The organism is Pseudoxanthobacter soli DSM 19599 (genome assembly GCF_900148505.1).
Classification (GTDB): domain Bacteria; phylum Pseudomonadota; class Alphaproteobacteria; order Rhizobiales; family Segnochrobactraceae; genus Pseudoxanthobacter; species Pseudoxanthobacter soli.
Genome location: NZ_FRXO01000009.1, coordinates 1 through 57,283 on the forward strand (window position 1 = coordinate 1; position 57,283 = coordinate 57,283).

The 57,283-nt window shown below is 69.0% G+C and carries 51 protein-coding genes; 32 read left to right on the top strand and 19 right to left on the bottom strand.

The features are described 5' to 3' along the window. Positions 1 to 388 (top strand): cupin domain-containing protein (locus BUF17_RS17795; RefSeq protein WP_139282581.1); only part of this gene is annotated, 388 nt, incomplete at its 5' end. Positions 389 to 764: 376 nt separating this feature from the next. Here the strand turns inward: BUF17_RS17795 and BUF17_RS17800 are convergent. Then, entirely contained in the window at positions 765 to 1,190 is a 426-nt protein-coding gene (locus BUF17_RS17800) for an Lrp/AsnC family transcriptional regulator (RefSeq protein ID WP_073631234.1), read from the bottom strand. A gap of 158 nt (positions 1,191 to 1,348) precedes the next feature. Between BUF17_RS17800 and rocF the strand changes: the two genes are divergently transcribed. Both rocF and rocD read left to right on the top strand, forming a co-directional pair. Continuing rightward, positions 1,349 to 2,308, top strand: a complete 960-nt coding sequence (gene rocF, locus BUF17_RS17805; protein ID WP_073631236.1) for an arginase — start codon at positions 1,349 to 1,351, stop codon at positions 2,306 to 2,308. Between the two features lie 73 nt (positions 2,309 to 2,381). Then, a complete protein-coding gene (gene rocD / locus BUF17_RS17810) occupies positions 2,382 to 3,593 on the top strand; it encodes an ornithine--oxo-acid transaminase (RefSeq protein WP_073631238.1) in 1,212 nt (403 codons plus the stop codon). Between the two features lie 103 nt (positions 3,594 to 3,696). On the opposite strand, the gene BUF17_RS17815 is transcribed toward rocD, so the two are convergent. From BUF17_RS17815 to gnd, 4 genes are all read right to left on the bottom strand, one after another. After that, positions 3,697 to 5,298: an alginate O-acetyltransferase AlgX-related protein gene (locus BUF17_RS17815; protein WP_073631240.1), complete on the bottom strand. Its 1,602-nt coding sequence runs from the start codon at positions 5,296 to 5,298 to the stop codon at positions 3,697 to 3,699. A 16-nt stretch (positions 5,299 to 5,314) separates the two neighbouring features. After that, positions 5,315 to 6,736, bottom strand: coding sequence for an MBOAT family O-acyltransferase (locus BUF17_RS17820; protein WP_073631242.1), 1,422 nt, complete (start codon positions 6,734 to 6,736; stop codon positions 5,315 to 5,317). Positions 6,737 to 6,956: 220 nt separating this feature from the next. Further along, entirely contained in the window at positions 6,957 to 7,802 is an 846-nt protein-coding gene (locus BUF17_RS17825) for a Cof-type HAD-IIB family hydrolase (RefSeq protein WP_073631244.1), read from the bottom strand. Between the two features lie 151 nt (positions 7,803 to 7,953). Beyond that, positions 7,954 to 8,934, bottom strand: a complete 981-nt coding sequence (gnd, locus tag BUF17_RS17830) for a phosphogluconate dehydrogenase (NAD(+)-dependent, decarboxylating) (protein ID WP_073631246.1) — start codon at positions 8,932 to 8,934, stop codon at positions 7,954 to 7,956. 592 nt (positions 8,935 to 9,526) lie between these two features. Between gnd and BUF17_RS17835 the strand changes: the two genes are divergently transcribed. Then, positions 9,527 to 11,956, top strand: a complete 2,430-nt coding sequence (locus BUF17_RS17835; RefSeq protein ID WP_073631248.1) for a glucan 1,4-alpha-glucosidase — start codon at positions 9,527 to 9,529, stop codon at positions 11,954 to 11,956. A gap of 53 nt (positions 11,957 to 12,009) precedes the next feature. Here BUF17_RS17835 and BUF17_RS17840 read toward each other — a convergent pair whose 3' ends face one another. Both BUF17_RS17840 and BUF17_RS17845 read right to left on the bottom strand, forming a co-directional pair. Next, positions 12,010 to 12,966, bottom strand: a complete 957-nt coding sequence (locus BUF17_RS17840) for a glycosyltransferase family protein (protein WP_175563735.1) — start codon at positions 12,964 to 12,966, stop codon at positions 12,010 to 12,012. Next, positions 12,963 to 13,589, bottom strand: coding sequence for an HAD hydrolase-like protein (locus BUF17_RS17845; RefSeq protein WP_073631250.1), 627 nt, complete (start codon positions 13,587 to 13,589; stop codon positions 12,963 to 12,965). The genes BUF17_RS17840 and BUF17_RS17845 overlap by 4 nt, the downstream gene beginning before the upstream one ends. 305 nt (positions 13,590 to 13,894) lie before the next feature. On the opposite strand from BUF17_RS17845, the gene BUF17_RS17850 reads away from it, so the two are divergent. Beyond that, a complete protein-coding gene (locus BUF17_RS17850; RefSeq protein WP_073631438.1) occupies positions 13,895 to 14,869 on the top strand; it encodes an NAD-dependent epimerase/dehydratase family protein in 975 nt (324 codons plus the stop codon). Between the two features lie 78 nt (positions 14,870 to 14,947). Beyond that, positions 14,948 to 17,221, top strand: a complete 2,274-nt coding sequence (locus BUF17_RS17855) for a rhamnosyltransferase WsaF family glycosyltransferase (protein WP_073631251.1) — start codon at positions 14,948 to 14,950, stop codon at positions 17,219 to 17,221. Positions 17,222 to 17,296: 75 nt separating this feature from the next. On the opposite strand, the gene rfbA is transcribed toward BUF17_RS17855, so the two are convergent. From rfbA to rfbC, 4 genes are all read right to left on the bottom strand, one after another. Next, positions 17,297 to 18,169 (bottom strand): glucose-1-phosphate thymidylyltransferase RfbA, encoded by an 873-nt coding sequence (gene rfbA / locus BUF17_RS17860; protein WP_073631253.1) that lies wholly within the window; start codon positions 18,167 to 18,169, stop codon positions 17,297 to 17,299. A 138-nt stretch (positions 18,170 to 18,307) separates the two neighbouring features. Then, positions 18,308 to 19,195, bottom strand: coding sequence for a dTDP-4-dehydrorhamnose reductase (rfbD, locus tag BUF17_RS17865; protein ID WP_073631440.1), 888 nt, complete (start codon positions 19,193 to 19,195; stop codon positions 18,308 to 18,310). A gap of 17 nt (positions 19,196 to 19,212) precedes the next feature. Beyond that, the gene (gene rfbB, locus BUF17_RS17870; protein WP_073631255.1) at positions 19,213 to 20,283 is read right to left on the bottom strand and encodes a dTDP-glucose 4,6-dehydratase; all 1,071 of its coding nucleotides are present in this window, start codon (positions 20,281 to 20,283) and stop codon (positions 19,213 to 19,215) included. A gap of 241 nt (positions 20,284 to 20,524) precedes the next feature. Then, positions 20,525 to 21,088: a dTDP-4-dehydrorhamnose 3,5-epimerase gene (rfbC, locus tag BUF17_RS17875; protein WP_073631257.1), complete on the bottom strand. Its 564-nt coding sequence runs from the start codon at positions 21,086 to 21,088 to the stop codon at positions 20,525 to 20,527. Positions 21,089 to 21,575: 487 nt separating this feature from the next. On the opposite strand from rfbC, the gene BUF17_RS17880 reads away from it, so the two are divergent. Further along, positions 21,576 to 22,385: an ABC transporter permease gene (locus BUF17_RS17880; protein ID WP_139282583.1), complete on the top strand. Its 810-nt coding sequence runs from the start codon at positions 21,576 to 21,578 to the stop codon at positions 22,383 to 22,385. A gap of 145 nt (positions 22,386 to 22,530) precedes the next feature. Next, on the top strand, positions 22,531 to 23,304 hold the full coding sequence (locus BUF17_RS17885) for an ABC transporter ATP-binding protein (protein ID WP_073631259.1): 774 nt from the start codon (positions 22,531 to 22,533) through the stop codon (positions 23,302 to 23,304). A gap of 124 nt (positions 23,305 to 23,428) precedes the next feature. Here BUF17_RS17885 and aptA read toward each other — a convergent pair whose 3' ends face one another. Further along, the gene (aptA, locus tag BUF17_RS17890) at positions 23,429 to 24,754 is read right to left on the bottom strand and encodes an omega-aminotransferase AptA (protein WP_073631261.1); all 1,326 of its coding nucleotides are present in this window, start codon (positions 24,752 to 24,754) and stop codon (positions 23,429 to 23,431) included. Between the two features lie 318 nt (positions 24,755 to 25,072). On the opposite strand from aptA, the gene BUF17_RS17895 reads away from it, so the two are divergent. The 3 genes from BUF17_RS17895 to hemA all read left to right on the top strand — a co-directional run bounded on the left by BUF17_RS17895 (position 25,073) and on the right by hemA (position 27,930). Next, positions 25,073 to 25,621, top strand: coding sequence for a cupin domain-containing protein (locus tag BUF17_RS17895; RefSeq protein ID WP_073631263.1), 549 nt, complete (start codon positions 25,073 to 25,075; stop codon positions 25,619 to 25,621). Between the two features lie 571 nt (positions 25,622 to 26,192). Beyond that, the gene (locus BUF17_RS17900; protein WP_073631444.1) at positions 26,193 to 26,429 is read left to right on the top strand and encodes an Lrp/AsnC ligand binding domain-containing protein; all 237 of its coding nucleotides are present in this window, start codon (positions 26,193 to 26,195) and stop codon (positions 26,427 to 26,429) included. A gap of 226 nt (positions 26,430 to 26,655) precedes the next feature. Next, positions 26,656 to 27,930 (top strand): 5-aminolevulinate synthase, encoded by a 1,275-nt coding sequence (gene hemA / locus BUF17_RS17905; protein WP_073631265.1) that lies wholly within the window; start codon positions 26,656 to 26,658, stop codon positions 27,928 to 27,930. 188 nt (positions 27,931 to 28,118) lie between these two features. Here the strand turns inward: hemA and BUF17_RS17910 are convergent, their stop codons facing one another. Continuing rightward, positions 28,119 to 29,225, bottom strand: a complete 1,107-nt coding sequence (locus tag BUF17_RS17910) for an AbrB family transcriptional regulator (protein WP_175563736.1) — start codon at positions 29,223 to 29,225, stop codon at positions 28,119 to 28,121. A gap of 212 nt (positions 29,226 to 29,437) precedes the next feature. Continuing rightward, positions 29,438 to 30,244 (bottom strand): DNA-binding transcriptional regulator, encoded by an 807-nt coding sequence (locus BUF17_RS17915; protein ID WP_073631267.1) that lies wholly within the window; start codon positions 30,242 to 30,244, stop codon positions 29,438 to 29,440. Positions 30,245 to 30,500: 256 nt separating this feature from the next. Between BUF17_RS17915 and BUF17_RS17920 the strand changes: the two genes are divergently transcribed. From BUF17_RS17920 to BUF17_RS17955, 8 genes are all read left to right on the top strand, one after another. Beyond that, positions 30,501 to 31,442 carry a 3-carboxyethylcatechol 2,3-dioxygenase gene (locus BUF17_RS17920; RefSeq protein ID WP_073631269.1) on the top strand — a complete coding sequence of 314 codons (942 nt, stop codon included), beginning with the start codon at positions 30,501 to 30,503 and terminating at the stop codon, positions 31,440 to 31,442. A gap of 41 nt (positions 31,443 to 31,483) precedes the next feature. Continuing rightward, the gene (locus BUF17_RS17925; RefSeq protein WP_175563737.1) at positions 31,484 to 32,677 is read left to right on the top strand and encodes an acyl-CoA dehydrogenase family protein; all 1,194 of its coding nucleotides are present in this window, start codon (positions 31,484 to 31,486) and stop codon (positions 32,675 to 32,677) included. Further along, on the top strand, positions 32,674 to 33,261 hold the full coding sequence (locus BUF17_RS17930) for a flavin reductase family protein (RefSeq protein WP_244530943.1): 588 nt from the start codon (positions 32,674 to 32,676) through the stop codon (positions 33,259 to 33,261). The genes BUF17_RS17925 and BUF17_RS17930 overlap by 4 nt, the downstream gene beginning before the upstream one ends. Then, on the top strand, positions 33,258 to 34,133 hold the full coding sequence (locus BUF17_RS17935) for an alpha/beta fold hydrolase (RefSeq protein WP_073631271.1): 876 nt from the start codon (positions 33,258 to 33,260) through the stop codon (positions 34,131 to 34,133). Before BUF17_RS17930 ends, BUF17_RS17935 begins: the two co-directional genes overlap by 4 nt. After that, positions 34,130 to 34,936, top strand: a complete 807-nt coding sequence (locus tag BUF17_RS17940; RefSeq protein ID WP_073631273.1) for a 2-keto-4-pentenoate hydratase — start codon at positions 34,130 to 34,132, stop codon at positions 34,934 to 34,936. Before BUF17_RS17935 ends, BUF17_RS17940 begins: the two co-directional genes overlap by 4 nt. Next, positions 34,933 to 35,880 (top strand): acetaldehyde dehydrogenase (acetylating), encoded by a 948-nt coding sequence (locus tag BUF17_RS17945; protein WP_073631275.1) that lies wholly within the window; start codon positions 34,933 to 34,935, stop codon positions 35,878 to 35,880. The genes BUF17_RS17940 and BUF17_RS17945 overlap by 4 nt, the downstream gene beginning before the upstream one ends. Next, the gene (gene dmpG, locus BUF17_RS17950; RefSeq protein WP_073631277.1) at positions 35,880 to 36,914 is read left to right on the top strand and encodes a 4-hydroxy-2-oxovalerate aldolase; all 1,035 of its coding nucleotides are present in this window, start codon (positions 35,880 to 35,882) and stop codon (positions 36,912 to 36,914) included. The genes BUF17_RS17945 and dmpG overlap by 1 nt, the downstream gene beginning before the upstream one ends. Positions 36,915 to 37,044: 130 nt before the next feature. Further along, positions 37,045 to 38,247, top strand: coding sequence for an MFS transporter (locus tag BUF17_RS17955; RefSeq protein WP_244530944.1), 1,203 nt, complete (start codon positions 37,045 to 37,047; stop codon positions 38,245 to 38,247). Positions 38,248 to 38,424: 177 nt separating this feature from the next. Here BUF17_RS17955 and BUF17_RS17960 read toward each other — a convergent pair whose 3' ends face one another. Continuing rightward, entirely contained in the window at positions 38,425 to 39,351 is a 927-nt protein-coding gene (locus BUF17_RS17960; RefSeq protein ID WP_073631279.1) for a LysR family transcriptional regulator, read from the bottom strand. A 118-nt stretch (positions 39,352 to 39,469) separates the two neighbouring features. Between BUF17_RS17960 and BUF17_RS17965 the strand changes: the two genes are divergently transcribed. From BUF17_RS17965 to BUF17_RS18005, 9 genes are all read left to right on the top strand, one after another. Next, on the top strand, positions 39,470 to 40,687 hold the full coding sequence (locus tag BUF17_RS17965) for a muconate/chloromuconate family cycloisomerase (protein ID WP_175563738.1): 1,218 nt from the start codon (positions 39,470 to 39,472) through the stop codon (positions 40,685 to 40,687). Further along, the gene (gene catC, locus BUF17_RS17970) at positions 40,635 to 40,925 is read left to right on the top strand and encodes a muconolactone Delta-isomerase (RefSeq protein WP_073631281.1); all 291 of its coding nucleotides are present in this window, start codon (positions 40,635 to 40,637) and stop codon (positions 40,923 to 40,925) included. Before BUF17_RS17965 ends, catC begins: the two co-directional genes overlap by 53 nt. Positions 40,926 to 40,963: 38 nt before the next feature. Further along, positions 40,964 to 41,860: a dioxygenase family protein gene (locus tag BUF17_RS17975; RefSeq protein ID WP_073631283.1), complete on the top strand. Its 897-nt coding sequence runs from the start codon at positions 40,964 to 40,966 to the stop codon at positions 41,858 to 41,860. Positions 41,861 to 41,886: 26 nt separating this feature from the next. After that, positions 41,887 to 43,269, top strand: a complete 1,383-nt coding sequence (locus BUF17_RS17980) for a Rieske 2Fe-2S domain-containing protein (RefSeq protein WP_244530945.1) — start codon at positions 41,887 to 41,889, stop codon at positions 43,267 to 43,269. Continuing rightward, positions 43,266 to 43,817 carry a benzoate 1,2-dioxygenase small subunit gene (benB, locus tag BUF17_RS17985; RefSeq protein WP_084564874.1) on the top strand — a complete coding sequence of 184 codons (552 nt, stop codon included), beginning with the start codon at positions 43,266 to 43,268 and terminating at the stop codon, positions 43,815 to 43,817. The genes BUF17_RS17980 and benB overlap by 4 nt, the downstream gene beginning before the upstream one ends. Positions 43,818 to 43,846: 29 nt before the next feature. Then, on the top strand, positions 43,847 to 44,869 hold the full coding sequence (benC, locus tag BUF17_RS17990; protein WP_073631289.1) for a benzoate 1,2-dioxygenase electron transfer component BenC: 1,023 nt from the start codon (positions 43,847 to 43,849) through the stop codon (positions 44,867 to 44,869). Beyond that, positions 44,866 to 45,636, top strand: a complete 771-nt coding sequence (gene benD, locus BUF17_RS17995; RefSeq protein WP_073631291.1) for a benzoate diol dehydrogenase BenD — start codon at positions 44,866 to 44,868, stop codon at positions 45,634 to 45,636. The genes benC and benD overlap by 4 nt, the downstream gene beginning before the upstream one ends. Positions 45,637 to 45,724: 88 nt before the next feature. Further along, a complete protein-coding gene (locus BUF17_RS18000; protein WP_073631293.1) occupies positions 45,725 to 47,179 on the top strand; it encodes a benzaldehyde dehydrogenase in 1,455 nt (484 codons plus the stop codon). Positions 47,180 to 47,335: 156 nt separating this feature from the next. After that, positions 47,336 to 48,445 (top strand): zinc-binding dehydrogenase, encoded by a 1,110-nt coding sequence (locus BUF17_RS18005; protein WP_073631295.1) that lies wholly within the window; start codon positions 47,336 to 47,338, stop codon positions 48,443 to 48,445. Between the two features lie 170 nt (positions 48,446 to 48,615). Here BUF17_RS18005 and BUF17_RS18010 read toward each other — a convergent pair whose 3' ends face one another. Then, positions 48,616 to 49,524, bottom strand: a complete 909-nt coding sequence (locus tag BUF17_RS18010; protein ID WP_073631297.1) for an endonuclease/exonuclease/phosphatase family protein — start codon at positions 49,522 to 49,524, stop codon at positions 48,616 to 48,618. After that, positions 49,521 to 50,174 carry a TetR family transcriptional regulator gene (locus tag BUF17_RS18015; RefSeq protein WP_175563739.1) on the bottom strand — a complete coding sequence of 218 codons (654 nt, stop codon included), beginning with the start codon at positions 50,172 to 50,174 and terminating at the stop codon, positions 49,521 to 49,523. The genes BUF17_RS18010 and BUF17_RS18015 overlap by 4 nt, the downstream gene beginning before the upstream one ends. A 281-nt stretch (positions 50,175 to 50,455) precedes the next feature. On the opposite strand from BUF17_RS18015, the gene BUF17_RS18020 reads away from it, so the two are divergent. The 4 genes from BUF17_RS18020 to BUF17_RS18035 all read left to right on the top strand — a co-directional run bounded on the left by BUF17_RS18020 (position 50,456) and on the right by BUF17_RS18035 (position 55,753). Further along, a complete protein-coding gene (locus BUF17_RS18020; RefSeq protein WP_175563740.1) occupies positions 50,456 to 51,958 on the top strand; it encodes an ABC transporter substrate-binding protein in 1,503 nt (500 codons plus the stop codon). 122 nt (positions 51,959 to 52,080) lie between these two features. Continuing rightward, on the top strand, positions 52,081 to 53,034 hold the full coding sequence (locus BUF17_RS18025; RefSeq protein ID WP_073631300.1) for an ABC transporter permease: 954 nt from the start codon (positions 52,081 to 52,083) through the stop codon (positions 53,032 to 53,034). Beyond that, entirely contained in the window at positions 53,031 to 53,942 is a 912-nt protein-coding gene (locus tag BUF17_RS18030) for an ABC transporter permease (protein ID WP_210215471.1), read from the top strand. The genes BUF17_RS18025 and BUF17_RS18030 overlap by 4 nt, the downstream gene beginning before the upstream one ends. Continuing rightward, positions 53,942 to 55,753, top strand: coding sequence for an ABC transporter ATP-binding protein (locus BUF17_RS18035; protein WP_084564880.1), 1,812 nt, complete (start codon positions 53,942 to 53,944; stop codon positions 55,751 to 55,753). Before BUF17_RS18030 ends, BUF17_RS18035 begins: the two co-directional genes overlap by 1 nt. Before the next feature lie 51 nt (positions 55,754 to 55,804). Here BUF17_RS18035 and BUF17_RS18040 read toward each other — a convergent pair whose 3' ends face one another. Beyond that, positions 55,805 to 56,572 carry a peptidoglycan recognition protein family protein gene (locus BUF17_RS18040; protein ID WP_073631302.1) on the bottom strand — a complete coding sequence of 256 codons (768 nt, stop codon included), beginning with the start codon at positions 56,570 to 56,572 and terminating at the stop codon, positions 55,805 to 55,807. Then, complete coding sequence (locus BUF17_RS18045; protein WP_342186201.1) at positions 56,569 to 57,201, bottom strand: molecular chaperone DjiA; 633 nt, start codon at positions 57,199 to 57,201, stop codon at positions 56,569 to 56,571. The genes BUF17_RS18040 and BUF17_RS18045 overlap by 4 nt, the downstream gene beginning before the upstream one ends. Between the last annotated feature and the right edge of the window lie 82 nt (positions 57,202 to 57,283).

Consider the following 57,283-nt stretch of genomic DNA (forward strand, 5'->3'; position numbering starts at 1 on the left):
CGACGGCCATGCCGCCGCCACCCACACCGTGCGGGTCCACCGGCCGTGGGGCTTCTACCAGTCGATCCACAACGGCGACCGCTTCCAGGTGAAGCGCATCACCGTGAAGCCCGGCGAGAAGCTGTCGCTGCAGAAGCACTATCACCGCGCCGAGCACTGGGTGGTGGTGAACGGCACCGCGATCGTCACCCGCGACGACGACAAGATCCTGCTCAGGGAAAACGAGTCCATCTTCCTGCCGCTCGGCTGCGTCCACCGGCTGGAGAACCCCGGCAAGGTCCCCCTCAACCTCATCGAGGTCCAGTCCGGCCCCTATCTCGGCGAGGACGACATCGTCCGCATCGAGGACATCTACGCCCGCCCCGAGTTCGAAACCAGCAAGCGCTGAGGGGGCTGCAAGCCCGCGCACATGCGCGCCCGATGCGCGGTTCGCGCGCGCCGCCACGCGACGCCGTGAGCGCTCATCAGCCTCGCGTGCGCGCTCATGCGCGCCTGGCCGGATGGGAGCGCGCGCACCGGGACGGGACATGACGACGGGCGGTCGGATTCGCAAGCGCGCGCCGGTCGAGTCCCGCCTTACCGTGAGCGTCGAGCAATGACGGACAGCCCGCTGGATCGATCCTGACGCCGGCGGGGCTGTCTCCTTCGGGAGGCCGGATGGAACGGCGCCCCTCCCCCGGATCAAGTCAGAGCGGTGGTTCCGCCGCCTGCCGCCGGTCGTCTCCCGGGTCGGAGAGACGGCACGCTGTGGTTGTTGCGGCGTGTCAGATTTCCGCGAGCAGGATGCTGGTTTCGGAGTGCGCGACGCCGGGGATAGAGCGGATGTCGGTCAGGACCCGGTCGAGGCTGGCGAGGTCGACGGCGGCGATCTCGACGACGAGGTCCCAGCGCCCGTTGGTGGTGAAGATGCGCCGCACCTCCGGGAAGCTCTTCATCGCCTCGATCACCGGCCGGTAGTTCGACTGGATCTCCAGGCTGGTGTTGGCGCGGATCAGCCGCGTCTCGACATCCTCCCGCAGGCGAACCGTGAAGCCCATCAGGATGCGGCGCTCCAGCAGGCGGTCGATGCGATTCTGAACGGTGCCGCGCGAGACCGAAAGAATCTTCGCCAGCGTCGCCGCCGGCATGCGGCCATCGGCGCGCAGAAGCTCGATCAGGCGCCGGTCGATTGCGTCGAGCATGTCTTCCATCTGGCGATCCGCTATCCTTGACTTCCGTATGGTCAGCTTTCAGCACAAATTGTAGCGCTTCTCTGGCTTTTTGTTGAGCCTCTCAAGCGGCATAATTTGAAAGCAGAGACGCAGGCTGCCGCACCCCGGTGCCGGCGGCGCCAAGACCGGAGATGCCGATGCCGCGCGACCAGAACACGATCCACCGACGCGACCGCGCCATCTCGCTGCTGGGCCTGCCGGTCGAGCGCGGCGCCGGCACCGCCGGCTGCCTGATGGGCCCGGCGGCGCTCAGGACCGCGGGGCTCGCCGACATGCTGGGCGAGCTCGGACACCACGTCGAAGACCTCGGCGACCTCGCCCGCCCCGCCCCCCTCGCCTACGACCTGCCGGGTCTGACGGACCGCTGCAATCACGTCGCGGAGATCGCCGCCTGGACCGGCGCCATCCACGACGCCGCCTATGCGATGGCCAAGCGCGGCGGCCTGCCGCTATTCCTCGGCGGCGATCATTCGATCTCCATGGGCACCGTCAGCGGCATCGCGCGGCACTGCGCCGATATCGGCCGCGAACTCGTGGTGCTGTGGATCGACGCCCACGCCGATTTCAACACCCCAGCGACCTCGCCCTCCGGCAATCTCCACGGCATGGCGGCGGCGTTCCTGTGCGGAGAGCCGTCGCTGCGGCCGCTCATCGGCAACCGGCCGTTCGTGCCGTTGCCCCATGGAAATCTGAAGCTGTTCGGCCAGCGCTCGATCGACCCGGAAGAGCGCGAGGCGCTGAAGACCTGCGGCGTGTCCTGCACCGACATGCGCATGATCGACGAGCGCGGCGTATTCCCGCTGATCTCCAGGCTCCTGTCGGAGATCGATCCGCGGACCACGCACCTCCACGTCAGCTTCGACGTCGATTTCGTCGACCCGACCATCGTGCCGGGCACCGGCACCTCGGTCCCGGGCGGCGCCACCTATCGTGAAGCCCACCTCATCATGGAGCTTCTTTCGGACAGCGGGCTCGTGGGCTCGGCCGACATCGTCGAACTCAATCCGTTCCTCGACGAGCGCGGCCGCAGCGCGCGCCTCGCGGCGGAACTCGTCTCCAGCCTGTTCGGCCGGACCATTCTCGAGCGCGCGGCCTAGATCTCAGCGTGCCGGCCCGGGTGGCACGGGGACGACGCCCGGCAGACAGCGTGAAGCCTTTCGGAGAACAACAATGACACGCCATTCCAGCCAGATCATCGAAGTCGAGCACACCCTCGGCGCCCGCAACTACAAGCCGCTCGACGTGGTGCTGGAGCGCGGCGAAGGCGTCTGGGTCTGGGATGTCGAGGGCAAGCGCTATCTCGACTGCCTTTCGGCCTACTCCGCCGTGAACCAGGGGCACTGCCACCCGAAGATCCTGGCCGCGATGACGGAACAGGCCGGCAAGCTGACGCTCACCTCCCGCGCGTTCCGCAACGACCAGCTTTCGCTGTTCTACGAGGAACTCGCCGCGCTGACCGGCTCCCACAAGATCCTGCCGATGAACAGCGGCGCCGAGGCGGTCGAATCCGCCATCAAGGCCGTGCGCAAGTGGGGCTACGAGGTCAAGGGCGTGCCGGAGGACCGAGCCGAGATCATCGTCTGCACCGAGAACTTCCACGGCCGCACCATCGCCATCGTCGGCTTCTCCACCGATCCCGACGCCCGCACCAATTTCGGACCGTTCGCGCCGGGCTTCCGCATCATCCCGTTCGGCGATGCCGATGCGCTGGAAGCCGCGATCACGCCGAACACCGTCGGCTTCCTGGTGGAGCCGATCCAGGGCGAGGCCGGGGTGAACATTCCGCCCGCCGGCTATTTCACCCGCGTGCGCGAGATCTGTACCCGCCACAACGTCACCCTGATCCTCGACGAGATCCAGACCGGCCTTGGCCGCACCGGCAAGATGCTGGCCGAGGAGCACGAGGGCATCGAGGCCGACGTGACGCTGGTCGGCAAGGCGCTTTCCGGCGGGTTCTATCCGGTTTCGGCGGTGCTCTCGAACTCCGAGGTGCTGGGCGTGCTCCAGCCCGGCCAGCACGGCTCGACCTTCGGCGGCAACCCGCTGGCCTGCGCGGTGGCCCGCGCCGCGCTGAAGGTGCTGGTCGAGGAGGACATGATCGAGAACTCGGCCACCCAGGGCGCCTATCTCAAGGCCGGGCTCGAAGGCATCCGCTCGAACGTGGTTCGCGAGGTCCGTGGCCGCGGCCTGATGGTGGCGCTGGAACTGCATCCCGAGGCCGGCGGTGCCCGCCGGTTCTGCGAGGCGCTGCGCCAGCGCGGAATGCTCGCCAAGGACACCCACGGCCACACCATCCGCATCTCGCCGCCGCTGATCGTGAAGCGCGAGGAGATCGACTGGGCGGTGGAACAGGTGGAGCATGTGCTGACGACGCTCGCCTGATCGGCGGGATATTCCGTCCCGGGCTTTCCAGAGCGTTTTCCGATCTGATGGAATCATCAGATCGACCAGAAATCGCTCCAGATTAAAAACCCAGCGCCGCCGGTCACAAGCCGGCGGCGTTGTTCGTTACGGGCCTGAGTGTCGCCCCGCGGACGTCCACCACGCCCTTGCCGGTGGAGACGAGGCGGAGCGAGGCCGGATCGACATCGCCCGGCAGGCGGAAGAACATCGGGTTCTCGCCGAGGCGGAAGGTTTGCCCGATCGATCGGGCAACGCCGCCGGCCGTGAAGTCCAGCCGGACGGTACCCGGAAACGCGGCGCCGGCATCGACACGAAGCACCCAGGCGCTCGCGGCCGTTCCGGCCGGTGGCGCTGCCGTAAAGGCGAGCGGGGCCTGGAGCCGGGTGTCGCCATCGGCCTTCAGGCCATGGCTCTCGCCGCCGGCACGCCACGTCAGATCCGCAGCGGCGTCGCCCTCGTCGAACAGGTTGGCGGCCCGCCAGAAATCGAGGTCGCCGAGGGGTTCCTCGAACAGCCGCTCGGTCATGACGTAGATCACCACGTCGGGCTTGTAGCGTTCCGCCGCGCCGACGAGGTTCACGTCCTTGATGCGGGCGTAGGTGACGTGATGGTCGATCTGGACCGTCTCGCTGAAGCTGGCCTGCAGGAACGGCGACAGGCCGTTGCCCATGGAATCGCGCACGATCAGCGCGCGCGCCCGGGTCGGCGCATCGGCGACGCGGGTCTTGCGGGGCATGTCGAGGAGGCCGGTTTCGGCGCGCGCGGACTCCTTCGAGACGTTGCCCGCCGCATCCTCGATCTCCATTTCGGGGAACGGCTGCGAGAGCTCGTAGGTGTTCCAGGGATTGGGCAGGCCATCGAGCCCGAGCAGCCGGGCAAACTCGCTGTGGCCGGCGCCCTGAAGCGTGACGACGCGCGTGAGATCGTCGACGCCGAAGGGCTTGAAAGCCTTCAGCCGGGCGCCGAGCTCGCCGGCGACGCGCTGCCACGCCACCCACGCGCCGAAATCGTTCCAGTGGCTGTTGAGGCGGCTGTAGGTGTCCGCGCGGCTGCGCGCATCGATCAGGTCGCGGCGCACGTCGACGAGCGGCAGGTTCAGCCCCTTCTCCCGGCCGACCGAAAGCACCTCGTCGAACGAGGACGGACGAGACAATTCCGTCTGCGCCCAGTCGGGAAGCTTGTCGGGGTAGATGGTGCCGGTGGTCGGGCCGACGACGAACAGCATGGGAATGCCGCGGCGCGCGAGCCAGTCGCGTTCCGCCGCGAGCGTCTCGGCCCACGCGGTCGCCGCTTCCCGGCTGAGCGCCTGGCGGTGGATGCTCTGGGAGAAGGAGTCGTTGTAGAAATCGCCGAGGAAGATGAAATCGTCCTTGCCGAGCACGCCGATGGCGAGGTTGGGCGACGTACCGAGCCGGTAGAGCAGATGGCCGTAGAGATCGGCGGCGCCGGTCCAGAGCGGCGTGGTGTTGCGGACGATCTCGCGCTGCTGGCCGGCGGTGGAGAAGTTGATCAGCACGTTGCCGACGGCGCTGCGGAAGTTCGGCGAGATCGCGATCGCCAGACCGGGCACCATCAGCGCGGCGACGAAGCCGGCGACGACGCAGCGGCGGCCGAGATCGGCGAGCCACGAACGGCCGGCGGGACTTTGTTCGGAGCGGGGCGGTTTGGCGACGGTGGTGCTCATGGCATCGATCTCCGTCTCAGAACCGGAAATAGAGGAACGGGCTGTAGGCGCCGACGCCGGATTTCAGCGCCGCCAGCGCGAACAGCGCGCCGAGGACCACGACGCCCAACACCGGCCGCAGCCGCGGATGGAGCCGCGCCTTGATCCACGGATAGACCGGCACCGACAGCACGACGCCGAAGACGAGCGCGATCGCCAGCACTGGGTCGAAGAACTCCGTGAACCAGCGCGTCGGCGAGCCGCGGTCGATGAACAGCATCCGCTCGACCATGCCGAACGCCTGCCCGAAGCTTTCGGAGCGGAACAGCACCCAGCCGAACAGCACCACCAGGAGCGTGTAGAGCCGGACGAGCACGGCGGGAACCGGCCAGCGGTCCGGGTCGAAGCGGCGCTCCAGCACCATGAACAGGCCGTGCCAGATGCCCCAGGCGAGGAAGGTCCATTCCGCGCCGTGCCAGAAGCCGGTCAGCAGAAAGATGATGAACAGGTTGGCGTAGGTGCGGCCCGAGCCGTGGCGGTTGCCGCCGAGCGGGATGTAGACATAGTCGCGGAACCAGCGCGTCAGCGTCATGTGCCAGCGCCGCCAGAAATCGCGCACCGACGTCGCCGAATAGGGATAGTGGAAGTTCTCGGGATAGTGGAAGCCCATCATGCGGCCGAGGCCGATGGCCATGTCCGAATAGGCCGAGAAATCGAAATAGATCTGGAAGGCGTAGCAGACCGCGCCGAGCCACGCCGCGGAGGACGACAGCGTGCCGGGATCGGCGCCGAACACGCCGTCGGCGGCAAGCGCGAAGGTATCGGCCAGCAGCACCTTCTTGGCGAGACCGGTGACGAAGCGCTCGACGCCTTCCATCGCCAGCGATGGGGTGATGTCGCGGCTCGTCATGTCCTGCGACACCTCGGCATAGCGCACGATGGGGCCGGCGATGAGCTGCGGGAACAACAGCTTGTAGGCGGAGAACTTGACGAGGCTGCGCGTCGGCCGCACGTCGCCGCGATAGACGTCGACCACGTAGGAGATGCCCTGGAAGGTGAAGAAGCTCACCCCGAGCGGAAGCACATGGTGGACGACGGGGACGACGAAGCCGAGGCCCATCATCTCCACGAAGGCGGACACGTTGCCGGTGAAGAAGCCGACATATTTGAAATAGACGAGGATGCCGAGATTGCCGAGGACGCCGCCGGTGACGAGCGGGAGCGCCGCCGCCGTGTGGGCGCCGTCGCGCCGGCCCCAGCGCTCGATGGCGAGGCCGAAGCCGTAATTGATCGCGATCGACAGCAGCAGAACCCAGAAAAACCGCATCTCTCCAACGGCGTAGAAGAGCAGGCTCATCAACGCGATGAAGAGATTCCGGAAACGGTCGGCGATCAGGTAGTAGAGGATGAAGAAGGCCGGCAGGAAGCCGAACAGAAACAGCGGATCGCTAAAGACCATCTCAATCCACTCGTCGACGGACCGCCAGCACCGGGCCGGAAGATGCAGCCATGGACCGGATGCAGGCGACGCCGCGCCGCGCGACCACGGCATGCGATGTCGGAACCGGCGGGGCAACCCCCGCCGTCCGTCTCGCACCGTCGCCGGCTCAAGTCAATAAAAGCGTGCGGCACCGGCCGCGCGGCGGCGGTGCCGGCCCGGTTCCGGGCGGGTGGCCGGTTTATTTGCGGCCGGGGGCGCGCGGCAGCACGAAACGGTCCACGGCGGCGGCGAAGCCGTCCTCGTCGTTGCGGGCGGTGACGACGTCGGCGAGCGCCTTGATCTCGTCGGAGGCATTGCCCATGGCGATGGCGAGGCCGCCGGTGCGGAACATCGGCACGTCGTTGACCATGTCGCCGATGGCGGCGACCTCGTTCAGCGGCACGCCGAAATGCTCGGCGAAGCGGCGCACCGCATGGCCCTTGTCGACATCCGGCGGCGTGACGTCGAGATAATAATGCTGCGAGCGGTGGGCGGAGGCGGACGGGCCGAGGGCGCCCTGCAGCTCGCCTTCGAGACGCGCCACGAGATCGTAGTCGCGCGAGGCGCCGACGATCTTGCCGACCTTGCCGAGCAGCGGGCCGAAATCGTCAACCAGCGTCGGCTCGAACTGCACCGTGTGGCGCTCCTTCGGCACATAGGGGCCGTTCGGATCGGTGATGTACCACTCGACGCCGCTGAACACCCAGATTTCGAGCCCCGCCTTGCGGAAGGCCTCGATCGAGGTGCGCGCGGCCTGCTCGGGCACGAAATCCTGCTCGATGACGGTGAAGTCCGGCTTCAGGATCGCGCTGCCGTTGAAGCCGCCGAAGATCTCGACGCCGAGCGGCTCAAGCAGCATCGCCATGCCGCGCGGCGGGCGGGACGAGACGATGGCGAGCTCGACGCCCGCTTCCCGCATCCGGCGGGCGGCATCAAGGGTCGCCGGGGTCAGCGCCTTGTTCGGATCGACGAGGGTGCCGTCGACATCCGAGACGAGCAGGGAAATGCGCTCGGACGGCGTCCTGTGCGGGGTCTGGTCGGTCATGCGGTGTCCTGCTCGGCGGCCTTGGGGGATTTCGGGAGGGGTCGGGGTGGGCCGACGGACCTGCTGCCGGTCATAAGGAACGGCGGCAGAGGGCGCGGCGAGGCGGGAGGCCCGCGCGGAACCCGCGCGGGTGCCGGCCGCCGGGTCGGCGTCAGCTGCCGTGCTGCTCGATGTGGCCGCCGAACTGGAAGCGCATCGCCGACAGCAGGCGCTCGCCGAAGGTGTGATCCTTCCGCGACCGGAAGCGGGCATAGAGCGCGGCGGACAGAACGTCGGCCGGCACCGCTTCCTCGACGGCGGACAGCACCGTCCAGCGGCCTTCGCCCGAATCGGCGACCGAGCCTTCGTAGTTGGTGAGATCCGCGTTCTCCGTGAGCGCGATGGCGGCGAGATCGAGCAGCCACGACGACACCACGCTGCCGCGACGCCACACCTCGGCGATGTCGGCGACGTTGAGGTCGTAGCGCTCCGCCTCCGGCAGGTCGGTGGAGTTCTTGTTGCGCAGGATGTCGAAGCCCTCGGCATAGGCCTGCATCAGGCCGTATTCGATGCCGTTGTGGATCATCTTCACGAAGTGGCCGGAGCCGGCCGGGCCGGCGTGGATGTAGCCCTGCTCGGCGCGCGGATCGAGGGCATCGCGGCCGGGCGTGCGCTCGATGTTGCCGATGCCGGGCGCGAGCGTCGCGAAGATGGGATCAAGCCGGTCGACCGCTTCCTTCGGGCCGCCGATCATCATGCAGTAGCCGCGCTCCAGGCCCCACACGCCGCCGGAGGTGCCGACGTCGATATAGTTCAGGCCCTTTTCCTTGAGCGCGGCGGCGCGGCGGATATCGTCCTTGTAGAAACTGTTGCCGCCGTCGATGACGGTGTCGCCCGGGCCGAGCAGGCCGGCGAGCGCATCCACGGTGGTCTCGGTGATCTCGCCGGCCGGGAGCATCACCCACACCGCGCGCGGCGTGGACAGCTTGGACACCAGATCGGCCAGATCCGACGCCGCCACGGCGCCTTCGCCGGCGAGCGCGGTGACGGCGGCCGGGTTGGCGTCGTAGACCACGCACTGGTGGCCGGCCTTGCCGAGGCGGCGGGCGATGTTGCCGCCCATGCGGCCGAGTCCGATGATTCCAAGCTGCATGATCCGTCCTCCCTGAAAGTCCGACATCCGGAACGAAGCCGCGAGCGCTTCGGCCCGCGCGCGCCCCGTTCCCGTGAAACCCGGGCCGCACCGGGCGGTGCGGCCTTCTGCTGCGGCCTGCACGCAAGCCGGTCGATTCCGGCCCTGCGGGCCGGCACCGGCGTGCGCCGCGGCGAATTCCGTCGCTGGAAGCCGACGTCCATCATGCCGGACGTTCGTGAAGCCCCGACCCCACCGGCGGGCGCGGGCGGGAGCGCTTCCACCACTCCGGCCAAAATCGGCCGGGACGGCGACGGCAATGTGACATCAGGCCGGCCCATGGCGCAAGCACGGTGGCGCAAGCACGTTGGCGTGAGGACGGTGGCGGACGCAGGCACGGTGGCGGACGCTTGCCGCCGGCGCGCCCGCCGCCCCGGCCGGCGCGGCGAAACTGCTCGCCCCGCTCGCCGAATCGTTTATCGTCTCGCCAGGGCGACGACCAATGAGCGGGCGTGGCCGGCTCCGTCTGCTGGTGCACGCGTGCCGAGATCGCGCGCCGGACCGGGACGGACCCGCGCCGATGAAGACCCGCGGCTGAAGAGAGGATGCTCCCATGCAGGAAGGACCGGTCTTCGAACCGCCGGGCAAACCGGGATGGGAGGCGCGCTGGACATCGAGCGCCAAGAGCGCGGTCGGGACGTCGCTGACGGCGGCGAGCCGGGTGTGGTTCACCATCAGCCACGGCATCCTGAACGAGATCTACTATCCGCGCGTCGACACCGCCTGCACGCGCGATTTCGGCCTGATCGTGACCGACGGACGCGGCTACTTCTCCGAGGAGAAGCGCGACACCGTGCACGAGATCCGCGCGTTCGAGCCGGGCGTGCCGGCCTATCGCATCACCAACACCGCGATCGACGGGCGCTATCGCATCCACAAGCGCATCCTGACCGATCCGCGCCGCGACACGCTGCTGCAGGAGATCACCTTCGAGGCGCTGAAGGGCACCAACGCCGACTATCACCTCTACGCGCTGATCTCGCCGCACCTCGTCAATGCCGGCGCCAACAACACGGGATGGCTGGAGGACTACAAGGGTACGCCGATGCTGTTCGCCTCCGGGCGCGGCGGCACGTCGCTCGCGGTGGCCTCCTCGGTGCCGTGGCTCGCCCGCTCGGTCGGCTATGTCGGGGTGTCGGACGGCTGGCAGGAACTGCACCGCCACAACATTCTCGCCTCGCGCTATCACCGCGCCGAGGACGGCAACATCGCGCTCACCGGCGAGATCGACCTCGACCGCGCGGGCGGCCCGTTCGTGCTGTCGCTCGGCTTCGCGTCGCGGCCCGAGGAGGCCGCCCAGCGCGCCCTCGCCTCGCTGCAGGACGGCTTCAACGCGGTGGCGCGGCGCTATGTGCGCGGCTGGCACGCCTGGCAGGCGACGCTGCTGCCGCTCGACCGCCCGAACGAGAACACCCACCGCACGCCCTACCGCACCTCCACCACGGTGCTGGCCGTGCACCAGCCGGTGTCGTTCCCCGGCGCCGCCATCGCCAGCCTGTCGGTGCCATGGGGCTTCAACAAGGGCGACGAGGACCTCGGCGGGTACCATCTCGTCTGGCCGCGCGACCTCGTGGAGACGGCGGGCGGATTCCTCGCCGCCGGCGCGGTGGAGGAGGCGCTCTCGATCCTCGGCTACCTGCAATCGGTGCAGGAGGCGGACGGCCACTGGTCGCAGAATCTCTGGCTCGACGGCACGCCCTACTGGAACGGCGTGCAGATGGACGAATGCGCCTTCCCGGTACTCCTGGCGGACCTGCTGAAGCGCGGCGGCCACCTGCCCGGCAACGCCTTCCTGCGCTACGTGCCGATGGTGCGGAAGGCGACCGGCTATCTCGTCGCCAACGGCCCGGTGACCGGACAGGACCGCTGGGAGGAGGATGCCGGCTATTCGCCGTTCACGCTGGCGGTGGAGATCGCCGCCCTGCTCGCCGGCGCCGACATTCTGGAGGATGCCGGCCAGACCGACGAGGCGCGCTACCTGCGCGAGACCGCCGACACCTGGAACGACGAGATCGAGCGCTGGACGTTCGCGACCGAGACAGACCTCTGCGCCGATCTCGGCATCAGCGGCTACTATGTGCGCATCGCGCCGCCGGACACCGCCGATTCCGCCTCGCCGCTCGAAGGCTACGTGCCGGTGAAGAACCGGCCGCCGGCCGATACCGACCAGCCGGCAAAGCTGCTCATCAGCCCAGACGCCCTCGCGCTCGTGCGCTTCGGCCTGCGGGCGCCGGACGATCCGCGCATCGTCTCCACCGTCAAGGCCATCGACGCGGTGGTGAAGGTGGACCTGCCGCAGGGGCCGCTCTGGAAGCGCTACAACGGCGACGGCTACGGCGAGCACGAGGACGGCAGCCCGTTCGACGGCATCGGCGTCGGCCGGCCGTGGCCGCTGCTGACGGCGGAGCGGGCGCATTACGAGATCGCCGCCGGGCGGATCGACGTAGCCGAAGCGCTGCTGGCGACGCTGGAGGCGAGCGCCAGCGACGGCGGGATGCTGCCGGAACAGGTCTGGGACGGACCGGACATTCCCGAACGCGAGCTGTTCCGCGGCAAGCCCTCGGGCAGCGCCATGCCGCTGGTGTGGGCGCACGGCGAGCACATCAAGCTGCTGCGCTCGCTGCGCGACGGCAAGGTGTTCGACATGCCGCCCCAGCCGGTGCAGCGCTATCAGGTGGAGAAGATGACCTCGCCGGTGCGGCCGTGGCGCTTCAATCACAAACTGCGCACGCTGCCGGCCGGCAAGCTGCTGCGGATCGAGCTGCCGCGCCCCGCGCGGGTGCGCTGGACCATGGACGACTGGGTCTCGGTGCGCGACGACGACACCGCCGATCCGGGCTTCGGCATCCACATGGTGGACCTGCCGACCGGGGAAGCCGCGCCGGGCACCGTGGTCGAGTTCACCCTGCAATGGCGCGACAGCGACGAGTGGCTGAACGCCAACCATCGCGTGGTGATCGACGGCGATCCGCTGCTGATCTGAAGCGCGCCACAGGCTGCGGCGCCCTTTGCGGGCGCCCGCCGCCGGCCGGCCGCTCAGCCGGAGACGCGGCGCGGCGGCGTGTCCTTCACGGCGAAGAGCCGGAAGCCGTGCTTCGCCCAGAACCGGAAGGCGGAGGCGGAGAACATCCGCACATGCTTCCAGCCCTTGCGGCCGGCATCGCCACCGTCGTGGACCATGCGGACACCGGCGGCGAAATGAAGCCGCGTCAGCCGCGCGGCGCGCAGGCTGATGTCGAAATCCTCGAAATAGAGGAAGAAGCGCGGGTCGAACCCGCCGATGGCGCGAAACACCGGCGCGCGGAAGGCCATGAACGCGCCGGTGACGATCGGCGGGTCCCACCAGTCGCGGTCGGCCGGCTTGTCCGCCATGGCATAGGCGGCAATCTCGCGGGAAAGACCGCGCCGCAGCCCTGCCGGCAGAAAACCACGACCGAACAGCACCGCGAACGACGGATAGCGCTTGCAGAGATGGCTGACGTGACGGGCCGTCGCGCCCTGCCCCGCACCCGCCGCCTCGACGAAGGCCGGCGTCACGAGACCGGCCTCGGGCTCGCGGGCGAAAACATCGAGAAGCGCGGCGAACGCCTCCGGTTCGTAGACGAGATCGGGGTTCGCCACGATCAGGATATCGGCGTCGCGGTCGAGAAGCGCGAGATTGTTGGCGGCGCCGAAGCCGACATTGCCGTGCCCGGAGAGGAGGCGGCTGGAGAGGGCGACGCGCCCTTCGACCCCGCGCCCTTCGCCGCCTGGCGCGAAACGGTCGAGCAGGGCCTGAAGGCGGGCGCGATCCGTGCCGCCGGGCGTGTTGTCGACGAGCGTGAGGTCGAACGAAACGCCGGGCCAGCGCGACGCGCACACGCAGGCGGCCACCGCGAGGCTTTCCAGCATCGCGACGACGACGTCTTGGGGGGTGTGGAACGTCGTGACCGCGACGGCGATGCGCGGCGCGGCCGGACCGGCCGGCGGCGCCTGCCGGTCGCCGGCGATCAAGCCACGCGCTCGACGATGTCGGTCATGCGGTGGAACACCTCGACGGGCGAGCGCGCGGCGAGCGCGTCGATCCGGGTGTAGCCCCAGGCCACCGCGCCGAAGGGGATGTCGTAGGCGGCGGCGGCATCCATGTCGCGGATCTCATCGCCGATGCTGAGCACCTCGCGCGGGTGGACGCCGGCCTGCTGCAGCACCTTGCGGAACTTGCTCTTCTTGCCGAACATCGAGGCGCCGCACTGGTAGTAGCGGATCAGCGACGACAGCTCCGGCCCGAGGATCTTGCGGACGTTGGCCTCGGTGTTCGAGGTGACGACGGCAAGCGTCACGCCGCGGGACGCGAGGTCCATCAGCACCTCGCGCACGCCCTCGAACAGTGGGATGAGGTGGCTGTCGCGGTCGGCGAGCTGACGCAGATGCATGGTGATGCGCGGCAGCTTCCAGAGCGGAATGCCGTGGATCTCGATCAGCTTGCGGGCGCTCAGCGCGCGAAGCCGGTCGATCTCCGCCCGGTCGACGCGCTTGAAGCTGTAGCGGTCCGCGACCCCATCGACGATGTCCAGGAACCACGGCATCGAATCGGCGAGGGTGCCGTCGAAGTCGAAGATCACCAGCTTGTATTTCATGCCTGCTCGTCGCATCCGGCTTCGTCCGCATCGGGAATGCGAGACGTTTCCCTTTCGAAACGCAAGCCCCCGATTCTGTCACTGAACATGACGCGGCGCCTTTAGGCAATCTCTCCCTGCCGATGCGGGACATTCGCCCACAAGCCCGTCGCGCCGGCCGCCGCACTTTGCTATGAGGGAAACGGCTGAAATTTTCGTGGCTTAGGATCGCCGCGCGGGGTTCGGGAGACATCGGTGAGCCGGGATACGCTGCAACTTGCCGCATCGCTGTGGCGACGGCGCCAGTCGAATCGGCAGGCTACGCCATGCTGGCGCTGACCGGGGCGAGCGGCTTCGTCGGGCGCGCGATCCGCCGCCGGGTCGCCGGCGACGGCGTCGCCGTGCGCCTTCTCACCCGCGCCGACATGCCGGCCTCCGACAACGAGACCGTGGTGGCGGTGGGCGACTTCATGGCGGTCGGCTGCGATTTCGCGGGCGCGCTCGCGGGCGTCTCGACCGTCGTTCACGCCGCGGCGGCCAATGCCGCTGCCGCCAGCGACGACGACGCGGCGTTCCAGGCGGCGAATGTGGACGTGACGGCACGGCTCGCCGAGGCCGCGGCGCGCGCGGGCGTGCGGCGGATCGTGCTTCTGTCCTCGATCAAGGCGCGGGGCGAGCGCAGCCACCCCGAACGGCCGCTGAAGGCGGACGAGCCGCCGGCGCCGGAAGACGCCTATGGCCGCTCGAAGCTCGGCGCCGAACGGGTGCTGCGCGAGGCGTGCGAACGCCACGGCATCGAAGGAATCGCGCTGCGCGCACCGCTGGTCTACGGACCGGGGGTGACGGGCAATTTCCGCCTGCTGCTCGCGCTCGCCGGGAGCGGAATGCCGCTGCCGTTCGGCGCCATCCGCAACCGGCGCAGCCTGATCCACGTCGACAACCTCGCCGACGCCGTGGTGCGGGCGGCGACCGCGCCGTTCCCGGGCGCGGCGCGGCCGGCCTTCGCCGTCTATCAGGTCAAGGACGACACCGACCCCTCGACCCCGGAGCTGCTGCGCGGGCTCGCCGCCGGTGTCGGCCGCAGGCCGGTGCTGCTGCCGGTGCCAGCCGGGCCGATGTTCGCCTTGGCGCGCGCGCTTGGACGCGCCGGTCAGGCGGACCGCCTCCTCGGCTCGCTCGTGCTCGACGACGCGCCGTTCCGCCGCGACTTCGGCTGGCAGCCGCCGGTCTCCCAGGCGGACGGACTGGCCGAGACGGCACGATGGTTTCGCGACCTTCGCCGGGCGGGCGGGCGGCGATGAAAGGCCGGCGCCGCAGCCGGGCCGCGACTATCCAGTCCCGGCCCGTTCTGCTACACGCGCGCCCATGAGAGTGCGCCGATGACCAAGAAGACCCCTTCCCGCGCCGAACGCCCCGGACGCCGCCGCAACCTGCTGGAGACGGCGGTGCGCGTCGTCGCGCTCGGGTTCTGGTGGACGGTGACGGGGCAGTTGAAGAAGCGGCTGAGCTACCGCGCCAATCTCTACCGGAGCATGCCGTCGGAAGCCTACCGGCTGCCGCGGCTGTTCAACGCCGACGGCACGCTGGCCGGCTGGACGCCGCCGCTGGAAGCCGACGCGGTGTTCATGGTGCCGTTCGGCTACAAGCCGGTGCTGGCGAAGACGCCGCGCATCGCCGTGGTGTGCCCGACCTTCTATTCCGACCTCGCCGCCGACATCGCTGAGAGCCTGCGGGCCATTCCGGTTCCGTTCGACTGCTTCCTGTCGACCGATACCGAGGACAAGGCCGCCGAGATCCGCACCGCGTTCTCCAAGGACTGGACCGCCGGGGCCGTCGACGTGCGGGTGATGCCGAACCGCGGCCGCGATATCGGCCCGAAGCTCGCCGGCTTCCACGACATCTACGACAACTACGATTATGTGCTGTTCCTGCATTCGAAGCGGTCCACCCACGCCGCGACCGGCAGCGACTGGCGGCGCTATCTGTTCGCCACGCTGATCGGCTCGCCCGAGATCGTCACGAGCGTTCTCGCCGCGTTCGAGCGCGATCCGATGCTCGGCATGATCTTTCCGCAGCACTGGCGGCGCGTGTCCGGCAGCATCCACTGGGCCTACAACTATCCGCTCGGCCACGAGCTCGGCCGCCGACTGGGCTTCGAGATCGAGCAGGACCGCATCCTGGAATTTCCCGCGGGCTCGATGTTCTGGCTGCGCGCCGCGGCGCTGAAGCCGCTGCTCGACCTCGGCCTCGGCTTCGACGACTTCCCCGAGGAGAAGGGGCAGGTCGACGGCACCATCGCCCACGCCATCGAGCGGCTGATGCTCTATTCGTGCGAGGGCGCCGGCTTCACCTGGGCGAAGATCGCCGACCCCGCCCTGTTGCGGACGCCCTCGACCAAGGTGGAGATTGCGGACGAGCGCGCGCTCGACACCGCGCTGCGGACCCGCGCGGTGCTGATCACCTGCGCAGCGAGCGCCGGACCCTCGACGCTCGAACTCGACGATCCCCGGCTCCAGCCGCTGCGCTTCACGCCGGACGACGGCACCGCGCCGCGCCTCACGCTGATCGTCTCCGAGCGGCCGGAGAACGGCATCGGCACCCGGCGCGCAACCGTGCTCGACCTGTTCGAGCGGATCGGCCGCATCAAGGGGCTGAAGCTGCGCATTCTCGCCTGCGGCGAGGAGGACGAGGCCTGGATCGGCGCCCTGCGGGCGCGCTATGCGACCGATGCCGACCGCGGACGGCCGGAGATCGTCGTCGTGCCGCCGGGCCTTCGCCGCTGGACCCGGCTGATGGTGCAGGCGCAGGAATGCTTCGTCGCCGACACCTGGCAGGACGCGGCGGCGGCGCTCTCGCTCATCGACGACCAGCGCCGGTTCTTCCGCCGTGGCGGACGCCTCGTCTACGACGTGCTGGACGTCACGACCGCTTCGGCGGGCACGCCGGAGCGCGCGTTCGCCGAACGGCTGCTCATGCGCGGCGAGGACGTGGTCGCGCTCGTCGGCTCGGCCGCGCTCGGGGCGGCGCTGTCGTCGGGCGGCTATCGCTTCCGCGACCAGATCTTCCTGCGGCCGGCCTGGACCGCGCCCGCCGCCGCTGCGTCGGCGGCGAAGGCGGAGGGGCCGCCGGCGATCGTGGTGCCGTGGCGCCCGAAGGCCGATCCGGACGGCGCGAAGCTGGTGGTGGCCGCGCTCGACCGCTGGCAGCGCCGGCAGCCGTTCGCCGCCGCGCCGTGGGAAATCCGCGGGCTCGGCGAGGCAGGGGCCGATGTCGCCCTGCCCTCCGGCGTCCGTATCCGCCTGCTCGGCACGCCGGACGCGGAGGCTTATGGCGAGGCGCTGCGCCGGGCGCGGGCCGGACTGGTGCCGCAGCTTTCGCTCGTCGACGAGGCGATGGCGCTGGAGATGGCGGCGTGCGGCCTCAAAGTCGCGACCAACCGGCTCGCGGGCTGCGATCCCGCGCGGGCCGGCGCCGCGTTCGCGGTGGCGCCGAGCCCCTCGGCCCACGACCTCGCGGCGGCGCTGTCGCACGCGACCGAGGCCGCGCTGCGGCAGGATAGCGGCGAGACGGCCGCGCGCGACCTCGCCGAGCGGGTGTTCGCGTCGGGGGACCAGATGGAACAGGCGGCGCGCTGGGTTTCGGCGCAGCTCTAAGGGGCGCCGCACGGGAGCCGCGTCCCGGCGCGCGCGGTCACGCGCAGGTCGGACGACGTCTTCCCAGACCGCCTCTCAGACCGCTTCTTCGGCGATGCGGATGAGATATTTGCCGTAGTCGCTCTTGCCGAGGGTCTGGCCGAGTTTGAGCAGCCGCTCGCGGTCGATCAGGCCCATGGAGAAGGCGACCTCTTCCGGGCTCGAAATGCGCAGGCCCTGGCGCTTTTCCAGCGTGCGCACGAAGGTCGCCGCATCGACGAGGCTGTCGTGGGTGCCGGTGTCGAGCCACGCGTAGCCGCGCCCCATCTTCTCGACATGGAGCTGGCCGCGTTCGAGATAGGCGCGGTTGACGTCGGTGATCTCAAGTTCGCCGCGCGGGGACGGCTTCAGGTTGGCGGCGATATCGACCACCTGCTGATCGTAGAAATAGAGGCCCGTGACCGCCCAGTTGGAGCGCGGCTGCGCCGGCTTCTCCTCGATCGACAGCGCCTGGCCGGCCTTGTCGAACTCGACGATGCCGTAGCGCTCGGGGTCGTTGACATAATAGGCGAACACGGTGGCACCGACCGGGCGCGTGCTCGCCGGCTGCAGGAGCTGCGGCAGGCCGTGGCCGTAGAAGATGTTGTCGCCGAGGATGAGCGCCGACGAGCCGCCCTGCACGAAATCCGCGCCGATGACGAAGGCCTGGGCGAGACCGTCCGGGCTCGGCTGCTCGGCATAGGAGAACGACAGGCCCCACTGATTGCCGTCGCCGAGAAGGCGCTGGAACTGCGGCAGGTCGTGGGGCGTCGAGATGATCAGGATCTCGGTGATCCCCGCCCGCATCAGCACGCAGAGCGGATAATAGATCATCGGCTTGTCGTAGACCGGCATCAATTGCTTGGAGGTCACGAGCGTCAGCGGATGCAGGCGCGTTCCGCTGCCGCCGGCGAGGATGATGCCTTTCATGGGGTGTTCTCCGAAGTCTTCCGAGGCGGGGCCCGGAGCCGGGCCGGAAAGCCGCCCGCCGGCGGGTGCGTTCAGTCTGATGGCACCGTCCGGCGCACGGGCTCGCCGTGCCGCCGGCCGGTCACGGCATCGGCGGGATCACGTCTCCACGAGAAGCCGGTCGAGGCAGGTCGCGAGCGACGCCTGCCACGGCGGCAGGCCGACGCCGTGAAGCCGGGCGAGCCGGCCGCACTCGAGGCGGGAATTGGCGGGCCGGCGCGCCGGGGTCGGATAATCGGCCGTGCCGATGCGGACCACCGCGGGCGCGCGGCCGCCGCGCGCGGCCGACAGCGCGAAGATCGCTTCGGCGAACGACGCCCAGTCGGTCTCGGCCGATCCGGCCATGTGGAACACGCCACGCAGATCCGCCTCGTCCGGCCGCGTGACGAGATTGCGCGCGACCGCGATCACGGCGGCGGCGATGTCGGGAGCATAGGTCGGGCAGCCCTGCTGGTCGGCGACGACGCGGAGTTCGTCGCGCGTGGCGCCGAGCGCCAGCATGGTGCGCACGAAGTTCTTGCCGTAGGGCGCGTAGACCCAGGCCGTCCTGAGCACGGCGTGGTTCGGAGTGGCGGCGGCGACCGCCTGCTCGCCCGCGAGCTTGGAGGCGCCGTAGACCCCGGTCGGGCCGACCGGATCGTCCTCGACATAAGGCGCGGGCTTGGTGCCGTCGAACACGTAGTCGGTGGAGATCTGGAGAACGGGCACGCCGAGGCCGGCGGCAGCGGCGGCGACCGCACCGGCACCGGCGGCGTTGATGGCGAACGCCCGCTCCGGCTCCTTTTCCGCCTGGTCGACGGCGGTGTAGGCGGCGGCGTTGACGACCGCGTCCGGGCGCGCGGCCGCGATCGCGGCGGCAACCGAAGCCGGGTTTTCGAGATCGAGGTCCGGCCGCCCGAGAGGGATGACCGTCACACCGGCCGCGGGCGCCGCATCGAGCAGCGCGCGGACGACCTGGCCCTCGCGGCCGGTGACGGCAAGGCGCAGGGGAGAGGACGGCCCGCTCAAGCGCCGGCCTCCGCCTTGTCGGCGACGAGGCCGAGGCGCTCGCCGCCATAGACGCGCTCGCGCAGCGGACGCCACCACCAGTCGTTCTCAAGATACCAGCGCACCGTCTTCACGAGGCCGGTATCGAAGGTCTCCTCGGCGCGCCAGCCGAGTTCGATCTCAAGCTTCGTGGCGTCGATGGCGTAGCGCCGGTCGTGGCCGGGACGGTCGGCGACGAAGGTGATGAGGTCGCGGCGCGGCCGGTCGGCCGGCACCAGCCGGTCGAGCGCGTCGCAGATCGCGTGGACGACCTCAAGATTGGAGCGCTCGTTACGGCCGCCGACATTGTAGGTCTGACCCGGGCGGCCGCGCGTCAGGATGGTGACGAGCGCCCGGGCGTGATCCTCGACATAAAGCCAGTCGCGCACGTTCGAGCCGTCGCCGTAGACCGGCAGCGGCTTGCCTTCGAGCGCGTTCAGGATGACGAGCGGGATGAGCTTCTCGGGGAAGTGATAGGGGCCGTAATTGTTGGAGCAGTTGGAGACCACCACCGGCAGGCCGTAGGTGCGGTTCCAGGCGATGGCGAGATGGTCGGACGCCGCCTTGGAGGCCGAGTAGGGCGAAGACGGATCGTAGGGCGTTTCTTCGGTGAACAGGCCCTCCGCGCCGAGCGAGCCATAGACCTCGTCGGTGGAGATGTGCAGGAAGCGGAACGCCGCCTTCGCCTCGCCCTCCAGCCCGTTCCAGCGCCGCCGGGCCTCCTCCAGCATGACGTGGGTGCCGAGGACGTTGGTCTCGATGAACGCGCGCGAGCCGGAGATCGAGCGGTCGACGTGGCTCTCCGCCGCGAGGTGCATCACGGCGTCCGGCTGGACCTCGTCGAAGATGCGCCGCATCGCCGCCTGGTCGCAGATATCGGCGCGGTGGAAGCGATAGCGGGGATCGTTGTCGATCGCCTTCAGCGAGGCGACGTTGCCCGCGTAGGTGAGCTTGTCGACATTGACCACCTCGTGCGGCGTGTCGCGGACGAGGTGGCGGCAGACCGCCGACCCGATGAAACCCGCCCCGCCGGTCACCAGAATACGCATCTTCGATCGCCATCCAGTCTGGAGCGCGCCCGACCGGAGGAAGATCGCCCGATCGAAGGCAGCGGCTCTAATTCCAGTGCCGGGGCATTCCGGCGCAGAAATGCGACCGTGCGCCCCGCGCCGCGCCCCAGCGCGGCATCTTGTTTATCTTGCCGCGCGCCGGCGCGGCATCATGTTCGTTCGACCTGCCGCACGTCCCCGCGGAAGCGGGGCACCGGCCCGATCATCCCTCTTCGCCCGATTACGCCTCGTAGGCGAAGATCGGCGGCAGGTCCCTCAGCCGCGGGTGCTTCCTGTCCTTGTCGGAAAGGACCGCGGTCGCCTCGTCCACCGGCCAGTCGATGCCGAGATCGGGATCGTCCCACGCCACGCCGGCATCGTCGGCGGCGCTGTAATAGCCGGTCACTTTATAAAGGAACTCGGTGTCGTCTTCCAACGTGCAGAAGCCGTGCAGGAAACCGGGCGGGATCCAGAGCTGGGCGCCCTCGCGGGCATCGAGCACCACCGAGACGTGGCGCCCGAAGGTGGGCGAGCCGTGCCGGATATCGACCGCGACATCGAACACGGCGCCTCGCACGACACGGACGAGCTTGCCCTGAGCGCTCGGCGGCTTCTGGAAGTGCAGGCCGCGCAGCGTGCCCTTCTGGGCGGACAGCGAGTGGTTGTCCTGGACGAACCCGATATCGGCCACCTGCTGGCGGAAGGCGCGGTCGCTCCACGTTTCGGAGAAAAACCCGCGATGATCGCCGAAGCGCTTCGGAATCACGAGCTTGACGCCCGGAATCTCGAACTCGCGCACGTCCATGCTACAAAACCTCTCCGCGAAGAAACCGGGTGCCGCGGCAACGCCCGCGCGCCGGCAGCGGTCTCGTTGACCGCCCCGGCCGGACCCGATAGACACGTCTCTGGCTAACAGTCTTCGGCGGCGCTGTCACCTTGCCAATCCGGCAGCCCGTCCGCTCCTGCCGGCAGCCGGCGGCGGTCGCGAGGAACGGGTAACGGGGTCGAAAGGTGTCGACGGAGCTGTGCGGTGGGCCGGGCGCCCCTTTCGACAAAAGAACGCCTGAAATCATCGGACATGTGTCGCGCCAGACGTGTCGCCGCCTGCGACACGGGCCTTCGGCATGTCGGGACGGCGCGTCCCTGGCTTCCGGATCGTCCGTGCGCGCCGCGTCCGCCCGCAATCCGCGCGCCCGACGGCGAGAAAGACCGTTTCCTTATCGATCCCCTCTCGGTAGAGAGCCATGCCGGCCCTGCCCTTTCGTCCCGGCGGCGATGCGAGCTTTGAATAGATGTCCCTGATACCGACCTCCCGAGACTGGCGCCTGGCCAATGCCGATTTCATCAACGGCATTCGGCGCTGGCAGATCTGGTACCTGCTTGGCGTGAGCGACATTCGCCAGCGCTACAAGCGATCCCGGTTCGGCCAGTTCTGGATCACCTTCAGCATGGCGATCTTCATCGCCGGCATCGGCTTCGTGTATTCGTTCCTGTTTCACCAGCCGATTCATGAATATATCCCCTATCTCAGCATCAACTACATCGTCTGGTCGCTGATCTCGGGCATCATGACGGACGGAACGACGGCCTTCACGTCGTCGGCGGTGTTCCTGCGGCAGGACGCATTGCCGAGGACGGTGTTCGTGCTGCGGCTTCTGGTGCGAAACCTGATCGCGTTCGGCCATAACATCATCATCCTGCCGATCGTGTTCCTGCTGTTCGAGGTCGTGCCGTCGTGGACGGTGGTGCTCGCCATTCCCGGCCTGCTGTTGTTGCTGGTGGCGGGGTTCCTGCTCGCGCTGCTGTTCGGCCTGCTCTCGACCCGCTTCCGCGACCTGCCACAGATCATCCAGAACCTGATCCAGGTGCTGTTCTTCGTGACGCCGGTGATGTGGCGGCCGGACCAGATGGGCGGTCAGGTGCGGTTCGTGGTGGAGCTGAACCCCGTCGGCGCGTTCCTGCGCCTCGTGACCGAGCCCCTGCACGGGCAGGTTCCGGACCTGATGACCTACGGCTATGCCTTCGTCATCATCGCGGTGCTGTTCCTGCTGACGTGGCCGCTGTTCGCCCGCTTCCGCGCCCGCGTCGTCTACTGGCTGTGAAGCCCGCGCGCCGGAGCGCCGCGCGCGGGACCAATGGTCCGGCGTGCGCGGCAAGCCCCGGCCTTCCATTCCCGGGTGCCTTCAGGCCGGACGAAGCCGTCCGGCGGAAGGCGCTCCAAGCCTCATCTCTCCGAGGAGAGCACCCATGCCGTCGATCGACCTCGTCGATGCGTCCGTCGAAATTCCGATCTACAACGCCCGCGGCCGCTCGCTGAAGAGCAGCCTGCTGCGCACCGTCGGCGGTGCCGTCGCCAACGACGACAGCATCGTCAGGGTGATGGCGCTGCGCAATATCGACCTCAGCCTGCGTACCGGCGACCGTCTGGCGATCGTCGGCCACAACGGCGCCGGCAAGTCGACGCTGCTGCGCGTGCTCTCCGGGGCCTACGAGCCGTCGAGCGGCACCGCGGAGATCAACGGCAAGGTCGCCTCGCTGCTCGACATCACCATGGGCATGGACCCGGAACTGACGGGCTCCGAAAACGTGGTGCTGCGCGGTGCCTTCGTCGGGCTGTCGTTCGCGGAGGCCCGGCGGCGCATTCCGGAGATCGCGGCGTTCTCGGAACTCGGCGATTATCTCGACCTGCCGATGCGCACCTACTCGACCGGCATGGTGCTGCGGCTCGCGTTCGCGATCTCGACCATCTCCCGGCCGGACATCCTGCTGCTCGACGAGCTGATCAGCGTCGGCGACGCCGGCTTCGCCTCGAAGGCGCGCGGACGGCTGGAGGAGATGATGGAGGGCGCCGGCATTCTGGTGCTCGCCTCCCACGCGGAGAAGGAGCTGAAGCAATATTGCAACCGCGCGATCCTGCTGCGCGAAGGCCGCATCCACCATGCGGGATCCGTCGAGGACGTGCTCGACGTCTACAACACCGAGCGGCTGGAGCAGGCGCAGAACACGCCGCTCAAGCCCTGACCGGCGCACGCGCGGGAGACGGCGGACCGGACGGCCGTTTCCGACCGGCGGCGAACCCGCCGCCGATCGCGTGAAAGCCCGCCCCGCCCGGAGCGAAATCCGGACGGGACAGCCCCGAAGGGCCTCAGGCGATGCGCTTCAGCGCGTCCGCGACGCTCGCCACGATGGTGTCGATGTGGCTGCGCTCGACGATCAGCGGCGGCGACATGGCGATGATGTCGCCGGTGACGCGGATCAGCGTGTCTCGGCCGAAGCAATCCACCATCACGTCATAGGCGCGGGTGCCCGGGGCGCCCGGCCGCGATTCCAGCTCGACCGCGCCGACGAGGCCGATATTGCGGATGTCGATCACGTGCGGCAGGCCGCGCAGCGAGTGCAGCGCCTCTTCCCAGTAGGGCGCCATTTCGGCCGCCCGCGTGAGCAGCCCTTCCGCCGCGTAGATGTCGAGCGTCGCGAGGCCCGCGGCGCACGCCACCGGATGACCGGAATAGGTGTAGCCGTGGGCGAACTCGATGAGGTTCTCCGGCCCCTTCATGATGCCGTCGTAGATCGCCCGGCTCGCGAACACCGCGCCCATCGGCACCGAGCCGTTGGTGATGCCCTTGGCGGTGGTGAAGAGATCCGGCTTCACGCCGAAGAACTGCGACGCGAACGGCGTGCCGAGACGGCCGAAGCCGGTAATGACCTCGTCGAAAATCAGGAGGATGCCGTGCTTGTCGCAAATGGCACGCAGACGCTCCAGATAGCCCTTCGGCGAGATCAGCACGCCGGTCGAGCCGGCCATCGGCTCCACGATCACGGCGGCGATGGTCTCGGCGCCGTGGAGCGCGACCAGCCGCTCCAGATCGTCGGCGAGTTCCGCGCCGTGCTCGGGCTGGCCCCTGGTGAAGGCGTTGCGGGCGAGATCGTGGGTGTGGCGCAGGTGATCGGCGCCCGCGAGCTGCGGGAAAACGCGGCGGTTGCCGACGATGCCGCCGACGGTGATGCCGCCGAAGCCGACGCCGTGATAGCCGCGCTCACGGCCGATGAGGCGCGTGCGGGTGCCCTCGCCGCGGGCACGATGATAGGCGAGCGCGATCTTCAGCGCCGTATCGACCGACTCGGACCCGGAATTGGTGAAGAACACCCGGTCGAGTTCCGGAGGGGCGAGTTCGGCGAGCCGCTCCGCGAACTCGAACGCCAGCGGATGGCCCATCTGGAACGAGGGGGCGTAGTCGAGCGTGGTGAGCTGCCTGGCGACCGCGTCGGCGATGGTCTGGCGGCCGTGACCGGCGTTCACGCACCAGAGCCCCGCGCTGCCGTCGACGATGCGGCGCCCGTCAACGGTGATGTAGTGCATGCCCTCGGCGCCGGCGATCAGGCGGGGAGCCGCCTTGAACTGCCGGTTGGCGGTGAAGGGCATGAAATACGGGTCGAGATTGGGGGCGTTTCTGAGGGTGTGAGCGGTCATGCGTTCAGGCCTTCGGCGGTGACGAGGTGTGGTGCGGCGCCCGGCGGCGGGCCTCCGGGCACGGGTGCGGGCATCGCATAGGGCATCGCGCGCGGGCGACGATCCTGACCGCGATGGGGTCACGATCGAAACACGGCAACAAGCCCTTTTCTTGAGAATCGTAACAGCTTGATTTAATTGAGGCGGGAGTGGCATGTTTGCGCGATCCGAAACGGATCAACACGCGGCGGCTCGGTTCCCGGGCGGCGGCGCAGGTCTCGGCGGACCGAGAGCGGCCGCGAACCGCCGCCGGCGGCCGCGCCTGCGGGAGGAGACAGCGTGAGCGTCGATGTCGGCCACCGGCTGCGCTATGTGCGCACCCTCAACAAGCTGTCGCAGCGCGCGCTTTCCAAGCGGGCGGGCGTGACCAACTCGACGATCTCGCTGATCGAGTCGAATCAGCTCAACCCGTCCGTCGGCGCGCTGAAGCGCATCCTCGACGGCATTCCCATCGGGCTGGCGGAATTCTTCTCGCTGGAGCCGGCGGCGCCCCGCAAGGCGTTCTACCCGGCGGCGGAACTCGTGGAGATCGGCAAGGGGCCGATTTCCTACCGGCAGGTGGGCGACAACCTGTTCGGGCGGCAATTGCAGGTGCTGAAGGAGCGCTACGAGCCGGGCGCCGACACCGGCCGGGTGCCGCTGGTTCACGACGGCGAGGAAGGCGGCATCGTCGTGGCGGGGCGGCTTGAGGTCACGGTGGACGAGGAGCGGCGGATTCTGGGCCCCGGCGACGCCTATTATTTCGACAGCCGGCGGCCGCACCGCTTCCGCTGCCTCGGTCCCGAGCCGTGCGAGGTGGTCAGCGCCTGCACGCCGCCGACGTTCTGAAAGCGGGCGGACGATCGCGAAACACGCGGGCGGCGGGCTGTTTTCGCGGCGTGCCACGATTTTGATCATTTTCAAAACGAGGATGGCCCGGCCCCAAAGAGGGACCGGGCCAGAACCCGCGACGGGGCGGGGGCGACCGTCTGGGTTCCAAGGGCGACCGACCTTGACGAGCCGAGGGGCGGGGGCAGCCACGGCTTGTCGGGACTTTTCGGCCGTCCCTGACTGAATGAGCCGAAATCCGCGGAAATCCGCCGATTTCTCTGTCTCATCGCTTCCTAAACGCCGCCGGGTTTCGATCCCTACGGCGTTATGTGTGAATATTTCCCACAAATTTTGAACCGTGTAAATCCCGTTCCGGGCCGAAGGCGCGGGATATTTCCACGCAGCGGCGGCCTCCCGCCCGGCGTTCGCTTGTGCACATATGTTAAAATTCCACGCTAGCCGGGTGGCGCCGGGCGGCGCCGGAATTCGCACCGGAATTTGACCGGGCGCCCTTTTTCGGGCCGTGCTTCGCCCCTATGACAGGCGGAGAGACCGCCGGCCGCTTCCGGCCCAGCATCAGGAGATGGCCATGAAGCCGTTCTTCATCCTCATCAAGTGCGCCCTCGGCCGCTCCTACGAGGTCGCCGCCGCGATCGCCGACAGCGAAGTCGCCTCCGAGATCTACTCGATCGCCGGCGAGCACGATCTTCTGGTGAAGATCTATGTCGAGGACGGCACCGACATCGGCCACTTCGTCAACGAGCGGATCCACTGCGTGCCGGGCATCGTCGACACCCGCACCATTCCGACCTTCAAGGCGTTCTGAAGCGCCCTCGCGGTGCGTTCTCGCAAGGCGCGGCAATCGGCGCTTCGACATCGCGGGGCTTCCGCATTACATTGAATTCTACAAACTCGGACTTCGCTCCGACGGCCCCCGCCATGTTGCTGCGACATGCGCAACGACGAGAGCCGCCAGGCGCGCCCTGCGATCCGGCGGGCGGCGCATGAACGAAGGCGGCGAGCCGAGTCAGCGGCGCGAAGGAACGCGACGAATGGACTATCAGGCTTATTTCCAGGATGCCGTCGCGGCCCTGAAGACCGAGCGACGCTACCGCGTGTTCGCGGATCTCGAACGGATCGCCGGCCGATTCCCCTATGCCCTCTGGCGCAACGGCGCCGAGACCCGGGAAATCGTGGTGTGGTGCTCCAACGACTATCTCGGCATGGGCCAGCACCCCGCCGTCATCGGCGCCCTGCAGGATGCGGCCGAGCGCATGGGCGCCGGCGCCGGTGGCACGCGCAACATCTCCGGCACCAACCACCCGCTGGTCGAACTCGAGGCCGAACTCGCCGACCTGCACGGCAAGGAAGCCGCCCTCACCTTCACCTCCGGCTACGTTTCCAACGAAGCGGCGATCTCGACCATCGCCCGGTTGCTGCCGAACTGCCTGATCCTGTCGGACCAGCTCAACCACGCCTCCATGATCGCGGGCATCCGCAATTCCGGCGCGGCCAAGCAGGTGTGGCGCCACAACGATCTCGACCACCTCGAAAGCCTGCTGAAGGCCGCCGGACGCGACCGCGCCAAGCTGATCGCGTTCGAGTCGGTTTATTCAATGGACGGTGACGTCGCGCCGATCGGCGCCATCGCCGACCTCGCCGAGCGCTATGGCGCGATGACCTATCTCGACGAGGTCCACGCCGTCGGCATGTACGGCGCCCGCGGCGGCGGCATCGCCGAGCGCGACGGCGTGATGGACCGGATCGACGTGATCGAGGGCACGCTCGCCAAGGGCTTCGGCGTGCTCGGCGGCTACATCACCGGCACCCAGCCGCTGGTCGACGCGGTCCGGTCCTACGCGCCGGGCTTCATCTTCACCACTGCCCTGCCCCCGGCGCTCGCCGCGGCGGCGACCGCCTCGATCCGCCACCTCAAGGCCTCCTCGACCGAGCGTCGCGCCCAGCAGCGCCAGGCGCACCGCACCAAGGAAGTGCTGGCGGCCGCCGGCCTGCCGGTGATGCCGAGCAGCACCCACATCGTGCCGCTTCTGGTGGGCGATCCCGAACAGTGCAAGGCCGCGAGCGACCGCCTGCTCGAGGTGCACGGCATCTATATCCAGCCGATCAACTACCCGACCGTGCCGCGCGGAACCGAGCGGCTGCGCATCACGCCGACGCCGTTCCACGCCGACGAGTTCATCGAGCAACTGACCGGCGCCCTCCTCGAAGTCTGGCAGACGCTGGGGCTGTCGCGCGAGCGGCCGGCGAGCTTCGACGACCACCTGTCGCATCCGACCTACGCCATCTTCCGGTCGGCGGGCGGCTGACGGCGAACGACGACCATTCCGGTTCGGGAATGCGCCGCGGGGACCTCTCCGCGGCGTTTTGCTTTGCGCCGGCGCTCCAGAACATGTCCCGTTCAGATCACGCGATGTGAACGACGCGGACGGGCTCGACGGTTTGCGTGTGGAGTGACTTCGGAGCGATCGGATGAGGTCGTCCGATCGGAAGGCGTTCAGCGCGCGGCGCCGACGCCCGCGAGGCGGATCGCCACCGGCACGCAAACCAGCAGCAGAACGAGCCGGACGAGCTGATGCGTGGCGACGAAGGCGGGATCGGCGCCGAGCAGCATCGCGAGCGCCGTCATGGCGTCGATGCCGCCGGGAGCGAAGGCGAGCAGCGCCATGGCCATCGTCGCCGACGTCGTCGCGACCACAGCCATGGCACCGGCGAGCGACACCGCGAGGCCGACGACCAGCGCGCCGCAGGACACGACCGCGAGCCCGGCGAACGCTCTGAGGCCGATGCCGCCGATGCGGCTTCCCGTGAGCGCGCCGAGGCAGACGAAGCCCGGCACCAGCAGCCACATCGGCAGCGGCAGCGCCGGCACCGCGCCGGTGCCGTGAAGGAGCGCACTCGCGAGGAAGGCGCCCGTGAGCATGCCCGCCGGAACGCCCAGCCGTCCGAACGCGAGGCCGGCGACGGCACCGCAGGCGATGAGGAGGGCGACGTCGGGAAGGCCGGCATGAAGGGCGGGAAAGGCGAGATCGACAGCCGTCTCTGCGGCCGGACCGCCGACGAGAAGCGGCAGCACCGCGACCAGGGTGAGAAGCCGGATCGACTGGGAGGTGGCGACGCGCTTGATGTCGGCCGGGCTCTGGACGGCGACGGCCATCACGTAGGAGAGCGCGCCGGGGATGCTGGCATAGAACGCCGTCGCCCTGTCCCACCGCGCGACGCCGCGCAGGAACAGGTAGCTGCCCCAGACGACGCCGGCGACCACGATCGGCAGAAGCGCCAGCGAGATCGGCCACTCGCGCACCCGGTGGATCGTCTCGGGCGTGATGCCCGTGCCCATGGAGACACCGAGAACGCAGAACACCACCGCGCGCAGGCCGAGCGGCACATGCGCCCTGAGCCCGGCGAGGGACGCGACGGCGACCGCGATCGCCGCGCCGCCGAGCCAGGCGGCCGGAAGGTCGATCCAGTCGAAGGCGAGCCCGCCGGCGGCGGCGACCGCGAGCGTCGGCACGGTGCGCCGCAGGGAGGCGCCGAGGCGACGGCCGAAAGCACCGGCCCGGAGCCTGAGACGGGCTGACGGTCCCGGTTTCTGTTCCCGCACCGGATTGTTCCGAAAACCTGTCCCCACTTTTCGGTCCGATGCTCCCGGTTTGTGTTCCCGCATCGGATTGTCCCGAAAACCGCCAGGAGATGAAGCCGGGCCAAGCCGGCAGGTGGGTGAAAGACGACACCGCCATAGCCTCCGCAGACGCGGAAAGCGATGACGGGCGGAGGTGGCTCGGTCGCCCGCAACCCGAGACGGACGCCCGACACCTATGGCTGCGGCTCAACCTGTTGCGGCTCGACCAGTTGTTCCTCGATCTTGCGCACGACCCGGCCCATCGCGCCGAGATAGCGCGCCGCCGCCGCTTCGATGCTCATGGCCGAGGCGAGATAGACGAGCCCGAGACAACCCATTAGCCCGGTTCCGCCGCGAATGGGCAGGGCGAGGCCGGCCATCTTCGATTCGTCGGACCAGCTCATGTAATTCTGTCCATAGCCGCGCTCGACCACGCGGGCCAGCATGTCGTCGAGCGCCGCGCGGTCGCGGGCGAGCCGGTATTCGGGCTGCGGACGGCGGGCGAGCAGATCGATGATGCTGTCCCGCTCCGTCGCGGGGCAGAAGGCGAGATAGGCCGTGCCGCTCGCCGTCTGCAACATCGGCATCCGCCGCCCGATCATCGAGCGGTGGAACGACAATTTGCTGAAGCGGTGGGTCGTCTCGCGCACCACCATGGCATCGACGTCGAACGTGCAGAGGTCGGTCGGCCAGACCACCTCCTTCAGCAACTGCCCGAGCAGCGGCGAGGCGAGCGTGGAGATCCAGTGCTCGTCGCGGAAACCCTCGCTGAGTTCGCGGACCCGCAGGTCCAGGCAATAGCGCCCGTCTGATTCGCTCCGGCGCACATAGCCTTCGGCCTGAAGGGTCTCCAGCAGCCGCTGGACAGTGGTGCGGTGCAGCTTTGTCAGCTCCGCGAGGCGCCCGACGCTGGCGCCGCCATCGACGCGGTTGAGCGCGTTGAGCAGCGCAAGGCCGCGGCTGAGCCCGCGCACCATCTTGTAAGGGCTTTGTTCCGTCATCGCGCCCGAACTCCCAACCCGGCTCCCGCTCCGAAACGCCGCGATTCCGGTCGCGGCTTCGGCTTCCGGGGTCTGCACCGGAAGTCTGCACCGGATCGACCTCGTGCACCAGGTGCACACATGGCGGGTTTCATATTCCGCTCGCCGCACCGCTGCGCTTACACTCACCTTGTTCAAAATAAAGAACGCGACCGGCAGGGAGGAGCATGCCACGCATCAGCGTCGGCTGCCCGATGTCACGGTCGAGGGAGCCACAATGACAATCAAGCTGAAGTGCCTTTCGCACACGCCTCTGCGTGGGCTCAACGATCCTGCTGCCGATGTCGTGGCGGAAGTTGACGCGGTGCTTGCCGCCGCCCGCGCGGATGTGGAGAAATTCGATCCGGAACTGATCGTCATCTTCGCGCCGGATCATTATAACGGGCTCTTCTACGATCTCATGCCGCCGTTCGTGATCGCGACGCACGCGGACTCGGTCGGGGATTATCGGACGCTGTCCGGCCCCCTCTCCGTCGACCGTGAAATGGCGCAGGAGATGGCGGGCTTCATCCTCGACCACGACGTCGACATCGCGCTCTCCCACCGCCTTCAGGTCGATCACGGCTGCACCCAGACCCTGGAAGAGCTGACAGGCAGCCTCACGCGCTATCCGGTCGTCCCGATCATCATCAATTCGGTCGCGCCGCCCTTCGCGCCCTATCGGCGGGTTCGCCGTCTCGGCGAGGTGGTGGGCCAGTTCATCGCGACGCTCGACAAGCGCGTGCTGATCGTGGGAACCGGCGGCCTTTCCCATGAGCCGCCCGTGCCGCTGCTCGACGGCGCCCCGGAGGCCGTCGGCGAATTCCTGATCTGCGGACGCAATCCCACGCCGGAGGCGCGGGCCGCCCGGCAGGAGCGCACCATCGCCGCCGGCAAGATCTACGGCACGGCCCTTTCCGCGCAGACCCCTCTCAACGCCGAGTGGGATCAGGCCTTCATCGATCTGCTCCTCAGCGGGCGGCTCGAGGCCGTCGACGATTTCAGCATCGAGGACATCTCGGAGGAAGCGGGCCGCTCCACCCACGAGGTGCGCACCTGGGTCGCGGCGTTCGCCGCCCTCGCCGCCGCGCGCGGCCCTTACGAGGCCCGCCGCGACTATTACCGGCCGATCAACGAATGGATCGCCGGCTACGGCGTCATGAGCGCCGAACCGCGCTGATCGCGACGGCCCGCGTCCGAGACCGAAGATCGGAGAACACCATGTTGGACAGACTGAAAACCACGCCCACCGAGGCGGAGATCGTCGCGCGCGCCGAAGCCATGATTCCGTGGCTGCGGGAGAAGGCCGATGCGGTCGAGAAGGCGCGCATGGTGCCGGCCGACACCATCGCGGCGTTCCAGGAAGCGGGGTTCTTCCGCATCCTGCAGCCGCGGCGCTGGGGAGGCTACGAAATGAGCCCCAACGTGCTCAACCGGGTGCTGATGGAACTCGGCCGCGGCTGCCCGTCGAGCGCCTGGAACGTCATGGTGCTCGGTGTCCATCCGTTCGAGGTGGGCCTGCTCGACCCGAAGTGCGGAGAGGAATTGTGGGGCGAGGATTCGAGCCGCCTGGTCTCCTCCTCCTACGCCCCGTTCGGCACGGTGAAGGCGGTCGAGGGCGGCTATCTCCTGAACGGCGACTGGCTGACGTCGAGCGGCTGCGACCACGCCTCGGGCGGCGCCTTCCTGGGCGGCCGCCTGAGCGAGAACGGCGAGATGGTGTTCCGCTCCTTCTGGGTCCAGGCGAGCGATTTCGAGATCGTGGACGACTGGTTCGTCGTCGGGCTGGCCGGCACGGGCAGCAAGAAGCTGGTGGTGAAGGACGCCTTCGTGCCGGCCTATCGCAGCCACGTCATCGCCGATTATGGCGAGAAGAGCCACGGACACGTCGACGACCTCTACAAGATGCCGTTCTTCTATGTGTTCTACGCCGCCGTCTCGTCGGTCATCGTCGGCATGGCGCGCGGCATGGTCGATCTCTACATCGAACACATGAAGCCGCGGCAGAACCTGAACCAGGCTGTCGGGGCCGCGGTGAACGACCCGTTCATCAAGGCGCGTCTCGGCGAAGCGTCCGCGAAGATCCTCGGCGCCGCCACCCGCATCCTGCACAACACCGACGAGGCCTGGAGCTACGCCGCCCGCGGCGAACTCGTGCCGCTCGACGTTCGGGTTCGCCACTTCGCCACCAACCAGTTCACCGGGGGCGAGTGCTTCGACGCCGCGCACATGATCTTCAAGAAGACCTCGACGCGCGGGGTGTGGCTGAACAATCCGATGCAGCGCCAGCTCCGCGACATTCTCGTTGGCGCCAATCACATCACCCAGAACCAGGACAATATCGGCGATCTTCTGGGCGGCCAGATGCTCGGCAATCCGATGCCCGCCGCCAATCCCTTCGGCGTGCGGCCGTGAACGCCGAGATCGCCGCGGCGCGCGGCCACATCAACCAGCGGCTCGACTGGACGTCGAACGAACGGCTCGGCCTGCTGCCGACCGTTCGCGCCGAGGATCACCGGCTCGGGATGCGCCAGCTCGCCGCCGGCGTCTCCATCATCACCACCCGCTGCGGCGAAACCCCGGTCGGCCTCACCGCCACCGCGGTGTGTTCGGTGACGGTCGATCCGCCGCGGATGGTGGTGCTCGTCAACAAGAAGGTCGCCGCGGCGGATGCCATCCTCGCGAGCGGCGCGCTGTGCATCAACGTGCTGTCGGCGGAGCAGGCGCAGCTTGCCCGGGTCTTCGCCGGCATGGTCGAGGGCGTCCACGGTCCGGCCCGGTTCGATTACGGCCGGTGGGGAACCCGCGTCACCGGCGCGCCGGTGCTCGAAGGCGTGCTCGCGAGCTTCGATTGCCGGGTGATCAAAGTCTTCGACGAAAGCACGCACCACGCGCTTCTGTGCGACGTGCTCGACATCTCCGAGCCGCCGGGCGGAGAGCCCCTGATCTACGTGAACGGCACCTTCTGCCGCGTCAGCCCTCTGGAATCCTGCGAATGAGCGAAGTCTTCACCGAGGCGGCCACGAGCCGCTTCGTCCGCGTGCGCGAGGGCGCGGGCGACCTCAACATCCACTATAACGATTGCGATCCCGGCGACGCCCGGGAGACGGTGGTGATGCTGCACGGCTCGGGCCCCGGCGCGTCGGGGTGGGCCAATTTCAACCGCAATATCGAGCCGCTGACGGACGCGGGCTACCGCGTCGTCCTCGTCGACTGTCCCGGCTGGAGCAAGAGCGACACCATCGTCAGCACGGGGTCGCGCTCGAACCTCAACGCCCGCGTTCTTGCGGGCGTCGTCGATGCGCTGGAGCTCGACCGCGTCCACCTCGTCGGCAACTCCATGGGCGGCCACAGCGCGGTCGCCTTCGCGCTCGACCATCCTGCGCGGGTGGGCCGGCTGATCCTGATGGGCGGGGGCACCGGCGGCGCGAGCCCGTTCACGCCGATGCCGACAGAGGGCATCAAGCTCCTCAATGCCGTCTACCGCGCGCCCACCATCGAGAACCTGAAGGCGATGATGAACATCTTCGTCTTCGATCCGGGCAGGCTCACCGAGGAGCTGTTCCAGGCGCGTCTCGAAAACATCCTGAAGCGCCGCGATCATCTGGAAAGCTTCGTCGAGAGCCTCGATCGCAACCCGAAGCAGTTCCCCGATTTCGGGTCGCGGCTCGCTGAGATCACGGCGCCGACGCTGGTCGTGTGGGGCCGCAACGACCGCTTCGTGCCGATGGACGCGGGGCTGCGCCTGATCGCGGGCATCCCGAATTCCGAACTCCACGTCTTCAACAATTGCGGCCACTGGGTGCAGTGGGAACACGCCGCGGCGTTCAACGCGCTGGTGCTCGGCTTCCTGGCAAGGGGGGCGGCATGAGCGCGGACCCCATCGCCGCCGCGGCAGACCGCCTTTACGAGGCGGCACGCACCGGCCATCCCTGCGAGCCGGTGCGCGACCTCATCGGCCTCGACCTCGATGCCGCCTATCGCGTCCAGTTCCTCAATACCCGGCGCGCCACCGAGGCCGGGCGACGGCTCGTCGGGCGCAAGATCGGCCTCACCTCCCGCGCGGTGCAGCAGCAGCTCGGCGTCGACCGGCCCGATTTCGGGGTGCTGTTCACCGACATGGAATATGGCGACGGCGAGGAGATCCCGTTCGACCGCCTGCTCCAGCCGAAGGCGGAGGCGGAGGTCGCCTTCGTCCTGAAGGCCGACGTGCTCGCCCCCGACGCGACCCCGACCGAGATCTGCCGGGCGGTGGATTATGTCGTCCCGGCGATCGAGATCGTCGGCAGCCGCGTCCGGAACTGGGACATCCGCATCTCCGACACCATCGCCGACAACGCATCGAGCGGCTGCTACGTCGTGGGCGGGCCGCTGCGGCGCCTGGAGGGCCTGGATCTTCCGGCGCTCGGCATGACGCTCGCGCGCAACGGGGTCGCGGCGTCTCACGGCAACGGGGCCGCCTGCCTCGGCAATCCGATCAACGCGGTGGTCTGGCTCGCGCGCACCTGCGCCGCCCTCGACATGCCGCTGCGCGCCGGCGACGTGGTGCTGAGCGGTGCGCTCGGGCCGATGGTTCCGGTCGCCCCCGGCGACCGCCTCGAAGCCCGCATCGCCGGCCTCGGTGCCGTGACCGTGTCGATCGGCGCGGCCGCTCTTTCGGAGAAAGCCCCATGACGACGCGTAAACTGAAAGCGGCGATCATCGGGTCGGGGAATATCGGCACCGACCTGATGATCAAGATCATGCGGATGTCGCGGCACCTCGAAATGGGCGCCATGGTCGGCATCGATCCCAATTCCGACGGTCTCGCCCGCGCGGCGCGCCTCGGCGTGCCGGTGACGCACGAGGGCATCGCCGGCCTCACCCGCCTGCCCCATTACCGCGACATCGCCGTGGTGTTCGACGCGACCTCGGCCAAGGCGCACATCGCCAACAACGCGGTGCTGCAGAAGGACGGCAAGAAGGTCATCGATCTCACGCCGGCGGCGATCGGGCCGTTCACGATCCCGGCGGTCAACGGCGAGGCGAGCCTCGACGCGCCGAACATCAACATGGTGACCTGCGGCGGCCAGGCGACCATTCCGATGGTGTATGCGGTGCGCCGCGCCACCGACCGCGTGATCTGGGGCGAGATCGTCGCCTCGATCTCCTCGCGCTCGGCCGGACCCGGCACCCGCGCCAACATCGACGAATTCACCGAGACGACGTCGAAGGCGATCGAGGTGCTCGGCGGCGCCGAACGGGGCAAGGCGGTCATCATCCTGAACCCGGCCGAGCCGCCCCTCATCATGCGCGACACGGTCTTCACCCTCAGCCAGGGCGGCGACCGCGACGCCATCGAGGCCTCCATCCTCGACATGGTGGAAACCGTCCGCGCCTACGTGCCGGGCTACCGGCTCAAGCAGCGGGTGCAGTTCGAAACCGTCGGCGACAATGCGCCGGTGCGGATTCCGGGCTTCGGCCCCGCGACCGGGCTGAAGACGACGATCATGCTCGAGGTCGAGGGCGCCGCGCATTATCTGCCGGCCTATGCCGGCAATCTCGACATCATGACCTCCGCCGCCCTGGTCTCCGCCGACCGGTGGGCGGGACGGATCCTTGCGAAGGACGCCGCGTGATGGCCCGACCCGACAAGACCAAACTCTACGTCCAGGACGTGACCCTGCGCGACGGCATGCACGCGGTCCGCCACCAGTACGATCTCGCGACCACGAGGGCGATCGCCCGCGCGCTCGACCGGGCCAGGGTCGATGCCATCGAGATCAGCCACGGCGACGGCCTCAGCGGCGCGACCTTCAATTACGGCTTCGGCGCCCACGGCGACGCCGAATGGATCGCCGCCGTGGCCGGGGAATGCAGCCATGCCGTCGTCACGGTGCTGCTGCTGCCCGGCATCGGCACGGTGCACGACCTGAAGGCCGCCTACGATGCCGGCGCGCGCTCGGTGCGCGTCGCCACCCATTGCACCGAGGCCGACGTGTCGCGCCAGCACATTGAGGCGGCGCGCGCCCTCGGCATGGATACCGCGACCTTCCTGATGATGGCGCACATGATCCCGCCCGAGGCGCTGGCGGAGCAGGCGAAGCTGATGGAGAGCTACGGGGCGGAATGCGTCTACGTAACGGATTCCGCCGGCGCCCTGCTGCCGGAGGACTACACCGCCCGGGTGCGGGCGCTGCGCGACGCGCTGAAGCCCGAGACGGAGATCGGCGTCCATACCCACCACAATCTCACCCTCGGGGTGGCGAACGCCGTCGCCGGGATCGAGGCCGGCGCCGTCCGCGTCGACGCCTCCCTCGCCGGCATGGGTGCCGGCGCCGGCAACGCGCCGCTCGAAGCGCTCGTCGCCGTGCTGAAGCGCAAGGGCCTCGAAACCGGCTGCGACCTCAACGCGCTGATGGATGCCGCCGACGATCTCGTCCGTCCGCTCCAGGACCGGCCGGTGCGGGTGGACCGGGAAAGCCTCTCGCTCGGCTATGCCGGGGTCTATTCGAGCTTCCTGCGCCATGCCGAGAACGCCTCCGCGCTCTACGGCGTCGATACCCGCGACATCCTCGCCGAACTCGGCCGCCGCCGCATGGTCGGCGGACAGGAGGACATGATCGTCGACGTCGCTCTCGACCTCGCCGCGCGCAGGGACGCGGCGGCCTGACACTCAAGGCGCGCGGGTCTAGTCCATCCCGCGCGCTGCCCACCGACACTAAAACCGCCGGGCCTCAAGGTCACGGCGGACGCCAAGAACAAGCGGCTGCAAAGCGCCGCGCTGACCGGAGGAAAATGCCGTGACGAAGGCGATGAAAGCGCCCGCCGCAAGCGGGCGCGTGCTCCTGTACGTATTTCTGGCGGCCATCATCGAAGGGTTCGACCTTCAGGCCGCCGGCATCGCCGCGCCCAAGATCGGGCCGGCGTTCAGCATGTCGCCGCAGCAGATGGGGCTGTTCTTCTCGTCGGCGACGTTCGGCCTGATGTTCGGCGCGCTCGCCGGCGGCTACGCGGCCGATCGCTGGGGCCGGCGCGCGGGATTGACGTTCGCCCTCGGGGCGTTCGGCTTCGCCTCGATCGCGACCGTGCTTGCGACATCGGTCGAATCCCTGATCGTGCTGCGTTTCATCACCGGCCTCGGTCTCGGCGGCGCGCTGCCGAACCTCGTCTCCATCGCCGCCGAGGCGGTGGGACCGGAGCGCAAGGGGCGCGCGGTGGCGCTGATGTATGCCGGCATGCCGCTCGGGGCGGCGGTCGCGAGCCTCGTCGCCCTGCTCGGCTTCCATGGCGGGGACTGGCGGTCGATCTTCCTCGTCGGCGGATTGCTGCCGCTGCTGCTGGTGCCGTTCATCTATCTCGGCCTGCCGGCGATGAAGATCACCCGGGGCGCGAACGCGCCGAAGATGCCGTGGACCGTGGTGTTCCGGCGCGACGCCATGGCGGCGACGCTGCTGCTCTGGAGCGCGTTCTTCCTCGGCCTCCTCGTCGTCTATCTCCTGATGAACTGGCTGCCGCAATTGCTGGTGGCGCAGGGCTTCTCCCGGGACGAGGCGTCGCTCGCGCTCATCCTCTACAGCCTCGGCGGCGCCGTCGGCAGCCTGCTCGGCGGGCGCGTGCTCGACAGCGCCCACCGCGTCGCGGCCATCGCCGCGAGCTTCGCCTTCGTCGCGGCGATCCTCGCGCTGCTCGGCGTTCTCACGCCGGCCCTCTCCACCATGCTCGCGACGGTGACGCTCGCCGGCATCGGCGTTCTCTGCGTCCAGTCGATCCTCTACGGGATCGCGCCGCAATGCTATCCGGCCGAGATCCGGGGCACCGGCGTCGGCGTGGTGGTGGCGGTCGGACGGCTCGGATCGATGGTCGGCCCGCTGCTCGCGGGCCTGCTCGTCGCCCAGGGCAGCACGCCGAGCGGCATCATGCTGGTGCTCGTGCCGATCATCCTCGCCTGCGGCATCGGCACGCTCGCCCTCGTCGCCGCCCGCTTCCGCCCGGTCCTTGCGTGAAGCCGTGCTTGCGTGAAGCGGTGCTTGCGTGAAACGGTCGCCGCCTGACCGGGTGGGGAAGCTTTTCGCATCGCACATGAGGGGGCCATCCGGCCCCCTCGTCGGCGCCGGGGTCGAGGATCGTCCGATCCCGCGCGACGGTGACCGGCGGCCGGAATGCCCCTCGGGGCGCCATCGTCACGGCGCCATTCTGCGGATGGCGTCCGGAACGTCATATCCCCAAGTGCCGTAAATCCGGGCGATCACCTCCGCCATCAAGGCGATCTCGGGGGAGTGGTCGCCGACGCGAACGCTCATGATGATCGGCGACGTGGGGCGTTCGACGAGATCGCGGTAGCACACCCCCTCCACCTGGAAGGTGCGGACCGATTCCGGGACGATGGCGATGCCCTCCTCCGCCGCGACGAGGCCGATCGCGATCTGGAGCTCGCGGGCTTCGTGGCCGATGCGCACGGCGACGCCGTGATCGTGGAGAAGCCGCAGAACCTGATCGGCATAGCTCGGGCGCGGCTGACGGGGATAGAGCACCACCGGCTGGCCCTCGAAGTCCTGCAACGACAGCGCCCCCTCCTTCAGCGCGAGCGGATGACCGGCCGGGATGGCGGCGATCAGGCGCTCCTGGCGCAGCACGATCCGCCGCACGGCGTCGTCCTCGAAGCTGATCCGGCCGAAGCCGACATCGATGCGGCCCTCCTTGAGGGCACTGATCTGCTCCAGCGTGACGAGTTCGACGAGGGAGAGATCGAGATTGTGCGTGGATGCGCGGAAATCGCGGATGATCTGCGGCAGACGGGCAAAGATGGTCGAGGCGACGAAGCCGATCGCGAAGCGGCGGCGTTCGGCGACGACGGCCCGGCCCACCATCTCCCGCATTTCGGCGACCCGGCCGAGCACCTGGGACGCCTGTTCGAGCACCAGCCGGCCGATGGGCGTGAGCTGCAGGGGGCGCGCGGCGCGGTCGAACAAAGGGGCGCCGATTTCGGCCTCGAGCTGCTGGATCTGCCGGCTGAGCGGCGGCTGGGCGATGTTGAGCCGCGCCGCCGCGCGGGTCACGTTCCGCTCCTCGGCGACGGTCACGAAATAACGGAGCTGCCGCAGGTCCATCGCTGCCTCCATACCCTTTAGGTATGGAGTACGGACCCAATCGGTCTTTGGCAAGGGCAGGCCGCGCCCGTAAGGTTGCGGTCAGAACAGCCAAAACCCCGATACCGAGACGGTTCCCGTGCCCGACGCCATCACCCTCGCTTCGATCGAAACGCTCATCGTCGATCTGCCGACGATCCGGCCCCATGTGCTGGCGATGGCGACGATGCACCGGCAATCGATCGTGCTGGTGCGCCTGCGCGGTTCCGACGGGATCGAAGGCATCGGCGAAGGCACGACGATCGGCGGCCTGAGCTACGGCGACGAGAGCCCGGAAGGCATCAAGCTCGCGATCGATACCTATATCGTTCCGGTGCTGCGCGGATGCGATCTCGGACGGATCACGGCGACGATGGCGGCGATCGGCCGCCACGTGAAGGGCAACGTCATCGCCAAGTGCGCGGTCGAAACGGCGCTGATCGATGCGCTCGGCAAGCGTCTCGGCCTGCCGGCGTCGCACCTGATCGGCGGCGGCCCGGTGCGCGACCGGCTGCCCGTCGCCTGGACGCTGGCGAGCGGCGACACGGGGCGAGACATCGCGGAGGCCGAGGCCATGCTCGACGCCCGCCGCCACGACATCTTCAAGCTGAAGATCGGCAAGCGTGCCGTGCGGGAAGACGTGGCGCACGTCGCCGCCATCAAGCGCGCCCTGGGCGACCGGGCGAGCGTGCGCGTCGACGTCAACCAGGGCTGGAACGAAACCGACGCCGATCTCGGCATGGCGCTGCTTCAGGACGCCGGCATCGACCTTGTCGAGCAGCCCGTTTCGCGCCGCGCCCGCGCCGCGCAGGCCCGCCTTTCCGCCCGCCACCGCATCCCGATCATGGCGGACGAATCCCTCGGCGGCGCGGCGGAGGCGTTCGATGTCGCGGCGTCGGGCGCGGCGCGGGTGTTCTCGGTCAAGATCGCGCAATCTGGCGGCCTCCATGCCGCGCACGCCGTCGCCACCATCGCGGGTGCCGCGGGCATCGGCCTCTACGGCGGCACGATGCTGGAAGCCGGCGTGGGCACCGCGGCCTCCGCCCATCTGTTCGCGAGCCTGTCGACACTCGATTGGGGCACCGAGCTGTTCGGCCCGCTGCTGCTGACCGACGAGATTCTGGCGGAGCCCCTCACCTACCGGGATTTCGCCCTCGACGTCCCGACCGGTCCCGGCCTCGGGGTGGTGCTCGACGAGGACAAGGTCGCGCATTACCGGCGCGACCGCACCGCCCCCAATCTTCATGTGGTGGAGACGAGCACGGATGCTCTTCAAAGTGGAAATGGACATCACCATCCCGCCCGGGTTCGATCCTGACGGGCTGGACCGGCTCAAGGCGGCGGAGAAGGCGCGCTTCCAGGAGCTTCAGCGCGCCGGAACCTGGCGGCACATCTGGCGGGTGGTCGGCCGCTACGCGAACGTCAGCATCTTCGATGTCGAGAGCAACGCGCACTTGCACGACATCCTGACCACCCTGCCGCTCTACCCCCTCATGACGATCACGGTGACGGCACTCTGCCGCCATCCCTCGACCATCCACGACGACGACCGCTGAAAGCGGCCGCGCGCACAACGATAAACGGAGGAAATCCCATGAACGAAGGCTTCGTGAAGACCCCGGAGATCCAGGCCCTGCTCGACCGCGTTGCCGGTGTCGGCGTCCCCGACGGCAACGCGCGGGCGAAGGCCATCGTCCGCGATCTCGTCGAGCATCTCATGGTTCTCGTCGCCCGCTACGAGATCAGCGAGGACGAGGTCTGGCAGGCGGTGAACTTCCTTCAGAAGGGCGCGGGCGAGTTCGGCCTCATCATGCCGGGCATCGGCCTCGAGCATTTCATCGACCTCTATCTCGACGCCCGCGACGCCGAGGCCGGCAAGATCGGCGGCACGCCGCGCACCATCGAAGGCCCGCTTTATGTCGCCGGGGCGCCGCTGGTCGACACCGGAGCGAACCTGACCCAGGACCCGGACGACACCACCACGCTCTACATGACCGGCCGCATCTTCGGGCCGGACGGCGAGGCGGTGAAGGACGCCATCGTCCACGTCTGGCATGCGAACTCGAAGGGCTTCTACTCGCACTTCGATCCGACCGGCGAGCAGACCCCGTTCAACAACCGCCGCCGGCTGCGGGCGGCCGAGGACGGAACCTATTCCTTCCATTCGAAGATGCCGAAGGGCTACTCGGTGCCGCCGAACGGCGCCACCGACCAGCTGATGCAGCTTCTCGGCCGGCACGGCAACCGTCCCGCCCACGTCCATTTCTTCATCGAGGCGCCGGGCTATCGCCGTCTGACGACGCAGATCAATTTCGGCGACGATCCCTTCGCCAAGGACGATTTCGCGTTCGGGACCCGCGAGGGCCTGCTGCCGGTGCCGAACCGCCAGGGCGACAGCGCCCACGTCGCATTCGACTTCCATCTGCAGCGTGCCGACAGCGGCGACGACGAGCGCTTCTCGGCCCGCGAACGCCTCAGCGTCGCCGCCTGAGCCGGACGGGGGGACGGCCGATGACCATGGACGCGCTTCGCCAACGCATCGAAGGCGCGGTTGTGGACGATCCCGACGGCGGCACCTTCCGCTGTCGCCGGGACGTCTTCACCGACCCGGAGATCTTCGCGCTCGAGATGGAGCACATCTTCGAGGGAAACTGGGTCTATCTCGCCCACGAGAGCCAGATCCCCGAGCCGAACGACTATTACACGACCAGCATCGGCCGGACGCCGATCCTCATCACGCGCGGCAAGGACGGCGAGCTCCACGCCTTCATCAACGCCTGCGCCCATCGCGGCGCCACGCTGTGCCGCCGCAAGCACGGCAACAAGGGCAGCTTCACCTGTCCGTTCCACGGCTGGACCTTCAGCAACGCGGGCAAGCTGCTGAAGGTGAAGGATGCCAGGACCGGCGGCTATCCCGAGAGCTTCGACGTCGACGGATCGCACGACCTGACCCCGCTCGCCCGGTTCGCGGACTATCGCGGCTTCCTTTTCGGCAGCCTGAGAAGCGACGTCGAACCGCTCGAAGACCATCTCGGCGGCACCCGCGTCATCATCGACCAGATCGTCGATCAGGCGCCGGACGGCATCGAAGTGCTGCGCGGCAACTCGTCCTACGTCTTCGACGGCAACTGGAAGCTCCAGATCGAGAACGGTGCCGACGGCTATCACGTCAGCACCGTGCACTGGAACTATTCGGCGACGATGGGACGGCGCAACTATGCCGAAGAGGGCACGAGGACCGTCGACGCCAACGGATGGTCGAAGAGCGTCGGAGGCGTCTATGCGTTCGAGCACGGCCATATCCTGCTGTGGACCCGGCTGCTGAACCCCGAGGTTCGGCCGATCCACGGGCATCGGGAAGCCCTGGCGGCCCGGGTCGGGGACGAGCGCGCCGCGTTCATCGTCGGCCAGACGCGCAATCTCTGCCTCTATCCCAACGTCTATCTGATGGATCAGTTTTCCACCCAGATCCGGGTGGTGCGCCCCATCAGCGTCGACCGGACCGAGGTCACGATCTTCTGCTTCGCCCCGAAGAACGAAAGCGCCGAGGACCGACGCCTGCGCATTCGCCAGTACGAGGATTTCTTCAACGTCAGCGGCATGGGGACGCCCGACGATCTGGAGGAGTTCCGGGCCTGCCAGACGGCCTACGCGGGGGCGGGCGCGTTGTGGAACGATCTCAGCCGCGGCGCGACGCGCTGGATCGACGGCCCCGACGACAATGCGCGGGCCATGGGCCTGAAGCCGCTGCTGAGCGGCGAACGCAGCGAGGACGAAGGGCTGTTCCTGCGTCAGCACGAATACTGGGCACAGGCGCTGATCGCCGGCCTCGAGCGGGGCGGTGGAGACGACGGAGCGGCCGCCGCTCCGTGCGCCGAGGAAGGGAGGGACGCGGCATGAGTTCCGCACATGCCAGGTCAGTACCTGCCGGGTCAGTATCCGCCGGGCCGGTCGCTGCCGCGACGCCCGATCGCGAGACGGTGCTCGCCTTCCTTCATCGCGAGGCGCGCCTGCTGGACGATCGGGAATGGGACGAATGGCTGACGTGCTATTCGCCGCGTGCGACGTTCTGGATGCCGAGCTGGGACGACGACGACCGGCTGGTCGAGGATCCGCAGCGTCACGTCTCGCTGATCTATTATCCCAACCGGGAAGGACTCGAGGATCGGGTCTTTCGCATCAAGACCGAACGCTCCGGCGCGAGCACGCCGGAGCCGCGCACCGTCCACATGATCGCGAATGTCGAGATGCTGGCCACCCGCGCCGGCGAGATCGATGTCCGCTTCAACTGGCACACCCTCAGCCATCGCTACATGAAGACGGACCACTTCTTCGGGACGTCCTTCTATACGCTCGATGTGACCGGTGAGAGCCCCTTGATCTCGGCGAAGAAGGTCGTTCTGAAGAACGACTACATCCGTCAGGTCATCGACGTCTATCACATCTGAGCCGCGATACGGCCCGCAAGAGGCTTCGCATGACCTATCGCATCGCACTGAATTTCGAAGACGGAGTGACCCGCTTCATTGAATGCGGCGAGGGCGAGAGCGTCCTCGACGCCGCCTACCGCCACAAGATCAATCTGCCGATGGATTGTTCCGACGGGGTGTGCGGGACCTGCAAATGCCGGTGCGAATCCGGCAGCTACGACCTCGGCGCGGATTTTCTGGAGGAGGCGCTGACGGCGGACGAGGCGGGCGACCGCCTCGTCCTGACCTGCCAGATGAGGGTGAAGTCCGATTGCGTGATCTCGGTGCCGGTGCCCTCGTCGGCCTCCAAGGTGAAGCCGGTCGAGCATTGGGCGACCGTCCGGGCGGTCGACCGGGTGTCGGAGAGCGCCCTGGTGCTGCGCATCGCGCCCGACGACGCCCGCGCGCTGGACTTCCTGCCCGGCCAGTATGTGAACCTCTTCGTACCCGGCACGACCGAACACCGCGCCTATTCGTTCAGCTCCAAGCCCGGGGCGGCGGAGGCGAGCTTCCTCATCCGCAACGTGCCGGGCGGAAGGATGAGCCGCTGGCTTGCGGGCGGCCCGCGGGCGGGCGAGCGGATGCGCATGATCGGGCCGCAGGGGAGCTTCTTCCTGCGCGAGGTCGAGAGGCCCGTCCTGATGCTGGCCGGCGGCACCGGCCTCGCGCCTCTGCTGTCGATGCTGGAGGTGCTTGCCGACCGCGGCACGGATCAGCCGATCCGTCTTCTCTACGGCGTCACCGCGGACGTCGATCTCGTCGAGACGACGCGGATCGCGGCAATCGCCGCCCGGCTGCCGACGCTGACCTACACCTTCTGCGTGGTCGACCCCGGCAGCGCGTGTCCGCGCAAGGGATACGTCACCGATCATCTCGGTGACGAGGACCTCCATGGCGGCGACTGCGATATCTATCTCTGCGGTCCGCCGGTCATGGTCGAAAGCGTGCGCCGCTTCCTGCACGACAAGGCGCTGGTTCCGGCGCGCTTCCTCTACGAGAAGTTCGTCGCCACGGAGGCCGTGCCCGCATGACCGCGTCCGGACGCTTCAGCGGCAAGGTGCTGGTCGTGACCGGCGCGGCACAGGGAATCGGCCGCGCGGTCGCGGCGCGGGCGGTCGCCGAGGGCGGCCATGTGCTGTTCGTCGACCGCGCCGACTTCGTCGAAGAGGCGGCGGCCGAGGCGGGTGGCGAGGCGTTCCGCGCCGATCTCGAGACATATGAGGGGGCGAGCGCCGCCATGGCGGCCGCCGCGGCCCGCTTCGGCGGGATCGACATTCTCATCAACGGGGTCGGCGGCGCGATCCGCATGCGCCCCTATGGAGCATTCGAGCCGGCGCAGATCGAGGCGGAGATCCGCCGCTCGCTGATGCCGACGCTCTGGTGCTGCCATGCCGTGCTTCCCCATCTTCTCGCGCGGAGGGACGGCACCATCGTCAACATCTCGTCGAACGCGACGGCCGGCATTCACCGCGTCCCCTATTCCGCGGCGAAGGGCGGCGTCAACGCGCTGACCCGAAGCCTCGCGATGGAATATGCCGACCGCGGCATCCGCGTCGTCGCGACGGCCCCCGGCGGCACCGAGGCCCCGCCGCGGCGGGTTCCGCGCAATCCCGACGGGGACAGCGCCGACGAACGGCGCTGGATGGCCGATGCCGTGCGGCAGGTGACGGACTCCACCTTTCTGAAGCGGTACGCCACGATCGAGGAACAGGTCGGCCCGATCCTGTTCCTCGCCTCGGACGAGGCGTCCTACATAACAGGCTCGGTGCTGCCCGTCGCAGGAGGCGATCTGGGCTGATGCCGCCGCAGGCAAGACCGCGCGGGGCGGGTTCCGCGGTCCGCCGCTTGCCCGAACGACAACGAGATCAGAAACCACGAGGAAGCGCATGTCATTTCTGGAAGAGGGCCATCTCGACGGTAGGCTTTTCGACGGGCGCTGGCTGCAGGCGCAGGTCGTCCATCCGGCGATCGAACCCGCGACCGGCGACACCCTGGCACAGGTCGGCGAGGCCGACGCCGACGCCATCGCCGCCGCCGCAGCCACCGCGTCCTCCGCACAGCAGGCCTGGGCACGCGGAGCGCCCGGCGAACGCGCACGCGTGCTCTTCGCCGCCGCGGCCATCGCGCGCGACCATCGCGAGGAGATCGTCACCTGGATCATGCGCGAGAGCGGTTCGGTGCGGGCGAAGGCCGAGTTCGAGTGGTCGATCACGGTGAAGGCGATCGAACTCGCGGCGGCCATGCCGGAGCAGGCGCAGGGTCTGGTCCTGCCCAGCGAAGGCGGCAAGCTCAGCCTGGCACGGCGTCGCCCGCTCGGTGTGGTCGGCGTGATCTCGCCGTTCAATTTCCCGCTCTATCTCGCGATGCGCGCCGTCGCGCCGGCGCTGGCCGTCGGCAACGCCGTGGTCCTGAAGCCGGACCCGCGCACGGCGGTCTGCGGCGGCTACGTCATCGCCCGGCTGTTCGAGCTGGCCGGGCTGCAGGCGGGTCTGCTCGCCGTCCTCCCCGGCGCAGGGGTCGCGGGCGCCGCCCTTTGCGCGGACCCGAACGTCGCGATGATCCAGTTCACCGGTTCGACCGGTGCGGGCCGGAAGGTCGGGGAGGCCGCGAGCCGCCATCTGAAGAAGGTCTCGCTCGAACTCGGCGGCAAGAACGCGCTGATCATCCTCGAAGACGCCGACCTCGACCTGGCGGCACGCAACGCGGCTTGGGCCGCCTGGCTCCACCAGGGGCAGATCTGCATGACGGCGGGACGCATCCTCGTCCACGCCGCGATCCTCGATGCGTTCGCCGCGCGGCTCGCCGAGAAGGCGAAGGCGCTGCCCGCCGGCGATCCGATGTCCGGAAAGGTCGCGCTCGGGCCGATGATCGGCCGCTCGCAGCTCGACCATGCCCTCGGCATCGTGAAGCGCAGCGTCGACGCGGGCGCCGAGGTCGTCGCCGGCGGCGACGCCAGCGGCCTCTGCCTCTCCCCGACGGTGCTGCGCGGCGTTCGCCCCGGCATGGCGGCGTTCGATGAGGAGATCTTCGGCCCCGTGGCGGTGCTCGTTCCGTTCTCGACCGACGACGAGGCCGTCGCCCTGGCGAACGATACGGAATACGGCCTGTCGGCCGCGGTCATCTCGCCGGACGTCGGGCGGGCGATGGCGATCGGCGAGAGGCTCCATGCCGGCCTCGTCCACATCAACGACCAGCCGGTCAACGACGACGTGGTCAACCCGTTCGGCGGGGTGGGTGCTTCGGGCAACGGAACGTCGATCGGCGGTCCCGCGAACTGGGAAGCCTTCACCCATTGGCAGTGGATGACGGTGAAGGCCTCCGCCCCCGCTTACCCCTTCTAGAACGCCTTCCGGTCCGGCGGAACGATCGGACCGGCAAGAAATCGACGCAGAGTCAAAGGTTTGGGCTCGTCCTCACCGTTCAGACCGGTTTGACCTGAACGGGATGTGCTGCGGCCCCCACAACATCGATCCAGGGAGAAGACATCCATGACGGCTATGAGGAAGATCGTCGCCGCGGTCGTCCGCGAGAAGGGCGCCGCCTTTCAGATCGAGGACGCCACGATCGGCGAGCCGCGGCCCGGCGAGGTTCTGGTGCGGATCGTGGCGGTCGGCGTGTGCCACACCGACATCATCGTCCGCGACCAATATTATCCGGTGCCGCTGCCCGGCGTTCTGGGCCACGAAGGGTCCGGAATCGTCGAGGCGGTCGGACCCGGGGTCGCTGCCGTGGAGCCGGGCGACCATGTCGTGCTCACCTTCCAGTCCTGCGGTCATTGCGGCCCCTGCGAGTCCGGCCACCCGGCGCATTGCGCCGATTTCTTCGCCCAGAACTTCGGCGGCGGCCGCAAGGACGGCTCGACGGCGACCTGCGACGGGCACGGCCACGCGCTGCATGATCACTTCTTCGGCCAGTCCTCGTTCGGCAGCTACGCCATGGCGCACGAACGCAACGTGGTGAAGGTGCCGAAGGACGCCCCGCTGGAGCTGCTCGGACCGCTCGGCTGCGGCATCCAGACCGGCGCGGGCGCGGTGCTCCGCGCGATGAAAGTCCCGGCGGGCGCGCGCTTCGCCGTGTTCGGATCGGGCGCGGTCGGGCTCAGCGCGGTCATGGCGGCGCGGATCGCGGGTGCCACCACGATCATCGCCGTCGACGTGACGCAGAGCCGGCTGGATCTCGCCCTCACGCTCGGCGCGACCCACGCCATCAACAGCCGCGAGGCCGATCCGGTCGCCAGGATCCGCGAGATCACCGGCGGAGGCGCCGATTTCACACTCGAGAGCAGCGGGCGCCCGGAGGTGCTGCGGCAGGCGATCGACGCGCTCGGCATTCAGGGCACGTGCGGCATCGTCGGCGCACCGAAGCTCGGCACCGAGGCGTCCTTCGACGTCAACATGGTCATGATCCCGGGCAAGCGGATCATGGGCATCGTCGAGGGCGACGCGGTGCCGAAGGTCTTCATCCCCCAGCTCGTCGACCTCTACATGCAGGGACGTTTCCCGTTCGACAAGCTGGTGAAGTTCTACGACTTCGACGAGATCAACCGCGCCGTCGCCGACAGCGAGAGCGGCATCACGATCAAGCCGATCCTGCGCCTGCCGGGCTGATCGGCTAGCGCCGCGCGCACCCCCGGGGCGGACCGCGATGGACCGCGCCGCCCCGGCCTGGAGCGCTTTCCGATCTGATGGACTCATCAGATCGACAAGAAATCGCTCCAGATTCAAAAGCTCGAGCATATCCTTGTCGTTCAGATCCTTCGATCTGAACGGGATATGCTCTAAATTTCGGGCGTCTCGTCGCCGGCCGCATTCGCAGCGCGGCCGAGCGCCGGGATCGTGGCGAAGACCGGCTGGTGGTCGGAGCCGTCGGCATCGGCATCGATGCGGATCGCGAGGCGCGATCCGAGCCATGCCGGCACGAAGATGTGGTCGATCCGGCTGTCCTCGAACGCGCCCTGAGCGGGGTTCGTGTAATAGGTCACCGCAGGCTCACCCGGTCCGGCCGCAGCGGTCCAGGCATCGACGAAGGCCTCGCCCTCCGGCGAGACGAGGGCGGCGAGCGCCGCATAGGCCGCCTCCCCCGGCGCCGTGTTGAAATCCCCCATCAGAACGGTCGCGATCGGCGCCGGCGCCGGCTCGGGACTTTCCCATTCGTGGGCATCCCGGTCGGAGCCGCTCCACGGACCGCCGTCGTCGGCCGCCCCGGCGAGACGGCGGGCGAGCGCGGCGATCTGGTCGAGCCGTTCGGGTTCGCTCAGGTGGCCGAGATGGATATTGAGGAGGCGGAGCGGGCCGGCGGGCGCGGCGATGATCGTCTCGAGGAAGCCGGTCGTCAGGTTGAAGAATGCGCCGCCATCGTGCTTCGGCAGAATTTCGGCGCGTGCCGACAGGATCGGCCAGCGGCTTGCGGTGAGGACGCCGAACTGGCGGCGGGCGTTGCGCACCCGCCCGTCGGCGAGGCGCTCGCTCGCATCGCGATCGAACAGCGGCGCGTAGACGACATGGCGGTCGGGCAGCAGAGCCTCGATGAGGGCGGGCTGATCGTCGCGGCGCGTGCGGGCGAAGCCGCGCTCGACCTCCTGCAGCGCGATCACGTCCGCCGTCGCGACGGTCTTCACCGCGCGGGCGAGGTCGTAGGCCCCGTCCCGGCCGATGCCGTACTGGATGTTGTAGGTCGCAAGCTTCACGCGTCAGCGCCCGTCTGGAGGATCTGACGGCGCGGGCCGCGCGTCGTGTAATGGCGCGGAAAGAACATCGCGAGTTGGGCGAGCGCGATGCGGCGGGCCTCGTTCAGCGTCAGCGGCAAGGTGAGGTCGGTGAGATCGATCCAAAGCCCGGCGAGGGAACTGTCGATGAGGCGTGCGACGGTGCGGGCATCGCGATCCTCGTAGGCGCCCTCCTCGATGATCGCACGGCAGAGTTCGATCAGGGTGGCGTAGGCGGCCACCGTCTCGGCCTTGAACTGGCGGATATAGGGCTGCCGGCCGGCCGAAGCCGTCCACAACGCGCGCCACGCCGCGAGCTTGCGCGGGGTGCAGACGGGTTCGGAGAACTCCGCTTCGACGAGCGCCCACAGGCGATCGGCGGCCCGCGGGCCGGCGCCCTCGCGCGCATCGCCGAGCGCCCGGAAATAGTCGTTCCCGAGCGTGCGCAGCGTCTCTTCCAGCAGACCGTCCTTGCTCTTGAAATGCAGCATCACCAGAGCCGGCGAGACGCCCGCGGCGCGGGCGACATCGGCAATGGTGAGGCTTTCGAGCCCGGCCCCGTTGGCGCCGTGGGCGGCGAGCACATCGATCACCGCCTCGACGATCTGCTCCATCCGCTCGCGGGCGGGCACCCGCCTTTTGGGGCTGCGGCGGACGGGCGGAGCGGCCGGTGTCGATTCGGTCTGGTCAGCGTGTCTCATGACTATTGATATGAATGCTCGTTCATGAGTTGTCTAGAGCTGAGCCGGGTGCCCCCCCGCCCGAAGCGGTAAGCGAATCGTCATAAAACCGCAAAAATAGCGGCGCACGTTGCCACCGGGCACGCAGCGGAGAGATGAATATCCGGCGTTGCCATTCCTGAATGAATGTTCATATAGTTCGAGCCGACGGCCTCATGAAGCGGAGTGGGACGATGAAGAAGACGGTTGCCCGCCTGTGCCTGTCGCTTGCCCTCCTGGGCGCGTCATGGGGCACGCTCGCCGGCCCGGCCGCGGCCGGCGGCACCTTGCGCCTCACGCACGATCTCGGCATGGGCGGCGCGGAAACCCTCGATCCCTACGATCCGAACCGCTTCTGGCCGACGATGAATCTGGTGTTCGACCGGCTCGTCGCCCCGAGCCCGAAGGGTGAGGCGGTGCCGGAACTCGCGGTCTCCTGGAGCGCCAGCCCGGACGTCAGGACATGGACCTTCAAGCTGCGTCCCGGCGTCACCTTTCAGGACGGCACGCCGTTCACCAGCGAGGACGTCGTCTATTCGATCGGCCGCATGACCGATCCGACGTTCAATTCACCGGTGCGCTCGGTGCTCGGCATCATCAGGCAGGCGAAGGCGATCGATCCGCTGACCGTCGAGCTCGACCTCTCGACTGGCGAGGCCGACCTGCCGCTCCTCCTCGCGGATTACCGCGCGCTGATGACGAAGAAGGGATCCGCCGGCAGCTTCAAGGATCACCCCGTCGGCACCGGACCGTTCAAGGTCGAGTCGATCTCTGTCGAAGGCACCACCGTGCTCGACGCCTATCCCGGCTACTGGCGCGGCAAGCCGCATCTCGACAAGGTCGAGGTGGTGGCGATCGCCGACAGCGCCGCCCGCATCCAGGCGCTGCTCGGCAACCAGGTCGACCTCCTGCTCACCATCGATCCGAAGCAGGCTCCGCTGGTCGACCACAACCAGGCGATCACCACCCAGCATGTCGCGACCGGCGACTGGAACGGGCTGATGATGCGCGTCGACGAGAAGCCTTTCGACGACCCGCGGGTGCGCAAGGCGATGCGCATCGCGGTCGACCGCGCCGCCCTCACCACACTCGTCCTCGGCAAGGATGGCGGCGTGCCGACCTGCGACGATCCCGTCTGGCAGGGGGACCAATATTCCTGGCAGGGCACGTGCGGCCGCGACGTCGAAGGCGCCCGGAAGCTGCTCGCCGACGCGGGCTATCTGGACGGCATCGACGTCGAACTGATGACGAGCGACGTGGAAGAGAACATGGTCGCGATCGCCGAAGCCTATCAGGCGCAGGCGAAGGACGCCGGCATCCGGGTCAAGGTCACGACGACCGCCTCCGACGGCTACTGGGACAAGGTGTGGATGAAGATGCCCTTCTTCGTCGACAGCTGGGGCCAGCGGCCGGCGACCCAGGTGCTCAACGAGGGCTGGCGGTCCGGCTCGCCCTGGAACCCGACCCATCAGGCCGATCCCGCCTTCGACAAGATGCTCGACGATGCCCGCGGCGAACCGGATTTCGCCAAGCGCCGGGACCGTTACCTCGCCGTGCAGGAGAAGCTCTATGAGATCACCGGCGGCCTGATCCCCTACCACAAGGTCATCCTTCGCGCGATGTCGTCCCATGTAAAAGGCCTCGACCCGGTGCTGGTCGACTGCATCCGGTGGGATCTCGTCTCGATGGACGAGTGACCGCGGCGACCTGAAGCGAGCCCGCCGGCATCCCCCGGTCGGGCTTGCCGGCCACCGCCGCGCCCCCGCAGGCGGTGGCCCCCTCTTCCCGGCTTCCCTCAAGAGGCAGCGCGCCGCGTCCGATGATCGTCCTCGAACGTCTCCTCTCGACCCTCGCGAGCCTCGCCCTGGTCGCCATCCTGATGTTCGGCGCGCTGGAAGCGCTGCCCGGCGACATGTGCACGGCCTATCTCGGCAAGCTCGCCACGGCGGAGGCGGTCGCCCAGTGCCGCGGCGCCCACAGGCTGGATCAGCCGGCGTGGGAACGCTTCGGCCATTGGGCCGGCGGTGTCCTCACCGGCGATCTCGGCCGCGCCCTCAAGCGCGACGAGAGCGTGGTCTCGATCATCGGCCCGCGACTGCGCAACACCCTCGTGCTCGCGCTGGCGGCGGCGGCGATCAGCTTCCCCCTCGCCCTCGGCCTCGGCGTCGCGGCCGGCCTCAAGCGCGACGGGCCGGTCGATCTCGCGATCTCCGCGACGGCGCTCGTGGCGATGACGATCCCCGATTTCGTCGCCGCGACCGCGCTGGTGCTCGTCTTCAGCGTCTGGCTCGGCTGGGTGCCGGGCATCGTGACGGTGCCGCCGGACGGGCCGATCCTGTCGCTTCTGCCCGGCCTGGTGCTGCCGGCGACGGCGCTTGCGCTCATCCTCTCCGCCCACGTGCTGCGCATGGTCCGCGCCTCGGTGATCGAGGTGGCGGCGAGCCCCTATGTTGAGGCGGCGCGCCTGCGCGGGGTGGGGCCGTTCGCCCTCGTGCTGCGCCATGTCCTGCCGAATGCGCTCATTCCGGCGATCGCGGTGATGGCCCTGACGCTTGCGGGCCTGATGACCGGCGTCGTCGTCATCGAGGTCGCGTTCAATTATCCCGGCCTCGGCCGGCTGATGATGAACGCGGTCTATGACCGCGACCTGCCGCTCGTGCTCGGCGTTTCGCTGGTGCTCGCGGCGATCTATCTGGGCCTCGGCCTTCTCGCCGACCTCGTCACGATCGCGGTCGACCCGCGGCTGCGCAGCGCGCTCGGGAGGGGGCGATGAGCGTGGACGCGGCGCCTCCCATGCCCCGGACCGCCGGCGTCCTGCGCCGTCTGCTGCGTGGCGTCCGGCGTTTCACAGCGAGCGTCGTGCGGCAACCATCAGGCGCGATCGGCCTGGCGCTGGTTCTTCTCCACATCGCGGTCGCGCTCGGCTCGCCATGGATCGTGCCGTACGATCCGACGGCTCAGGACCCGAACGCCATGTTCGCGGGCCCCTCGCCGGAGCATTGGCTCGGCACCGACGCGCTCGGCCGCGACGTGCTGACCCGCACGCTGCTGGGCGGCCGCGAGGCGCTCGCGGTGACGGCGATCGCGGCTGCGGTCGCGCTCGCCTGGGGCGGCGCGCTCGGCATCGCGGCCGGAACACTCGGCGGCCTCGCCGACCGCATCGTGATCCAGATCATCGACGCCTTCCTGGCGCTTCCCTGGCTCGTGTTCGTCGCCGCGATCGCGAGCGTCGTCGGGACCGGCACCTGGCTTCTCGTCCCCGCGCTCGCCTTCTTCTATGGGCTGCCCATCGTCCGGGTGGCGCGAAACGCCGCGCTGGAGGTCGAGGCACGGGACTTCGTCACCGCCGCGCGCGCCCGCGGCGAGAGCACCTTCGCGATCCTGCGGCTCGAGGTCATGCCGAACGTCCAGGACGTTCTCCTCGTCGAGGGCGCGATGGAATGGTCGTGGATGCTGATCGCCTTCTCCTCCCTCTCCTTCCTCGGCTTCGGCGTGGCGCCGCCGAACCCCGACTGGGGCCTGATGATCTCCGACGCCCGCCTCTATCTGACGGTGATCCCGTTCGCCGCGCTCGGCCCGATGGTGGCGCTGGCGAGCCTCGTCATCGGCATCAACCTTCTCGTCGGGGCCGTGTCGCGCAGCGCCGGCATCGAGATCCACCAGGGCGTCGAGGGACGGTGATGGACGAGCCGCCTCTCCTTTCCGTCCGCGGTCTCACAATCGGCACGGCATCGCCCGATCCGGCCGCTCCGACGATTCTCGACGACGTCGACCTGACCCTCGCCCGCGGCGAGACGCTCGGCATCGTCGGCGAATCGGGCAGCGGCAAGAGCACACTGCTTCTGGCCCTGCTCGGTCACACCCGGCGGGGGCTCGCGATCCGACGCGGCAGCGTCCGCTTCGACGGCATCGAACTGGTCGGAGCCGACGCGAGCGCATTGCGGACCTTGCGCGCCCGGCGCATCGGCTTCGTGCCGCAGATCGCGGCGACCGCCCTGAACCCGGTCGCGCGCATCGGCGCGCTGATGGACGAGGCCCTGGCACTCGCCGGAATGACACAGCAAGCGGCACGCCGCGAACACGCCATCGATCTTCTGGACCGGGTGCGCCTGCCGCGCCCGCGCGACCTTCTCGATCGCTATCCCCATCAGATCTCGGGCGGGCAGCAGCAGAGGGTGGCGATCGCGCTCGCGCTCGCCGGCGAGCCCGATCTCGTCGTGCTCGACGAGCCGACGAGCGCGCTCGATCCGGCGACCCGCGTGGAGATCCTCCGTCTCCTCAAGGGGCTCATCGCCGCGCGCGGCACCGCCATGGTCTATGTCAGCCACGATCTGGGGGTTATCGCGGACGTTTCCGACCGCATCGCCGTGCTCTATGCCGGAGAGGTCGTCGAGGAGGCCCCGACCCGGGCCGCGATGCGCCGGCCGGGTCATCCCTATCTCGCCGGCCTGCTCGCCAGCCTGCCGCGGCTCGACGACGGGCACCTGCCCGCCGCGATCCCCGGCGCGCCGCCGCAGCCGGGACGTCGCCCCGCCGGCTGCCGCTTCGCGCCGCGCTGCGCGCTCGCCGAACCCGCGCACTGCTCCGACCGCGTGCCGCTGCAAGCGATCGCGCCCGACCGCCGCGTGCGCTGTCGCTTCCCCGACACGGCCCGCGAGGCCGCCCGGGCCGCGAGCCCCGTGCGGACCCCGCCGCCGGACGGCGCGCCGATCCTCGCGATCGACGGTGTTGCGGTGCGCTACAAGGCGACGGGCCTCGCCAACATCTTTTCGCGCGCGCCGGCGCGAACGGTCGTCGAACGGATCTCGCTCGGCATCGCCCCCGGCCGCACTCTCGGCCTCGTCGGGGAATCGGGCAGCGGCAAGTCCACGATCCTGAAAGCGATCGCGGGCCTGATCACGCCGGACGAAGGCTCGATCCGCTTCGACGGCGCGCAGATCGCGGGCCCGGTCGCGCGGCGCTCCCCGGCGACGCGCCGCCGCATCCAGCTGATCTTCCAGAACCCCGACGCCTCGCTCAATCCGCGGCAATCGATCCGCGAAATCATCGCGCGGCCGATCCGGCTCTATTTCGCGCCCGGGCCGGCGGAGGTCGAGCGGCGCGTGCGCGCCCTCGCCGACGGGGTGCGGCTGACGGCGCGTCATCTCGACCTGCTGCCGACACAGCTTTCAGGCGGCGAGAAGCAGCGCGTCGCGATCGCCCGCGCCTTCGCGGCCGAGCCCGACCTGATCCTCGCCGACGAAGTGACCTCGGCCCTCGACGTCTCGGTGCAGGCGGCGATCGCCGGCCTTCTCGCCGAGATGGTGGCCGAGCGGGGCGCGGCGATGGTGTTCGTCTCCCACGACCTCGCGCTGGTGCGCGTGCTCGCCGACGAGGTCGCCGTGCTCGAAGGCGGGCGCATCGTCGAAGCCGGCCCCGTGGCGCCCCTGTTCGCAGCACCGCGCAGCGACGTCACACGCGCGCTCCTCGCCTCGGTGCTCCTGCCGGCGTGAGGGAGCCGAGTTCGAAAGGGGGGGCGATGCCGATCCGGCCGAAGCCGGCGATCAGGACGCCTGTTCCCGCTGCCGAAGCGCACCGATCAGCCGGTGGAGGGTGTCCATGGTCGAGCGGTCCGCGACGCCGTCGACCCGCGCGGGGCGGAAATGGCGCTGGAACGCGGTGACGGCGAGGCTGGTGCGGGCATCGAACACGCCGGTGAGATCGACCTCGTAGCCGTAGAGCGCCAGCATCCCCTGCAGCGCGCGCACGGGAAGGCCCTCGTCGCCCGGCCGGAATGCCGGCCCCTCCGCCGAGAGCGGCGCCGGCGGCACCCAGTGGCCGATACCGGCGGCGGCGAGCGTTTCCCAAGGAAACAGCTCACCGGGATCCTGCTTGCGGTCCGGCGCGACGTCGGAATGGGCGAGGATGCGGTCCGGCGCGATCCTGCGATGGGACAGGATCGCCTTGACGAGCACGACGAGGGCTTCGATCTGCGCGTCCGGGAATGGGCGATAGCCGAACTCGTGGCCGGGATTGACGATCTCGATGCCGATGGAGGCGTCGTTGAGGTCGCGCTCGCCGCGCCAGAACGACACCCCGGCGTGGTTGGCGCGCATGGGCTCGGCGACCATGCGCACGATGCTGCCGTCCTCGTCGACAACGTAATGGCAGGAGACGACCGCCTCGCGGTCGCTGAGGCGGGCGATCGCGGCCTCGGCGCTCTCCATGCCGGTATAATGCAGGATCAGCATATCCGGCTTGCGGCCGCCCGGCCGCTCGCGGAAGTTCGGCGAGGGCACGTCGCGGATGGTGAGATCGGCCAGCGTCTTCATAGCCCGCGCTCCTTGCTGATGCGGTCCCAGGCGACGTTGATCGCGGCCAGGCGGTCCGTGGCGATGCGCACGAACTCCGGCGGCACGCCGCGGGCGATCACGCGGTCGGGGTGATGTTCCATGACGAGACGACGGTGGTGGCGCTTCAGCTCCTCGTCGCTCATGGACGGGTCGGCGCCGAGCACGGTGTAGGGATCGGGCGGCGCGCCCATGACGTAGGCGGCGCGGATGCGGGCGAACACGGAGTCGGGCAGGCCGAAGATCTCCGAGACGCGGGCGAGATAGAACAGCTCGGCCTCATGCAGCGTGCCGTCGGCGCTCGCCACCATGAACAGGACTTCGAGCACGTCCTCCAGCGTCGCAGGGTCCCCGGCGAACAGGTCGGCGATGCGGCGGGCGTAGATGTCGTAGCCGGCGACATCCTGCTGGGCCAGGCGGAACAGCCGCTCGACGTGTGCCTCCTCGCCCGGCGGCACCTCGAAATGGCGCCAGAACGCACGCTCCTCGCTTGCCGTCACAACGCCGTCGGCCCCCGCCATCTTGGCGGAAAGCGCGATGATCGCGACGGTGAAGGCGACGGAACGGCGATGCGCGCCATCCCCCAGGATCGGCGTCAGCACACGGTCCATCAGGCCGGCCCCTCCGGTCCCGACCGCATGGACAAAGTCTCCGATCCGCGTCCAGATCGACATGACGCCCCATTCTCCCCCG

Coding starts and splice junctions, on each gene's coding strand:
- BUF17_RS17800 (WP_073631234.1), bottom strand. CDS start 1,190: ATGGAAGACATGCTCGACGCAATCGACCGGCGCCTGATCGAGCTTCTG.
- rocF (WP_073631236.1), top strand. CDS start 1,349: ATGCCGCGCGACCAGAACACGATCCACCGACGCGACCGCGCCATCTCG.
- rocD (WP_073631238.1), top strand. CDS start 2,382: ATGACACGCCATTCCAGCCAGATCATCGAAGTCGAGCACACCCTCGGC.
- BUF17_RS17815 (WP_073631240.1), bottom strand. CDS start 5,298: ATGAGCACCACCGTCGCCAAACCGCCCCGCTCCGAACAAAGTCCCGCC.
- BUF17_RS17820 (WP_073631242.1), bottom strand. CDS start 6,736: ATGGTCTTTAGCGATCCGCTGTTTCTGTTCGGCTTCCTGCCGGCCTTC.
- BUF17_RS17825 (WP_073631244.1), bottom strand. CDS start 7,802: ATGACCGACCAGACCCCGCACAGGACGCCGTCCGAGCGCATTTCCCTG.
- gnd (WP_073631246.1), bottom strand. CDS start 8,934: ATGCAGCTTGGAATCATCGGACTCGGCCGCATGGGCGGCAACATCGCC.
- BUF17_RS17835 (WP_073631248.1), top strand. CDS start 9,527: ATGCAGGAAGGACCGGTCTTCGAACCGCCGGGCAAACCGGGATGGGAG.
- BUF17_RS17845 (WP_073631250.1), bottom strand. CDS start 13,589: ATGAAATACAAGCTGGTGATCTTCGACTTCGACGGCACCCTCGCCGAT.
- BUF17_RS17850 (WP_073631438.1), top strand. CDS start 13,895: ATGCTGGCGCTGACCGGGGCGAGCGGCTTCGTCGGGCGCGCGATCCGC.
- BUF17_RS17855 (WP_073631251.1), top strand. CDS start 14,948: ATGACCAAGAAGACCCCTTCCCGCGCCGAACGCCCCGGACGCCGCCGC.
- rfbA (WP_073631253.1), bottom strand. CDS start 18,169: ATGAAAGGCATCATCCTCGCCGGCGGCAGCGGAACGCGCCTGCATCCG.
- rfbB (WP_073631255.1), bottom strand. CDS start 20,283: ATGCGTATTCTGGTGACCGGCGGGGCGGGTTTCATCGGGTCGGCGGTC.
- rfbC (WP_073631257.1), bottom strand. CDS start 21,088: ATGGACGTGCGCGAGTTCGAGATTCCGGGCGTCAAGCTCGTGATTCCG.
- BUF17_RS17880 (WP_139282583.1), top strand. CDS start 21,576: ATGTCCCTGATACCGACCTCCCGAGACTGGCGCCTGGCCAATGCCGAT.
- BUF17_RS17885 (WP_073631259.1), top strand. CDS start 22,531: ATGCCGTCGATCGACCTCGTCGATGCGTCCGTCGAAATTCCGATCTAC.
- aptA (WP_073631261.1), bottom strand. CDS start 24,754: ATGACCGCTCACACCCTCAGAAACGCCCCCAATCTCGACCCGTATTTC.
- BUF17_RS17900 (WP_073631444.1), top strand. CDS start 26,193: ATGAAGCCGTTCTTCATCCTCATCAAGTGCGCCCTCGGCCGCTCCTAC.
- hemA (WP_073631265.1), top strand. CDS start 26,656: ATGGACTATCAGGCTTATTTCCAGGATGCCGTCGCGGCCCTGAAGACC.
- BUF17_RS17915 (WP_073631267.1), bottom strand. CDS start 30,244: ATGACGGAACAAAGCCCTTACAAGATGGTGCGCGGGCTCAGCCGCGGC.
- BUF17_RS17920 (WP_073631269.1), top strand. CDS start 30,501: ATGACAATCAAGCTGAAGTGCCTTTCGCACACGCCTCTGCGTGGGCTC.
- BUF17_RS17925 (WP_175563737.1), top strand. CDS start 31,484: ATGTTGGACAGACTGAAAACCACGCCCACCGAGGCGGAGATCGTCGCG.
- BUF17_RS17935 (WP_073631271.1), top strand. CDS start 33,258: ATGAGCGAAGTCTTCACCGAGGCGGCCACGAGCCGCTTCGTCCGCGTG.
- BUF17_RS17940 (WP_073631273.1), top strand. CDS start 34,130: ATGAGCGCGGACCCCATCGCCGCCGCGGCAGACCGCCTTTACGAGGCG.
- BUF17_RS17945 (WP_073631275.1), top strand. CDS start 34,933: ATGACGACGCGTAAACTGAAAGCGGCGATCATCGGGTCGGGGAATATC.
- dmpG (WP_073631277.1), top strand. CDS start 35,880: ATGGCCCGACCCGACAAGACCAAACTCTACGTCCAGGACGTGACCCTG.
- BUF17_RS17960 (WP_073631279.1), bottom strand. CDS start 39,351: ATGGACCTGCGGCAGCTCCGTTATTTCGTGACCGTCGCCGAGGAGCGG.
- catC (WP_073631281.1), top strand. CDS start 40,635: ATGCTCTTCAAAGTGGAAATGGACATCACCATCCCGCCCGGGTTCGAT.
- BUF17_RS17975 (WP_073631283.1), top strand. CDS start 40,964: ATGAACGAAGGCTTCGTGAAGACCCCGGAGATCCAGGCCCTGCTCGAC.
- BUF17_RS17980 (WP_244530945.1), top strand. CDS start 41,887: ATGGACGCGCTTCGCCAACGCATCGAAGGCGCGGTTGTGGACGATCCC.
- benB (WP_084564874.1), top strand. CDS start 43,266: ATGAGTTCCGCACATGCCAGGTCAGTACCTGCCGGGTCAGTATCCGCC.
- benC (WP_073631289.1), top strand. CDS start 43,847: ATGACCTATCGCATCGCACTGAATTTCGAAGACGGAGTGACCCGCTTC.
- benD (WP_073631291.1), top strand. CDS start 44,866: ATGACCGCGTCCGGACGCTTCAGCGGCAAGGTGCTGGTCGTGACCGGC.
- BUF17_RS18000 (WP_073631293.1), top strand. CDS start 45,725: ATGTCATTTCTGGAAGAGGGCCATCTCGACGGTAGGCTTTTCGACGGG.
- BUF17_RS18005 (WP_073631295.1), top strand. CDS start 47,336: ATGAGGAAGATCGTCGCCGCGGTCGTCCGCGAGAAGGGCGCCGCCTTT.
- BUF17_RS18020 (WP_175563740.1), top strand. CDS start 50,456: ATGAAGAAGACGGTTGCCCGCCTGTGCCTGTCGCTTGCCCTCCTGGGC.
- BUF17_RS18025 (WP_073631300.1), top strand. CDS start 52,081: ATGATCGTCCTCGAACGTCTCCTCTCGACCCTCGCGAGCCTCGCCCTG.
- BUF17_RS18030 (WP_210215471.1), top strand. CDS start 53,031: ATGAGCGTGGACGCGGCGCCTCCCATGCCCCGGACCGCCGGCGTCCTG.
- BUF17_RS18035 (WP_084564880.1), top strand. CDS start 53,942: ATGGACGAGCCGCCTCTCCTTTCCGTCCGCGGTCTCACAATCGGCACG.
- BUF17_RS18040 (WP_073631302.1), bottom strand. CDS start 56,572: ATGAAGACGCTGGCCGATCTCACCATCCGCGACGTGCCCTCGCCGAAC.
- BUF17_RS18045 (WP_342186201.1), bottom strand. CDS start 57,201: ATGGACCGTGTGCTGACGCCGATCCTGGGGGATGGCGCGCATCGCCGT.